Raw genomic sequence first — 57,671 nt, 5'->3', positions numbered from 1 at the left:
ATGACGGCGTAAGAAACTTCGGGGTATTCACGGCGTTGCTTATCTGGAGAAGCAAGATCGAAGAGCACACGGTATGCGGCGGCGGTGCGGCCATATCGAAAGAGTATGAGCGGGACATAGCTTTCCTCTTCAATATTGATCTGTTTCCAGTAGGCGGGATCGGACAGGTATGCGAGTGCGCCTTGAATGTGTGCTGGATCTTTGACTGCGTCGAAGTAGAGCGCCATTGCGTCACCAGAACCGAATCCGCTGAGATTCTTTCTGATGACGCCATTGAAATGCTTGCCCGTATCGGACCATGCGACGGTTTCTAGCCGCTGTTGAATCTGTTCGGCAGTTTTTTGCAGGCGCGCAGCGAGCACTTTGTCCTGGGACGAAACCGCAATTTCCTTGTAGGAGCGCATGGCGCGGTATTCGGCGGCAAGTAAATCGGCGCCGAAGATGAAATCCTTTGGACCTTCGGTATAGCTTGGTATGCCCCGGGAGTGGACGAATTTTCCTTCGGCTTGCCGTTGATTGGCGATGCGCGGGCGTTTAAGAATATCGTCGGGCGCGAGTTGCCATTGCGAGATGTAGTTCGTCATCGTTTCGCGAAAAAATGCTTGGATACGTGGATCGTCTCGATAGGAGTTGTCGCCTGTCCAGCGCCACATACGCACAATCGCATCGAGCACGTCGAAGTTTGCAGGCAGGTTATACCAAAAGTCTGAATCGGAGACGTAATCGGCTGTGGAAGGATTGCCCTCGCCGTCGATCTCCCAATAGCCAGCCCAGTTGCGAGACGGCGCAACTGCGTCGGCGAAGCGGCCAAGCATATTTCGATTTGCAGGAAATAGTCCGAGAGCAGCGGCCCCCGTAGTTTGATGGGATACGTCGCGCATGCAGAAGGCGTTGCGGCCAGGAAGCGCGGCCTCATACCATTCCCCGATCGGCGACGTTGCCGGTCGCGCATAGTCAAGCGCCTGCTGTTTGGCCCAGGTGAACGCCTGGTTCAACTGTTCGTCGGATGCATGGAACTCAAGATCGGAACTTACCGTGGCCTTTTGCGCAGATGCATATTCACAGCTCAGCACAGCAAGTGCACATAACACTCCGATCCATCGAGTGATCTTTCTCGTGTTCATAACGCTCCGAGTTATAGGATGATCTTCTTTCCAGTAGCAGGCTCTTTGTCTCTTACGCTCATTTCATGTTCAGACTAAAGCGATTACGGCTCCCGGCGAGGAGAGATCGCCTGGAGTGCGGTTGAACAGCCCGGTTGTGCGAAGGATGCTTCCGTCAAAATGGACGCTTGCACCATCGAAGTTTGCATGGCGAGTCACATCGATTGATGTATCACCGGCAAGGTCTTGTGCGAGCACTCGCTTACCTTTTTGCGGCTTGTCAAAGACCAGTGTTAGCTGTTCGTATTCTCCGAAGATTCCGAAGGGCCCGGATGCGTCGCCCACATGCAGCGTAACCTTTGCAGGATTCATGCGCCATGCTGATCCAGGTTGTGTGCGCTCCTGAGCGCCAATTGCGACTGCGCCGTTGGGAAAACGCGCAGCGAAGACAAATGGCTTACTGCCCGAAGCCTGAACCCCGGGTAGATCGATGTTGCGCGCGAGCACGGCGGGAGCGCTTTGCCATACGGTTTGTCCCACCAGTTCATGCTGCCAGGTCTCTCCTGCAGAAAACGTCCATCCATCTCGCAGAATCTCAGAGCTTGTGTGAAATGTTCCCATGCCGCAGGGGTAAGGTGCGGCGATACGCTGCCAGCGCAGAGCGCGTACTACCTCGTCGATGCGCTGTTTGGTTCTGCGCTGGCCATTGAAGAACAGGTCCACATCATTTTGTGGACGTAATCCATGCAGTGGGTGCCGCATAACTCCCATGGTGCATCCCAGAACCGCGGCAACATATACTTCGTCTTCCACGTTCAACAAGCTATGCAACTCATGGTGGCCAGCAGCGCTGCTGAGCAGCTCGGAGGCGCGGTCAAGTGTTGTCGGCAGCGAAAGAATCGACGTAACATCGTAGGTTCGATACACGTCGGTGTGGCGCAGGATGTCCATTCTCCGCGAGTTCCACGGTTGAGGTCCGAAGCGTCCATCTTTCTTCCAGTCTCCGTTGACGGGTGGTTCGCTGTGTACATGCTCGAGCGTCAAAGGAATCTGAGCGCGGTTCCGTGTGCGAACCAGATCAAATTCCGGGTCGCCTATATCGATCTTCCAGTAATGGATTCCGGCGTTGCCACATTCGCTTTCCAGGGAAAGGCCAGCTGGTCCGTCTGGTGTGTTGCGACACCACAATGCCGCTCCTCTCCATCCGTGACCCGCAACATCCTTGTTCAGCAAATGCAGGCGCTGCGCGGAACTTCCTTTGTACGAGGGAAATTTGACTGGATCGAGATCGAAGGTAGCCGTGCCGCCGATCTGCCAACCATCATCGAGCAGGAGATAGATGTTTCTGCGGACACGCGGATAGAATCTCGCTGCCCAGCCTCTTCTGCCGAATAGAGCTTCTTCGGTCATTGCGTTGTGTGCAAGGAGACTGCCTGAGCTGCCTTCGAGCATGGTTGTGTTCAATGCAGGTTCGCCCTGGCCAAACATGTAGTTCTGCACGGCCCAGGTGCACCAATAGTTCGGTATCCCTGGGGACTCCGCGGGCACCAGGCTGGCTCGTTTGTGCTGCGTGGAGCCTGGAGATGTTATTCCCTGCGCTGCGCCGGCGATAGAAGTTGCAACAAGAGCCGTCAGGAACTCCCTGCGATTTGGCAAAACTGTCTCCCTTTGCTTTGAATCTGAAGCGACGCTCAGTCAGTGGAGGCTGCCGAGATGAACGTCCGGCAGCCTCCGCGCAACAGTTAGAAGGTGAAGTGCATCCCCAATTGAATCTCCCGGGGAATGCCGTTTGTGCCTCCGATCTGGCCGAAATTAGAATCGCCCAGCGTGGTGTTGGGGTTCGAATAATGAGGAGTATTCGATAGGTTGAAGGCGTCTACCTGGAGCTTGAGCAACATGCCCTCACGCAGGGTAGAGGTCTTCGACAGCGACACATCGGAGTTGTAAAAGCCGGGGCCGCGCACTTTGCCGATGCCGGAATTTCCTAGCTGGAGCGCAGCAGGGTAGGCAAAGCAGCTTGTGTCAAACCATTTCGATACCGAACCAAAAGTCTTCACCGATTGGCAGGTGGCGTCTGCATGGTTGGTCACTCCGCTGCCGAGGTTGTCGATGTTCGTTGTGATGGTGAGAGGTTGCCCCGACTGCAGAGTCGTGAGGGTACTTAGCTGCCAGCCACCCAATATTGCATTTACCGGAGCAGAAGACGAAGACAACCACCGCCGTCCCTTACCGAACGGGAGTTGATACGTTAAGCTCGCGATCATGCTTTGCGGAACATCCGGAGCCTGATTGGTACCGACGCCTCGATTGAGTCGGTCATTGAGAGGCCACCAGATGCTCATGTTGTCGATTTCTTTGGACCAGGTGTAGGCAATTCTTCCTTCGAGCCCATACGAAGTGCTCTTCTTCAGCTGCACTTGAAGGCCGTGATAGATCGACGATCCGTCTGCGGCTGCATAACCGATATTTGTCGCATATTGGTCGCCAGTGGAGTTGAAGTATTGATAAGGCAGCCGTGAGTTGTACGACGTTGTTCCTGGCGGCGGCGTGTTGATATTCCAACGACGGAAGAGATGGGTCCCCTTGGTTCCAACATAAGTTACCTGCAGTGCAGTCGTCGTGGAGAGCTGTTGTTGCACGCCAAAGTTCCATGCATTCGCCAGATCGGGCTGCATGTTTCTCGCCATCAGCTCGGGAGAAACTGCAGGTGGTGGCGCCACTGGAGCGGACGTCGGAGTGGGAATGTAGCTGGGCAATCCCGTCGTGCTGAGCGAGGGCAATGGTACGTTCAGCAACTGGGCCTGCGTGCTGAAAACTTCGAAGAACGGGAAGTTGCGTTCCAGGAAGCCGCCCATCGCGCCGAAGTTGCCAGGGAAGTGGGTGATGCCGAAGGCCCCCGAGATGAGTGTTTTGCCGTTATTGGGTGAATAGGCAAACCCAACGCGCGGCGAATATCCGCCAAAGTATGTGTCCACATTGGGGCCGCGATTGCCTGACGATGCGAAGTCGAGGACACCCTGCGCCAAATCGAAGTTCGACTGACGATTATTCTTGTCGATGGCTGGCGTAATCAGGTCCCAGCGCAGTGCGAGGTTCAGGGTCAGGTTGTTCGTCACGCGGTACTGGTCCTGCGCGTAAACGCCCAATAGATTCGCGCGTGTTGCCGGGTCTGTGGCGACAAAGCCGCGATCTTCGTACGACGGCATTCCCAGCAGGAAGCTGGCGAATTCATTGCCGCCTGTAGGGTTGGAGCAACTGGGCTGCATGGTGCAGCTGCTCGTGTAGTTCGATGAGAAGGTGAAATCGCCGTTCTTATTGCTGTCGGAATTTGTAAGAGATGCCTGGAGGAGACGGTAATCCTCGCCAACGGTGAAGGCATGACGGCCCAAAGTTTTGGTGAAGTTATCCGTGATCTCAAAAGAATTGGAGATGCGGTGGGAGTTCGTCCAACCCTGCGAGCCCGTGTTGGCGATGTTGCCGATCTGGAAGTTGCCGATGCCGGTAGCGCCAAAGTTTGGGTCGTTCCCGTTTGGTATCCCCAGCGCGGTGTTCTCATTCGTCCCGAGATCATTGCCGAAGTCTTTGGTGTAGAAACGATTGAATCCAACGCGGAATTCGTTGAGCGCGGTCGGCGAAAACGTGTGATCGTAGCCGACGGCTGTGTTATGGTCGCGCGACATCGCGTTGACATCGCCGATCTGAATGAATGGAGTGCCGGGTGAAGGAGCTTCCAGATCGCGCCGCTGATAGGATTCGCGCACAAAGACGTGATCGCCGTTACCCAGTTGATAGTCGCCTTTGATATCGAACTGGTGGTTGTTGTCGGGCTCGGTCGTGTTTGCATTGAAGTTGTTGCTGGTGCTGGCCTGACTTGTTGCCGTTGGCCATATCGTGCTTCCGGAGACCATCTTGGCGGAGACCGAGTCGAAGCGCGAAGTGGGAATTTGCCACGCGTCTCCCTGGTTGGTGGAGATCGTAGGGAAGGGCTGCATCGTTTGTGGATCATAGATGGCGTTCGGGAACTGGCTCTTCAGGAAAGTGCCCTGTTTCATCAGGTCAGTCGGTACAGTGAGGATGTAGCTGATGCCGTGCTGTAACAGAAGTCCCTGATAGTCGACGAAGAAGAACGCTTTATTCCTGAGAATCGGCCCGCCGAATGATCCGCCGAACTGGTTGCTGCGATAGGGTGCCTTGGATGATGCTCGCCATTGATAGGCATTCAGGGAGTCACCACGATAGAACTCGTAGGCTGAGCCATGAAATGCGTTGGCGCCCGATTTGACGAAGGCGTTTACCTGCGCTCCGCCGTAGGTCCCTACTGTGGCATCGGCGTTGTTGGTGGATATTTTTACTTCCTGCAACGAGTCCAGAGGAGGTGTGACGTTGATGAAGGCGTTCAGCAACTCCATGTTATTTACGCCATCGAGCGTGTATGTGGTGCCTCCCCAGGGCATGCCGTTTACACTGGCGGTGATCGATGAAACAGCGCCTGCGCCGGCTGCCGCTTCGGGCGCGCTGCCGAAACCGGCTGCAACAGAGCCAGGAACCGTCTGGACCAGTTGAGAGAAGATGCGCCCGTTCAGTGGTAGATTGGCAATCTCCTTCTGATCCACCACCTGACCGAGTGAGGAACTCGTCGGGTCTATCAGCGGTTGCGCCGCGGAGACCTCGATGGTTTGGTCCTGCCCGCCTACCTTCAGTGTGGCATCTACACGGATGGCGCCATCGACCACGACAGCGTTTCCGTTGGATACAAATGGACTGAAGCCCTGAGCTGTAAAACGGATGCTGTACGTCCCCGGCTGAAGATTGTCGAAACGGTAGTCGCCATTGGAATCGGTTGACATCGTCGAGGAGGTCCCTGTCCCAATGTTGGTGGCCGTTACGGCCGCCTTGGCGATGACGGCACCGGTCGAGTCCTGTACATTGCCCAGAATCCTGCCCGATACTCCTTGTCCGAGGAGCGCCGGTCCCATTGCAAGCAGGACTAAAGCCATCAGCACGGGAGAAAGACGCTTGAGCAGACGCGTGCACCTTCTGCTCCTGGAATAGATTCCACAATTCATACTGCCTCCTTATCAATTACCTATCGCTTACATCTCGGCCTTCTCGCGCTAAAGGCGCTTCATATCCATTGCTTGATGAAGGCTGCTCGCAGAATTTCCGGATGGATATCTCTGTTTGGGGTTCTTCTGCATCGCAGGTTGATTCCAACGATGGCAACCAACGTAGAGAATGAGAAGATTCATTGAAAAGTGACCGTGGGGTTACGATTTTTTGAAACAGGCATGTTGCAGGCGCATTTTCCCTCATGTTTCGCGAACGTTACATGCACGTTACAGAGGTAAAATGACCACTTTTAGGGCGAATGGAATCTAGCTTGAGAGAATTTGGGATTATGCGTCTATGGTTGCTGATGAGATCCGCGCCTTCAACGAGTCGTCATGCACGGCGACGAGGCTTTAAATCGCCTTATGAAAGGTCAAGCATGGACTGATATGGATTATTGAGATTGCGCGGGAAGGGAGGTAGAGCCGTCAGTGCTGTGAGTATTGGCAACGTCAATCTTGTGAATGGCTTCGAGCGAGGCACCCAGAACTTCAGATCCCTTTTCGAGCCGTACACGCACCAAGGCTTGAAACTGCGGAATTATAAGGGCTTGATTCTTTTGCTTCGTCACGGACAGGCCCTTCGCCAGCTCTTCCACGCCGCTCTGTGAGGTTGCGAACATGGTGGCCCCTTCAGTCCCAGTCGTATCCAGGCCACCAAGCACGGCGATATGTCTTCCAGTGATCACACCCGACTGTACCGAGAAGATGGCGTAGTCCTGCTTCAGCACGTGGGTTACTGGATCGCGGCCGGTATGGTAGGAGGCTGCTTCCCCGGGGTGTGGTTGTGTATTCACGATTTCAGCTCGCCACTGCTCCAGGTGGGTGTCGGGATTGATAAAACGGAAGTCTCCAGGTGTCATCAGTTGGGCCACGGCCACGTTCTGGAATGACGACCCGAGCAAGATGACACTGTGCTGCCGAAGATCAACCGGCGTGATATCACGGCTAGGCTTGATGATAGGTCGAAGTCCCATTTGTCCGAATAATCCTGCCAGCATAGCCACGGCTTGGAGTTCGCCTGCGCCGGTATACCCGTTTTCGTAGTAAAGAGCGCCGGCCTTTTCAACCAAATCGGGGTTGGATGCAAACTGCCGGGCCAGATGAGGGTCCACAAGTGAGCCTCGGTCATCACTGGCACCCTGTCGATACCGGAACAAGTCGTTGGAGTTGTCCAGCAGGAACACCGCGTCCGGGTAGGCAATCACCGGATTTTGATCATCGCCAACGAAGCTCGCCCAAAAAGCCTTCACTGGATCGTCGCCCGTGGCGAATGCCTGAAGCGAATTGCCTGACATCAGCGGACTGGATTGAGCGCCTCTGTGTTTACCTGTCCATAGCCCTGCCGTGAAGATGAGACCCAATGCACAAACAGTCCCAATCCATAACGCAATCCGCCCTGGGTGACGCACCACGCCCTGTCCCAGCGTGCCTCTTGGACCACCGGCCCTGATGCTCTGTGATGTCTGGCCTTCACCGTCGAGTATGCCCTTGAGCTCGGTTGAGGTTTCAAACTGAGCCAGATAGTGCCCTTTGGGAATCTCAACCAGGATGGGATCGCGGCGACCCTCGCCTTCGTAATACTCCTTCAGTTTCAGCCGCAATCGGTGAGTCTGGACACGTACGATGGTGTCCGTCTTTGGATCGAAATCGGCAGGGCGCCCAAAGGCCTCCACTCCAATGACATACTCTTTGAGCGGTTCTACACCTTTTTCCAGCGAGCGCGCTGCAATGAATTGCAGCAGTTGTTGCAAGGTGCTTGCATTCCGGAATGCGCTGGACTGAAGAATACGTTCAACTTGACGATGGCACTCGGCGACCGCTGGCATTTCAGCATGATCGGCGGCCGTTTCGACGTCCATCGGATTCCCTCCTCGCAACAGCGTTGCTGCCGTCCGTTGCGGCAACGCCACGAGACCCGCTTACAATCGCTTCCCATCACCGGCGCTCGCACTTTTGTGACGCTTTGCCTGTATGAGAACCTAGTCTAGCGCACATGCCCTCCATGAAGAAGTTGCAGGTAGCGGGTACACGTCCGGCTAGTGAGATTTTCTCTGCGTGAAGATCGAAGGGTCTACGGCATTGGCAATAGCCTGCATGCCTGCATCGTTCGGATGCAGGTGGTCGCCGCTATCGTAGGCGGGTAGATATTGCGTGGGGTGGGCCGGGTCGTGGGTAGCAAGGTCCTGATCCATGACTGCATCGCATCCGCTTGTTTTGCTGCGTAGAAATGCGTTGACCTCTTCACGGGCGGTCTCTCCGGCTGGAGTCCAGTAGTTGGCGCCCTGATATGGCGTCAGTGTGGAGCATAAGAACTGGATGTGGTGACGATGGGCCATGTCGATAAGCTGCTGCATGCCTGCGATTAACTGATCCGCCTTGGGAATAGGCCGCGTTGATCCCAGATCGTTGATCGGATCATCAGAGAAGATGACCCAGCGGACACCAGGCTGTGCAAGAACATCGCGGTCAAAGCGGGCCTCTGCACTTTCTCCAGCTCCGTAAGTAAGCAGCCTGTTCCCGCTTATTCCTTCGTTCAACACTCCTATACGAAGTCCGGCGCCGAGCAGCCTTTGAGCCAGGATGTCGGGCCAGCGGAGGTTCGCATTGTCTGTGGATTTATACCCATTCGTAATAGAGGCACCTAGCGTCACAAGCGCACCGCGCCACGAGTCAGCTTGTATGTCGAGATTTGTAATGTAATACCAGCTTCCGGTCGTGGCAGCATTCTTGAGGGTAGTGTCTCCGCTGACGTCTCCCACGGCGATGTAGCTCGTTTGATGTGCGTCGGGATTGCAGGTTGCCGGTCCGGTGTGGTCTGGGAGATACATGCTGATGGCAACATCGGAGAGAGCAGGAAGTGTAATTGTGACAGGATCGCTCACGGCAGATGCGCCTGGCGGGATTGTCACCGAGGGCTGTCCGTTGAAGAGCGCCAGGCGATCTGTGTTGGCGAGAATAATAGATGTTCCACGGGTCCATCTTGCCAAATGCACATCTTCGATATGAAGCGGACGGCTGCCGAACAGGTTGGAGATGCGGATACGCGCTTGAGTGCCGCCAATGCTGGTGTGCACGATTTGCCGCAGAGTCTGTTGGTAGAAACTCCGGTGAGTATCGGCATGGACAGGTGGTGTGGCCCACGTTCCCACCCATTGCCGCTCCGAAATATGCTGTGCTGAGGCTCGCGGCATTGCGCCGGAAGGCGGCTGCTGCGCCGTGACAGCAATAAGCGTAGAACACAGCAACCCAGCCAGAACCGACCTTGCGAACGCAGCCTTCATTATCGACCTCGAATTGCCGTTGGCTTCAGGATGACGCGGCATTCAAGCCGATCTGGACATCTCCGTGAGAATGATTCTGGATCTGCGCAGGTCCTGCGAAGAGGTTGCCGGAGAGGACAGCACGCTTCACGTCTTCTCCAAGAAGAACATGCGGCTTGTTCTGAAGGAACTCGCACCCGCGCAGCAGAATGCTTCCTGATGACGCCTGGATTGCTGCACGCTCACCCTCTTTGCCCCACTGCACGAAGGTGCAGTCGCTCAACCCAACCGTCCCCGTTCCCGCGATTTTTGCAATTTGATTGCATGGCCCCCAAAAGGCGCTATTGCTGAGCCGGACAACGCCACTATTCGTTGGCCGGACTTCGATCATGGTTGGGTCGTCGCCATGGAATGAAGTGAACTCGCCATTTGTAATGAGAAGCCCGTAGGAAGCGCATTGCTCGACCAGAATGGCCCGGTTGCAGTCATCTGCTCCAATCCCCAGGAAGTTTCCGTTGCAGTTTCCCGTACTGGTGTCTACGAACTTATATCCAACGTGATAGCCGAAGCAGAACGTGTTGAGCACATATTCCCAGTCGGCGCGGCCGAAGATAAATGCCTCTCCGTTCTTGGTCTGCCATTGATAGACCGCGCTGTGCGAGTTCCACCAGGGATTGAAGTGCACGTTCTCGATGCGTCCGATGTCGTAAATTGCATCGACCCAGATGCCCCGGCGGATAGGTTGTCCAGTTACATTGCGAATGTTATGGCGCTCATTTCTGCTGGCATCAATGCCCTGGTAGGGATTGAGTAATTCAACATCAAGGACTGCCGGGTTCTTTCCCCGCATTGCGATCGTCCAGGGATAGGCTATGGGGGTATTGTCGGTAACTTGTTCCGGATAGTAGAGAGTCAATCCGCGTATGGTGCTGTTCGTGTTGAGGGTTAGAAATGGCTCGCCTTCTTCGTGGCCTTGATTCGCGGTTACAAGCAGAGCCGTTCCATCGTCGCCCGGCTTGGACTGTCCACGGTCTCTTACCCCTGTATGGGATGGTGCACAGGCAAAGGACCCCTGCAAGGTGACGCCATCGGGAACGATCAGTGATCCACGAAGCAGATATCGCCCTGGCGGCGCGTAAACAATTCCTCCGCCTGACTTGGACGCTGCATCAAGAGCGCGCTGGAACGCTGCTGTGTCGTCGGTCTTTGCGTCTCCAGCCGCTCCGAACTTTCGCACATCCTGGCAATTTGAATCCGGGACGGCAGAAGGCTCCGTTGCATAGGCCTGGCGCGAGGAGTCGAAGAGAGTCGAAAGTCCTGCGACCGCGCCAATGGATAGAAGTTCGCGGCGCGACCTTCTCTGGAAATCATGCATGTTCTTCTCCTCAGGTCTGTCAGCTTATTGCTGAGCGGTTTGCATCGGTGCAGACATGGACGGCGGAGCATCTTCGACGGCGCTGCCCCAATGAAGATTGGGCTTGTCTCCCATTTCAAGAGTCAGCGTTCCGCCGTTGGCAATGTCTGATTGCCGAAACCAGGGCTTATCGAGCGGCTGTCCATTGAGCGTGGCTGATTGGATGTATTTGTTTTGGGCAGAAACATGGTTCGCGGTGACTGTGAAGTTCTTGCCGTCAGCTAGTCGAATCACGGTCTTGGCAAAGATGGGGCTGCCAATTTCATAGACGGGGCTTCCCGGGCAAACGGGATAAAAGCCCATGGCGCTGAACACATACCACGATGATGTTTCGCCGCCGTCATCATCTCCGGGAATACCCAGTGGCCCGTCTCCGTACCACACGTTCATGATCTGCCGCACGCGACGTTGCGTCTTCCATGGCTGGCCGGAGAAGTCGTAAAGATAGGGGATATGGAAGCTCGGCTCATTTCCTTGTGCGTACATCCCAATCAGTCCTGTGGCGTCGGGAAACTGGCCGAGGAACTGGTATTTTGATGTCCCATACTGCTCGACGAACAACTGGTCGAGCTTGGCATTGAATTTGTCGCGGCCGCCGAACAGATGGATCAATCCGGCGACATCATGCTGAACGCCGAAGGTATAAAGCCAGGAGTTCACTTCAGTGAAATAGTCCCGTCCACCCTGGCCACCGCCTAGTTTGGGATCAAAGTGCGCGACCCATTTTCCATCGGCGCTTTTAGGAGCCATGAAGTCGATGGCAGGGTTGAATACGTTTTGATAATTGTGAGCGAGCTTTGTGAAGTATGCTGCATCGGCGTTTTTTCCGAGCGCCTTCGCCAGTTGGGCGACGCACCAGTCGTCGTAGCTGTTTTCGATGGTGACTGATACAGCCTGACGGCGTTCACCTGTCACCTGAGGCACGGTTTCCTTTTCTCCATAGGCGAGTGCGGGGAAAAAGCCCTTCTCAAAATACACGCGGTCCAGGCTGGTAAGTGGGCCACGTTGCCAGGGAAGCATGGTTGTTTCAGTGGCGTTCTTTCGCATCGCAGCATAGGCTTCCTGAACGTCAAAATCGCGGTATCCCTTTTCATAAGCATCGAGAATGAACTCATCCGCATGATGCCCGATCATCACCGCCTGCTCGCCAGCTATGGATGGGAACGAGGGCAGCCATCCGCTCTGCTCATACATGCGGAGGTAAGAACGGATCATGTCTTCCTGTTGCGCAGGATCAAGGAGCAGTTGCAGAGGATGGAGAGAACGGAAGGTGTCCCACGTGCCGTCATCCACGTAGAAATCATGCCCGTCCGCATTGTGTACTTTGTGGTCGTAGCCGCTGAAGTATCTGCCGTCCTCGGTGATATCGGTCATGCGTCCCAGCGAGCGATAGAGCGCTGTGTAGAAAATAGTGCGCTGCTTTTTCGTGCCACCGGACACCTGAATGCCGTCAAGAGTATGGTTCCAGACTGCCTTTGTGTTCTCCTTTACCTGTTCAAATGTCCAGCTCGGAATCTCCTGCTCCAGGTTCTTTCTGGCTTGCTCAACGCTGATATAGGAGAGTCCAATCCGGACTTCAACTTTTTCGCCTTGCGTTGTTGCATCGTCGCTGACGAATCCGATGTGGTCGCCTTCCTCTTGTGCGTTATGGGAAAGAGCGTTGTCGTGCCAGGTCTGCCAGGAGTGGAACGGGCGCGAAAATTCCGCGTAGAAATATTCACGGGTTTCGCCGCCCTGTTCGGCCTTTCCACTGATCGGTCCGTAGATACGCTCGCTGCCTTGCACGGCATGGTCGCCGATCACTGCCAGGTGTGCGTCGGATGGCAGGGTAATCGCCAGATGTGAATGAGCGTTGCTGGGAAAGGTAAAGCGATAGTATGCTGCGTGCTTTGTGGCCGTAAGCTCGGCTTTGATTCCCCACGTTTGCAGATCCGCCTCGTAGTAATAAGGAGTGCTCACCTCAAAATCGTGATCGAAGTCCGAGGCATAGACCTCCTGACTTGTGACGATGGCTCCGGTAGAAGCCATCAGCGTGGCGGGTCCGGCAGGGAAGCCGTAAATCTTGTCGGCAAGATACCGGTCATTAATTCCAGGCGTAGTGATGGGCGCGAGGCGCGCCATGCCGTGCGGATATTGCACATAGGGAACCGTTGCTGTAAGTAACTGCCCGATGCCTCCAATATTCGGGGAGACAAGATTGGCTGGGTCATTTTGCTGGTTTGCAGCTACCTGAGCGAATGCGTTGCTGTCGGCAGGCAACAGTAGAGACAATAGGATTCCTGCAAAGATAAACTTCAATCTTGTCTGCATATTTTTTTGCTTGACCCTTCAACCTGTAAGAAAAAAGTTCGGCTCTGCGTGGCGAAGCTACTTTGCTCCGGGTTTCAAAAAGAATTTTGCTGTCAGCGGGGCCAAAGACGAGCCTCCCACCCAGACTGTGTAGTTGCCTGGCTCAACAGCCCATCGCTCCTGCGCGTTCCAGACCGCAAGCTGTGTTTGTTTCACGTGAAAGAGGACTGTTTTTGTTTCGCCCGGCAACAGATGAATGCGAGAGAAGCCTTCCAGAGAACGGCGCGGTGTTTCTACGGTGCTCACATCCTCGCGCATGTATAGTTGTGCAACCTCATCACCGGCGCGGCTGCCGGTATTGGTCACATCGACGGATACTTCGATATTCCCGCCGCTTCCTGGCCGAGGAGATTGGACGCTCAGGTGGTCGTAACGGAATGTCGTATAGCTCAGACCGTATCCGAACGGGAAAAGCGGTTCGCCGTTGCTATCGACGTAGCGATAAACACGTGATGGATCGGAGTTGTAGTAATCGGGCAGTTGGCCCACCGTTTGCGGAAATGTAATGGTAAGACGTCCAGCAGGATCGTTGTCGCCGAAGAGTGTTTCGGCGATAGCCTGACCTCCGAACTCTCCTGGATACCACGCTTCAAGAATGGCAGGAACATTCTTCTTTGCCCAATCAATCGTCAGTGGACGGCCATTCTCAAGCACTAGCACCACGGGCTTGCCGATCGCTACAACCGCTTCAAGTAGCTGCTCCTGATTGCCGGGAAGATTGAGATCTGAACGGTCAAAGCCCTCGCCCGAGATTCCTTGCTTCTCGCCGAGAGCCATGATGACGACATCCGCATCTTTGGCTTTGGCCACAGCCTCGGGGATGCTTTGTCCTTCGTCAAAGGTCACATTGGCATGAGGGAGCAGATTGCGAATGCCTTCAACAATACTGATGTGCAAGCCGTTCGCTTCATTCTCATAATCGCCATAACGCGCAACGTCTCCATTGGGGCCGATGACCGCAATGTGCTGCGTTGTCTTTGCAAGTGGGAGCAGATGGTTCTCATTCTGGAGCAGCGTCATGGATTCGCGCGCAGATTGAAGCGAAACAGCAAGATGCGCCGAAGAACGGTGCTCTCTTGTGTTCAGGTCCGGTGCAACGAATGGATGATCGAAGAGACCCAGAGCGAATTTGACGCGCAGGACGGAACGCACTGCGCGGTCCAGGTCTGCTTCAGAGAGAGTGCGATTGTGCACACAGTCGATCAGCGATTTTTGAAACAAGGCATGATCGAGATCGTAGAACTGCATGTCTACGCCCGACTGGATGGCCATGCAGGCAGCGTCCGGGAGACTTGCGGCCACATGATGCACGGTATAGAGGCGTTCAATAGCTCCGAGATCGGAGAGAACAAATCCCTGAAAACCCCAGTCTTTGCGCAGGATGGTCTTCAACAGGAAAGGATCGGCAGTCATAGGGATGCCGTCGATCTCGTGATACGCGGCCATCACTCCCATGGCGTGTCCATCGCGGATAGCGGGCTCAAATGATCGCAGCATGACCATGCGGAGTTCGCGCTCTCCAATGTGCACGGGTGATGTGTTCGTCCCACCTTCGGGAGAGCCGTGCGCTACAAAGTGCTTCGGCTCGGCGATCACCGTGTGGTCAGTGTTCAGGCTCTCACCTTGTACGCCTTGGACATAAGCCATGCCCATTTGGCCCGTCAGATAAGGGTCTTCTCCAAAATCCTCTTCTACGCGGCCCCAGCGGGGATCGCGGGCAAGATCGAGCACTGGCGCGAGAATCATATCGACGCCTGTGGCGCGCGCCTCTGCCGCAATCGCCGCGCCTGTCTGTTTTGCAACCGAGGCATCCCAGGTTGCAGCCAGGCCAATAGGAGCGGGAAATACGGTTCCGGTATCGAATCCGTGCAGGCCTTCTTCGATGAATAACGCGGGAATGCCTAACCGATTATGGGCAATCACCCACTTCTGGATCGCGTTTGCCTGCTCCGGCGTGGGGTTTAGGTCGTGGATGGAGCCGACACCGAGGTTTGCCCATAACGCATCCGCTTTTTCGGGTAAAAATGCTGCGCTGGCGGTGGCATGGGTTTTATCTGTATGACTGCTCATGATGGAAGTTGCCCCGGAGTACATATCCAACTGGCGCACCTTTTCCTGAAGTGTCATCCGCTGGAGCAGGTCGGTTACGCGCTTCTCAATCGGAGCGTTTGCCTGCCGGTATAGCGAACTGCGGGACCGGGCGATCGATGGGACCTTTTGTGCGCGACCTGGCGGCGCGAGAACGAGAGACAAAGCGAGCAGGGAAAGGCTACTTGCGGTAATGACTCGCGAACACCAGGAAGGTGTCTCTCCGGACCGGGGGCTCATACGAGAAGTGTGACGGACGTGGAAAAGTGGCCCTGTTGACATTGAACTCATGCAGATGCTGGTTGCTTCCTCGTATCTTTCCTCGGACGGCTCGCAAACGCAATTCACGGTAATTGAATCGCCTATCGGAAAGCAACGTTAGCAGCGCCTCCTAACGTATGTCCAAGTAATTGGAAATAAAGACTTATGAATCTGGAGGGCCATCTAACAGTAGGTACATCCCTCAAACTCAGGCAGGGGATTGTCTGGTCTTCCAAAATGTTAGAATTGTCGCTCCGAAGACTTCCTATGCAATCGACATCAAATATTAACGATGGTGAACGTACGATAAAAACCATCGAGAGCGAAGAAGATCGGGTCCTCGTTCAGAAACACCTGAATGAAGTGATCGAGGGAGCAGCTTTTCGTGGAAGTCATCGCAGCGGACAATTTCTGAAATACATTGTCGAACAGGCCATCGCCGGACGCTTTGAATGTCTCAAGGAGCGGGTTATCGGAGTTGAGCTGTTTGGGCGTGCTCCCTCCTACGACACCGGGGAAGACGCAATCGTCCGGGTCACGGCGAGCGATGTCCGCAAACGCCTCCTCCAGCATTATGGTCGATACGGTACGACTTCCCGCTTTCGGATTAACTTGCCGCCTGGGTCTTATATCCCTGAAATCACTCGCGAGGAGCACAGGGAAGGGAACGGAGGCTCCGGCGCCCATGCTGCTAATGGGTCTGCCGCGGTGCTTCATGCGACGACACAAGCATCTGAATCAAGCGCAAAGGTATCAGAGCTCACACCTGATAAGGCGGGGCAACTCCAACCGGCACCGGTGGAGAATAAGTCCAATCGTCGTCTCCTGTTTGTGGGTATTCTGCTGGCGACGATCTTCAATTTGGGCATCTGGGGAGTCTTCTGGAAGCACGCGGACCATGCGAATCATGCGCTCTCTACGCCTCTTCCATGGTCTGTATTCTTCAGCTCACCGCGTCCTCTCCATCTGATTACCAGCGATCCCGACATCGCTGAAATTCAGCAATATGCCGGTGGGCAGATTTCAACATCAAATTATGCCAACCATAATCTAATTCCCATTCCAGATAACATGACGCCGGAGATCCAAAGCTTCTGGGAAGTTCTCATGAAAGAGGACAAGGCGTCGTTCGTTGACGCAAAGATCGCGGCAAAGATTGCGGCGCTGGCCCAGACATATACGAAACATATTGAGGTGCATGCGGCCAGGAACCTACAAATGTCCGACCTGCAAACCGACGATAACTATATATTCTTAGGAAGTCCCCGTTCCAATCCCTGGTCTGCTCTTTTTGGCGACCAGCTCGATTTTCAATTTTCTTTCGATCCAAATTCCGGACAAGAGATTCTTCGCAATATCCACCCGAAGCCGCATGAGGCACCCCTTTACGTTCCGACAGCGTTAGGCGGCGCAACTGGTCAGTCCTATGCGATCGTCGCTCTGGTACGAAACCCTGACCAGGCCGGGCAGGTTCTTTTGATCGCGGGAGCCAATGCTGAAGGCACAGAAGCAGCGGGAAAGCTTGTTACAGATATGCCGCGGCTTATAGCTGCCCTTCGTGATTGTGGGATATCGACAACGGATACACCACGTCATTTTGAGTTATTGCTGAAACTGAATACGATGGCCGGTTCTCCCGACAATATATATGTCGAGGCGTGCCATATTCTTTCCGATAGCGTGACCCGTCCCTAAGCAACTTTGTGGGCCATTTTCTTTGGCTCTGAACGGCGCAGACTTAGAAGCTGCCGACATCGCTGAGATGCGATGACTGTACCCCCGCGCGAGAAATTGAGACAAGCGCGTACCGGGTTGGGTGCGCGCAACTGAAAATTGAGGACCAGCCCAGTCGTGTCTCCGTTCGTTCTGACGCAATGTAACTACTGTTACAGTTTCATGCTTTTTCCAAACTTCGCGTTTTCAGCAACGTAGGAGCATCGTTAGAAATCCTTCCTAACGTTGCCGACGACTAGATGCGAGCATAGCGTGGTTGCGGCTGTAGAAATCAATTCATCAATTCATCACAAAAGCAGGATTGAGAGTTTTGGGAGAGAGTGAGATGACGCAACGAAGAAGTTGGCTCAAGTACTTAACTTTATGTCTAGTGTTGACATTGCTTGGTGGCGGGAGCGTAGTGTGCTTTGCACAGCTCGATCGCGGCACTATATCGGGAGTTGTTACCGATCCGTCAGGCTCCGTCATAGCAGGGGCCAGGGCAACTGCCACAAATACAGCAACCGGGACGCAGAGCTCAACATTTACCACTGGCTCGGGGGCTTACACGATCCCTGCGCTGCCTGCGGGCGACTATTCCATCACGGTGATTGCGCCGGGCTTTAAGAAGTTCATCCGCAAAGGAATCACAGTTTCGGTTGGACAGACCGCGAGCGTTGACATGCAACTGGCTCTAGGACAAGCGACGGCGACGGTGACGGTAACCTCGAATGCTCCTCTGCTCCAGACCGAGAGTGCGCAGAACAACGTTGAGGTCACCACAAGAGACCTGAATGAGCTTCCAATCAACATTACCGGCGTCGGAGCCGTGCGCGACCCGATGGGCTTTGCTGCCTTGCTGCCGGGAACCATCGCCGGCGGCTGGAACGATATTCATATAAGCGGCTCGCCGGCAACAACCTACCGCGTCTTTATGGACGGACTGGACGACACCTCGGCAGTCAAGGGCGCCATCTCGGATGAGCAGCAGCCCTCGGTTGAATCCCTTGCCTCAGAGTCCGTGATGATTAACGACTATTCAGCACAATATGGCGAGTCCGGCGGAGGAATCTTCAATTACACCTCAAAATCGGGCACCAACCAACTACATGGGACGGCTTTTACCTACCTTGAGAACGAGGCACTGAATGCCAGACAGCCCTTCAATGGGTCTCTCCCCATGCAGCGGCAGTTCGATTTTGGCGGATCTTTCGGTGGGCCGGTGGTGATTCCTCGCGTCTATAACGGCCACAACAAGACATTCTTCTTCTTCGCCTATGAGGAGTACTACAACAAACAGACCCTTAACCTGGGGACCATTACGGTTCCAACGGCTGCCTATCGCAATGGTGATCTAAGCTCTCTTCTGCTTGGCCCCATTGTGGACTCCAGCGGAATGCCGGTTCTCGATTGCCTGGGACGACCGATGATCAATGGCGCAGTTTACAACCCAGCGACAACCAGAATGGCAACCTGCACCGACGGATCTTCCAAACTGGTACGCGATCCGTTCCCGAACAATTTTATCGGCGCGCCAAGCACGTGGGATCCGGTGGCTCAAAAAGTTCTTACCTATCTTCCTACCCCATCGGGGGCCACAGCCAACCAACTCACCAATAACTACCCGAATTTGCAGCCGAATAATAAGTATCAGTACTTGACGAGCATCCAGCTTGACCACTATATCGGTGAGAAGTGGCACTTTTCTGGCTACTACATTGCGGAGTATTCCAATAAGGATAACGCGGCGGATGGCATTAACGGTGTAGCCACCCAGACCCGCTGGAACACAACTCCGGCGCCGCAGCTCTATCTCAATGCGGACTATACCGCCACGCCGAACCTTGTGCTCCACTCCGGCTTTGACTTCACGCGCCACGCCGCTATGCAGAACTCAGCCGTGCAAAACTTCGCGGCGACCACTCTTGGGCTGAACACAGCAGCAAATATGCCTGGCGGCGCTGCAAACACCTTCCCCCTATTCCACGGGCTCACCGTCAACCGTCAGAGTGTTCCTCAGATGGGAAACAACAACGCTCCGTTTATTGACAACAATTGGTACAACACTGAATCCGCGATCTGGGTTCACGGCAACCATACTTTTGAATTTGGCGGCGATTTCCGTCACCAGCTTTTTGGTACTCATAACGATCTGTCGGCCGGAAACTACGCCTTCAGTCCGAATGAGACGTCTCTGCCGTCCGCTCAAGGCCAGAACCTTTACGGAGCAAGCATCGGCGATGGCTTCGCCAGCTTCGCGCTTGGCCAATTGGATGGCGCATCCATCGGCAACGATAACATTCAGTGGTTCCACCGTATGGAGAGCGGGATCTACGCACTGGACAACTGGAAGGTGACAAAGAGACTTACAGTGAACTACGGACTCCGCTGGGATTTTGAACAGATGCAGCACGAACAACATGACAGGGAGACCCAGTTTAGTCCGACCGTTGCCAACCCGTCGGCTGGCGGCCTGTTAGGGGGAACTGAATACGAAGGATACGGGACAGGACGGTGCAATTGCAGCTTTGAGAAGTTCTATCCCTGGATGATTCAGCCTCGTCTCGGCCTCAGTTATCAATTAGGTACAAAGACCGTGCTTCACGCAGCTTCTGGTCTCTACTCTGCACCACAGCTATTCATGAATGAAGAGATCTATAGCAACCAGGGATTTGGTTTCAACCAGACGTTTCTAACCAGCCCATCCTATGGCATTGCAGCAGGTCAGTTATCGAACGGTATTCCTTACTCCGCGGCTGCTCTGACCGCTACGAATTTCGATCCTGGAGCTTATCCGAATATTGGTAGCACTAACTCGCCCCCATCATTCATTGTTCCCAACAATGGCCGTCCGGCGCGCTTCGTACAATCAACCCTTGGCATTGAACGCGAGATAGCGAACAATCTGACAGTCAATGCGTCCTTCATTAGCGATCGTGGTGTCTGGCTTAACTCTGACGGATTGACAAATACTATCAATGAGCTCACTCCATCAATCCTTTCGCAGAAATACAATTTAGATGTTACTAACCCGAGCGACTTCAACCTGCTGACACAGCCGATCTCTTCTCCGAGTGTAGCTGCCAGGGGCTTCACGAAGCCGTACTCCACCTTCCCGTCCGGGGCCAGCTTGGCCCAGGCATTGCGCCCGTACCCGCAATTCGGCAACATCGGCGACTATTACGAGCATAATGGCGACTGGTGGTACAACGCGCTTCAAATCAAGGTCACCAAGCGAATCAGCAATGGCCTGTCGGGCGGTCTCGGTTACTCATGGTCGAAGAATCTGGGAACGGTCTCCAGCACAGGGACCTATACCACGGCCATTCCGATACAGGACCCCTCGCTCTCACCCCAGAGCCAGAAATCCTACGTGGCTATCGACCAACCGCAAATGATCAATTTCTACTTCAATTACGAGTTGCCGGCATTCAGCTTTGCTCAAAGCGGCTGGAAGCGCGCACTGCTTGCCGGTTGGACAACGGACGGCATCTTCCGCTACGGGAGTGGTTTTCCGATACAGGTACCCAATGCGACGAGCACTCTGACTTCGGTGACGTTTGCTAACGGAGTCTGGGCGAATCGCGTGGCTGGCCAGAAGCTCTTCCTACATAATCTCAACGACCACAGCGGCAATCCTCGTACTACGTTCTTTCTCAACCCTGCCGCCTGGGCTAATCCCGCCTCCGGGCACTATGCTAATTCGAAACCATACTATGGAGACTACCGTGGTCCGAGACAGCCAACCGAACAATTGGGTATTGGCAAGGTCCTTCCGATCAAGGAGAGGTTGAAGTTCTCAGTCCGCGCCGATTTCTTCAATGTCTTCAACCGTTGGGTTTATCCGAATCTGCAGAATACGTCCAATCCCTTCCAGACACCTCAATATGGGCAAGACGGAAGCATTGCTAACGGCTTCGGTTATCTGGGAAACAGCATCTCCGGGGCAGGTGGAAACTATGCTCCGAGGAGTGGCGAAATTGTCGCAAGAATCGAGTTTTAGAGGGCAATTTAGCTAATATCTCAACGAACAGGCCAGATGAATTCATCTGGCCTGTCAACTTTCAGGAAATGAAGTTGGCAACTACACGACGCGATTTTGTAAGAGGTTTGGCTGCTCTGAGTGCAGGGACCTTGAACTCCCGATCCCTATCGGCATTACACGCATCCTTCCTAAACGCCAAGACCGGATCACGGAAGCCCCCGGGGCAACACGGCGCCGAAAGAAGCGCATCTGCTGCCGGGCAATCGGCTGAAACGCCAATCGTCTTCGAGAACATAATTCACGCGTCAAAGCTACGTTTTGTATTGAAGAACAGTGTCAGTCCCCAACGCTACTCTATAGAGACGATGACAGGCGGCGTTGCTCTGTTTGACTACAACAATGATGGGCTTCTGGACATCTTCTTTACGAACGGAGCAGAGATTCCGTCCTTAGGAAAGAGTGATCCCAGTTTCTACAACAGGCTCTTTCGCAATAATGGAGATGGGACCTTTACAGACGTCACGGAAAAGGCTGGCTTGGCTGGTGTTGGCTACTCCATGGGAGTAGCAGCGGGTGATTACGACAACGATGGATTTGTAGATCTGTATGTGACGGGATTTAACTGCAATCAACTCTTTCATAACAACGGAGACGGGACCTTCACAGATGTGACGGAGAAGGCGGGAGTTAGTGGTGTCGTTCCTGGAAAGGGCAAGCCATGGGCCGTTGCCGGAGGGTGGATTGACTATAACAACGACGGATTACTCGATCTATTTGTAGTTAATTATCTGGATTATTCTATCTCCGCAGCTCATAGTTGCAAAACAGGCAACATTGTCGACTATTGCTCGCCTAATGAATATCGTGGCACGCCTAACATCCTGTATCGGAACAATGGGGACGGCACATTCACTGATGTTTCGGAGGAGTCTTGTATTTCGAAGTATGTAGGCAAAGGTATGGGTGTCGCCTTTGCGGATTATGATGGCGATGGGTTTACCGACATCTTTGTTTCCAACGACACTTTCCCGAATTTTCTGCTGCACAACAATGGTGATGGAACATTTACCGACGCGGCACTTCTTGCCGGCGTAGCTTACAACGAAAACGGCAAAACCGTTGCGGGGATGGGAGCTGATTTTCGTGATGTCGACAATGATGGAAAGCCCGATATCTTTCTCACCGCGATGTATGGTGACAGCTTCCCTCTCTTTCGCAACCTGGGTGGTGGACAGTTTGAAGATGTCACGGAAGCGACTGGCTTGGCTGCTATGACGACCAGCTTTACCGCCTGGGGAACGGGAATATTTGATTTCGATAACGACGGGAACAAGGATATTTTTGCTGCAGGCTCCGCGATTCTCGACAACTCAATGGAGGTGAATCATAAGCCTTATCCGCTTCCCAATGGACTCTATCGCAATCTGGGTAACAGGGTATTTAAGGATGTAAGTGCACAGGCGGGAGCTGGTTTCTCCATGCCGGCTGCACACCGCGGCGCCGCATTCGGCGATTTAGACAATGATGGGAAGGTCGATATTGTGGTCACGGTCCTTAACGCAGAGCCGCAGTTGCTGATGAATCGGTCCACGAATCACAATCATTGGATCATCTTGAAGCTTGTTGGCGTGGCAGATAATCGAGACGGGTTGGGAACAAAGGTGAAGATAACGACCGCGAATGGCGTTCAATACAATGAGGTCACGACGGCTGTTGGCTACAATTCGTCCAGCGATAAACGCGTTTACTTTGGATTGGGGAGCGCGACCGTTGTGGACCGAATTGAGCTTGCATGGCCAACGGGCGTGAAACAAGTGCTCAAAGATGTGAAGGCCGATCAGATCCTGACTGTCGTACAAGATGGTGGTCCTCGCAAAGCCAGATCGTCCACCAGGAGTAGGCCTTTATGATCTGGTTTCTCGCACTCCAACTCGCAGTTGGTCCGGCGCAACATTATCAGAACGCAAAACAGGATTTTGCCCGGCAGAAATTTTCTGAAGCAGTCAGCGAAGTTGATTCTGCCTTGCATGAGGACCCATATATGGTTCCGGCCCTGGTTCTCAAGGCCCGGCTGGCTACCTTTGCACACCGCCTGGATGTTGCCAAGAGCTGCCTTATCACCGCCATTACGGCCGATCCAACTTCTGAGGAGGCGCAGTTCTACCTCGGCGTACTTTTTTACAAACAGAACGATTTTAACTCGGCGCTTTCGCCACTTTTGAAGGCTCAAACTCTCTCTCCCGAGAGCCCATTGCCGGCGTTCTATCTTGCAATGACCTACCAATCTCTCGGAGATGAGACCAAGGCGTTGGAGCTCTACCAACGAGCAGAGGATCTTTCTCCTGGGAAATCGGCGCTGAGCGCGGAGATTCTCGTTGCATACGGGAAGTTTCTGTTCTCACTCGGCCGGGTGCAGGACGGCATTAGAAAAGATCGACGGGCAATCGAGATTAATCCAGAGTCCCGCGATGCGCACTATGAGTTTGCAAAGGGGCTAGATCAGGAGGGAGATTTCAAGGGTGCCACGGTCGAAGGAGAAAGGGCCCTGACTTTGCCTGCACTCGATACCAGCGATGCCCAGATTCATTATCTTCTTGCAACGCTCTATCGGAAGCTGAATCAACCGGCTTTGGCAAAAGCACACTTAGAAAAGTTTCTGGCTGCTCAACAGGCAACAAGCAGATGAGTTGATAGCATGCTGTAGGATTTCTGCGGCCGATCGATCCATACGTCTACCTGTATTTGCGCCGGATGCTGCTTAAGGAGATTCAATGCGTTCAAACTGGGTCGGGTCTTTCAGCTTACTATTTGCTGGGTTGTTTCTACTTTCCCCTGCGATTGGGCAGACATCGTCCGACAGACCTCAACCCGTTCCTGTAACCGCGGTGCAGATTCCCGGGGGAATGCGTCTATCCAGCCAGCAGGAAGCGGTTGACCTGGTGTTCTGCACGCCGGAGATCGTGCACATCACGACGAAGCCTGCGGGACCGGTATCGCCTCCCGGCGTGGAGCCCTGGCTTGTCAGTGCCTGCAAGCCTTCGACGTCAAAATTTGAGGTTGCAGAGGGAAAGGCCAGAATAGAGAGTTCAGCATTAATTGTTTCCGCTACTTTGTCGGACGGCGCACTCACCTTCTCCAGTCTTGGGGGTTCGGTGTTGCTTCAGGAGAGCCACCGCTTTGCTCGACGATATACACCCGTCGAAGTCGGTGGGCAGTCACTGTACAAAGTAAGTGATCGGTTTGATCCGGGAATGGCCGAAGGGTTTTACGGTCTTGGACAACATCAGAGCGGTGTCTTCAATTATCGCGGCTCCGTGATTGAGCTCGCTCAAACGAATAGCGACATTGCTATTCCGCTGCTTCTCTCTTCCAATGGCTACGGTGTTCTCTGGAACACCGCCTCACGCTCTCTCTTCGATAACCGTTTTCAGCGGGAATTGAAGCTCACGGCGGATGCTACTTCGGGTATCGACTACTACTTTCTCTACGGTCCAGACATGGATGCGGTGATTCATCACTACCGCATGTTGACGGGCGACGCTCCGCTACTGCCCAGGTGGGCCTATGGCTTCATCCAGTCGAAAGACCGCTACACATCAGCGGCGCAGTTGCAACAGATCGCCGCCGAGTATCGCGCACAGCATGTGCCGCTGGACATGATTGTGCAAGATTGGTTTTGGTGGAAGAAGCAGGGTGACCCGGAATACACCGACGAGTACCTGAAACCCAATCCTGATGTGCCGGGTGCTTTACGCGAACTGCATGACAGCCATGTCCACGCCATTATTTCGACGTGGGCGATGTTAGATACAAGCTCCGATGCATATCGGGAGATGCGCCAGCAGCACTTCCTGATTCCAGGCACGCCCGTTTATGATGCCACGAATCCGAAAGCGCGTGACTTCTATTGGAATCACCTCATCCACCCACTTTTTGAGCAAGGCTGGGATGGCTTTTGGTTAGACAGTTCGGAGCCGGAGATATGGGGAGGTGAAAGCGACCGCGCGCTGGAGGACAAGACGCTCTCCATCGGACCGGGGGCGCGGTATCTTAATGTCTTTCCGCTGATGCACACGGGCAATGTGTATCAACATTGGCGCGGGACGATGAGTCCAAAGCGGGTCTTTATCCTCACCCGCTCTGCCTTTGCAGGGCAACAGCGAAATTCTACGGTTGAATGGTCAGGCGACATAGCAACCACCTTCTCTGTGCTGAAGCGGCAGATCCCGGCTGGCTTGAATTTTGCTATCTCGGGAATGCCTTACTGGACCACGGATGTCGGTGGGTACTTTGGTTATGAGCCAGACGATCCTGCGTATCAGGAGACCTACACGCGCTGGTTCGAATACGGGACCTTCTGTCCGATACTGCGCACCCACGGACATCGCAAGTCCAACGAACTCTTCTCCTATGGTTCGCAAACGCCAACCCTGATCTCTTACGACAAGCTCCGTGAGCGCCTCGTACCTTATATTTATTCGCTCGCCTGGAGAGTGACGCACGATGACTACACGATTCAGCGGCCACTCGTTATGGACTGGAGACAGGACGAACGTGTCCGGGATATCGCGGACGAGTTTATGTTCGGTCCGGCGCTTCTCGTGGCACCTGTCACGGATCAGGGTTCCCGCCAGCGCCTGGTCTACCTTCCGACGGCCGAGGGATGGTACGACTTCTGGACCGGCGATCGCTTGAATGGCGGACAGCAAATCCTGGCGCAGGCGCCGCTCGATCGCATCCCGTTGTACGTGCGCGCTGGCTCTATTCTTCCCCTCGGCCCCGCGCGAGAGTATGTAGAGCAGGCGCCCGACGCACCGATCGTGCTGCGGATATTTCCTGGAGCGGATGGAAACTTCAATCTCTACAACGATGCCGGCGATGGCTACAACTATGAGAAGGGCGAGTATGCGATCACGCCCATCCATTGGCACGATGCAACAAGAACGCTGGAAATCGGCGCGCGCCAGGGGAGCTATGTCGGCATGCCTCGGAAGCTTTCGTTCCACATAGTCGTTGTGCGGCCTGGATACGGCACAGGACCCGACCCATCGGCGCAGTATCTCTCACTCGATTACGATGGGACGCCTACGCATATCACCGTGCCCTGAGCCCGAACCGGGTCATAGCTCACGCCGAGTATCCGTGCCCGACTGGCGGCTGACCGCACGAACCTGGTGAATTAGCCGTTATAAGTATTGAGAGGAGTTGGAGGCGCGGGTCGGGATCGAACCGACGCATAAAGGTTTTGCAGACCTCTCCCTTACCACTTGGGTACCGCGCCTTGCGGGTGGGCTTACAACATCTTAGCCCGTCTGAATTGTAGATGATGGGTAGAGCGGGCGGGGATTTCTGGAGCGGGAGACCGGGGTCGAACCGGCGACATCTTCCTTGGCAAGGAAGCACTCTACCACTGAGCTACTCCCGCTCTCACTTCAGTAAGTATAACGGTCTGCTGGCGCGAGGTCAACGCGGAGTGCTCCGCGGACTCTGCATCTCTCAGGCAGCCGCCAACGTCGAAAGCTGCATCTCATCTGCTGAGAAGGGGCTGCTTGCGTGAGGCGCGGATGGCGATGGGGCAGATATGGATGATGCCGAAGACGCCGCCCATTTGGGGGCAAAAGGAACACTGGCAGGCCTTGCTCGATTCGGCCACGGAGGGGATCTGCGGGCTCGACCCTGACGGGCGCTCTATGTTGGTCAACCGCGCCGCCGCCGACATGCTCGGGTTTTCACCCGAGGAGATGCTTGGCGCCGTTCTGCACGACCTGGTGCATCGTCATGGTCCGGGGCAAGTCGAGGAGATTGCCGGTTGTCAGGTCCATAGTATCTTTCTCGGCAAACAGCCTGCAGGGCATTGGGCCGGCGCGCTGGTTCGCAAAGATGGCATGGAACTGGCGGTAGAGATCTCCTCGGAGCCGGTCGTTGTGGATGGCGTGCAGCAAGGTGTTGCGGTGACGTTGCGTGAGGCGGGATCTATGTTTGCTGAGGAGCGGGCGCTTTGGAAGCTGGAAAAGCTTGCTTCGATTGGGCAGCTTGCTTCGTCGATTGCGCATGAGATCAACAATCCGCTGGAGTCGATCACCAATCTGCTTTACCTGATTCAACACGCCAACGAGATGGATGAGGTGCGGCAGTATGCAGGGCTGGCGCAGGATGAGCTTCAGCGAGTGACCGAGATTACGCTGCAGACGCTGCGCTTTCATCGCCAGCACACGCGGCCGGTGGAGGTGGACATGACAGAGCTGCTCAGCTCGGTCATGGCTCTCTACACAGGACGGCTGCTGGTGCGCGATGTTGCAATCGATTTGAAGTTGAAGGCTGCGCCAAAGATTGTGTGCCTGGAGGGTGAGGTGCGCCAGGTGATTAATAATCTGGTGCGCAATGCTCTGGATGCGATGCCGGGCGGAGGGATGCTGTATGTCCGGTTGCATGGGCAACGCGACGCTGACACGGGCGCGCGTGGCGTGCGGCTGACTGTGGCCGATACGGGCGAGGGTATCAGCAATGTAATCATGCCGCGCCTTTTCCAGCCTTTTCAGACGACGAAAGAGATGACCGGCACGGGGCTGGGGCTGTGGGTGAGCAAGGGAATTGTGGAGAAGCATGGCGGGAGCATTCGGTTCAGAACGCGACGCGGCACCAGTCGGCACGGCACGGCGTTTACAGTGTGGCTGCCGGTGGAGCCCTCGGTCAGTCTGAGTCCTGAGGCAGATTGACGACGACGGGTGGGCTGGCGATGAGGTCGTGACGCTTGCGCACGACATGTGGGGTGATCAGCAGGAGCAGCTCGGATGTGTCTTTCTCGGCGGTCTTGTCGGAGGTGAGAGTCTGGAAGCCGGGCAGCTCGCCAAGGCCGGGCAGGCCGTCGATGGCGGCGGATTCGGAGCGGGTGACAGAGCTGGCGAGCACAGCGGTTTCGCCGTCGGGTACGGTGACGTCGGAGATGAAGGAGTGGTTGTTCAGGATGGGAATGTTGTTGGACGACGTGCCTGCGAGCGACTCGATTTTGAGGTCAATCTGCATGGTGATGTTGCCGGACTTCTGCACGGAGGGTACGGCCTTGAGAGTGAGGCCGAGGTCTTCGTATTGGATCTCAGGGATGGTGGCCTGCGTGCCGAGCTGTGACAGGAGCTGCGAGGCGGGGACGCCGTTGACGTTGACGCCTGCGAGTGCAGAGGACGAGATGCCGCTGATGCCGTTGGTGTAGGTTGCGGTCGTAATGGGGTAGCGCGTGCCGATACGGAAGGTAGCTGTCTGGCGGTTGCTGACGCGGACCTGCATATCGTCGAGGCCACGCGTATCGGAAGAGTTGAGTGCGAGGTGGAATGCAGCGCCCTGGTTTTCGGTGACCCCTGATGCGGTGAGGCCGCCGCCGAAGAGGCCGATGGTGTTGGAGACCAGCGTGCTTTGTACGAGGCCGGAGGCGATGAGCGCGAGCGCGATGGTGACGTTGCTGGCGTTGGCGGGAACGAGACCTTGAGCGATGGCCTGGTTGACGAGGGTCTGGTTCTGGCTGACTATTTGCTGCGCTTCGCTTGCGACACTGTAGACGCCGATCTGTTGCGGGGTCTGGCCGCCGATCTGGCGCTGGCGGGTGGTGTCGACGGTGTAGAGGCGGAGCTCGATCATGACCTCGTCGGTGTTGTCGAGCAGGTCGTGGAGGGTGAGGTTGACGGCTTTGAGGGTGTCGGCGGGCGCGCGGAGGACAAGGTCGCCGGACTCCTTTGCGACGGTGAGCTGTTTGACGCCGAAGACCTGGCGGATGACGTTGCCAAGCGAGTCGATCTCTTCGCTGGTTGCGGCGGGGACGTAGATGGTTTCCTGGAGCTGGCGCTCGAAGCGCTGGCGGTTGTCGGGGGTATCTTTGGCGATGAGGACGCTGGTGGCATCGAGTGGCACGCTGAACAGGTGCGCCATCGAGAGAAGAATCGACGAGGCCTGCGTGTAGTGGACGTCGTCGATGTCGAAGCGGAGGCTTTGCTGCGATACGGACTCGTCGAAGACGGGGCGAATGCCGTAGGTTTGGAAGACCTGACGGATGAGTTGCTGCTCGTTGGTGTGGATGTGGAAGCTTTGCGAGCTTGCATTGGGCGCTAGCACGATAGGGCCGGCGAGTTCTGGCGCCTGGCGAAGCCAAGGCTCTGCTTCGGGACGGAAGACGTGGGCGAGCGCAGAGTCAGCGCTGCGCTCGGGGACGATATCGTTTTCAGGGTCGAGCTGGCGGGCCTCGGCGAGCAGGGAATCAGCTTTCTTTTGCTGACCGGCCAGGCGTGCCTTGCCAGCTTGTTGGAGCAGGTCGGTGACCCGTTCGGTGTGGGCCATGTTGGCCGCGAGCGCGTAGTTGTGGTCCGAGGGATTAAGCTTGGCGGCTTTCTGGAACTGCGTCTCGGCTCCAGCGAAGTCTTTGCGCTCGAAGAGGCGTGCGCCGGTGAGATACGCGTTGTCGGCTTCGGTGCGCTGGCTTGTAGTGAGGATCTCGCTGATAGGCTTGGAGGGTTTGTCTGACCCTTTGGCTGCAGGTGCCTGGGCGAGCGAAACAGCAGTGAAGCCCGCCAGCGCGAGGGCTGCCGTCGAACGCCGGAAGGCGGAGGTGCGCGGCTGGGCGGGGAGCTTCATCTACTAAAAGATTAGACGATGCCGATGGCAAATGGCGCGCGCCCGTACTCCAGTGAGCACTGGTACCTGGAACTTAGCGGGCGTTGGCGACGTTCTGGATGCGCAGGCGGTCGGGGCGCTCACTGGCTACCGGGCGGCGCATTCCGTTGCGGATCATCGCCGTGTTCATGTCCAGCTCGGCGAGGGTGCGGCTGAGCGTGTTGCGGTGCATGCCGAGCTCTTCGGCGGCTTTGCACTGGTTGCCTTTGTGGTGCGCGAGGACTTCAAGGATGTAGCGCTTCTTAAACTGGCGAACGGCTTCAGCATAGGGGATGCCGGCGCCGTGCATCTGAGTGACAAGTCCGTCCATTTCGCGCTTCAAAGGTTTTTCCTCGCTCACGGTCTCATCTGTCGATGGCCGTTTTTTTATTGTGACCCTATTTTAGCGGTTTGATCCAATCCGGTGCTTTGTGCTTGAGCATCTCGGCGCCGTCTACAACTTGCTGGCGCAGGTCGTAGGGTACAACGAAGGATACAGCATGAGCCCCGGTTAGGAAATAGGAACTTAAGCGGGAATTTTCGGTCCATTTGGAATGAGGGTAGAAGGCCGCGACCGCCAGGAGGACCACAACTCCTATCAGACATCCGCGGACAAAGCCGAAGGCAGCACCGAGCAGGCGGTCGAAGAAGCCCAGGCCGATAGCGTGGGCCGTCGAATGGATGGATTTGCCGAGAAGCGTGGCCGCGATGGCGACGATGACCAGGATGAGGACGAAGGCCACGGTTTGCGCCAGCTCGGGCGAGGTGATGAACCGGCCAAGCGCGGCTGCTACGCGGCTGTAGTTCCATGCGGCGAGCAGGATGCCGCCGATGAGGCCTCCGAGCGCGAAAAGCTCGCGCACGATGCCGCGCATGAAGGCCAGCAGGGTGGAGTAAGCGACGATGGCGACCAGTACCCAGTCGAACGGAGTCATGCGTTTTCAGTAAGGCTTTGGCGGCCCGTAATAAGGTAGAAGGCCTCCATATACTTCTCGCGTGTCCGGGCAATGACCTCGTCGGGCAGCGAGGGTGCGGGGGCCTGCTTGTTCCAGCGAATGGATTCAAGATAGTCGCGGACGTACTGTTTGTCGAACGAAGGCTGAGCACCGCCGGGCTGGTAGCCCTGGGCGGGCCAGTAGCGCGAAGAGTCGGGTGTGAGCACCTCGTCGGCAAGGATGGTCTTGCCGTTGTAGGAACCGAATTCGAATTTAGTGTCGGCGAGGATAAGACCCTTGCTGGCGGCGTGCGCGCTGGCTTTTTTGTAGATGGCGAAGGTCAGATCGCGGAGCTCTTCGGCCTGCTTGTGGCCAATGACGGCACCTGCCTGGTCGAAGGAAATGTTCTCGTCATGACCGACGTTGTTCTTTGCGGCAGGCGTGAAGATGGGCTCTGGTAGTCGGTCGGACTCTCGCAATCCAACGGGAAGCTTGATACCGCAGACGGCGCCGGTCTTCTGGTAGTCCTTCCAGCCAGAGCCGGAGAGATAGCCGCGCACCACGCACTCGATGGGGAACATCTCGGCACGTTTTACCACCATGCTGCGGCCTTCGAGCTGTGCCGCGTAAGGCTGGAGTGTAGTGGGGAATTCGCGCACGTTGGCGGTGACGACGTGGTTGGGGACAATGTCGGCAAGAAAGTCGAACCAGAAGCGCGAGAGTTGGGTGAGAATGCGACCTTTGTCGAGGATGCCGCTGCCGAGGACGTGGTCGAAGGCAGAGATGCGATCGGTGGCGACAAAGAGGAGCTGATCGTCAGCGAGCGAGTAGATGTCGCGTACCTTGCCGCGTGCGGTGAGGGGGAGATTGCCGAGATCGGTCTGCAAGAGTGCTTGGTTCATTGGGGTGACGATGTCGCTTTCTTGATGGGAGAGTGAAACATGGAGCGATAGAGCGGGAGCGTGATGGTGCGTGCCGAGTCCGCGGGAAGGTAAGAGGCTGCGGGACAGACCATCTGGACGTGCGAACCATCCGGCTGGAGCACAGCATAAGCTGCGTCCGCGTCGCACTGGCCGTTGTAGTAGCGTGCCGAGCGCAGAGAGAGACGGAGGAACGGCATCCATGCGGGCTGGTAGTAAAGGGTCAGATCAGTGCCGGTGGTTCGGAATGTGCCTGTGCCCCATGGAGTTCGTTCGCTGAGAATGTGGTCGCCCAGATCGATGGTCGTGGCCGGTAATGGACCAAGGGCAGAGGCCAGCGGGAAGATAATGCTGGCAGAGAGTAATGGAAGCAGCATGACCACTGCGATGATGCCGGTGAGCCATCGTGGCTTGAGGAGGGAAAAGAGCAGCAGCAAAATTTCCCAGCTTGCCAGAAGAGCCCAGCAGAATGCGAAATTGAGTCGACCTGAAGAGATGCGCCACTTGGTCGCATAGGCACCGAAGAAGATAATGATGACTCCCGCGGCAAAAACGACCAGAGCTGTCTTGAATGCGCGGGGGATGCGCTGCCAATAAACGCGTACGACGAGCATCGCTGCCGTGAGCGCAGAAATAAGACCGAAGGTGAGTGGCAGATGCATTCCTGTCCTAGATTAGACCAGCCCAAAAAAATAGGCGGAGCACCTAAGTGGGTCGCTCCGCCTGCGCATAAGCTCATCAGAGAAATCAGGCGACGGCACGGCGATTGTCTGCCGTGTCGCGGCGGGCAAGGTTGACGCTGACGACCTTCGAGACGCCGGGCTCCTGCATGGTGACGCCGTAGATTACGTCGGCCTGGCCCATGGTGCGCTTGCTGTGGGTGATGACGACGAACTGGGTGCTGGCACTCATGTCGTGGATGAGCTTGGCGAAGCGGCCTACGTTGGTCTCGTCGAGCGGCGCGTCCACCTCGTCCAGAATGCAGAACGGAGCAGGCTGGAACTGGAAGATGCCGACCAGCAGTGCGAGCGCAGTGAGGGCCTTTTCGCCGCCCGAAAGCAGCAGGATGTTCTGCAGCTTCTTGCCCGGAGGCGACGCCATGATGTCGATGCCGCTTTCGGCGGAGTTCTCCTCGTCAGTCAGCTTCATCGAGGCCTGGCCGCCGCCGAAGAGTTTGGTGAAGGTCATCGAGAAGTTTTCGTTGATGACCTTGAAAGCCTCGTCGAACTTGGTGTGGGAGATCTCGTCGATCTCCTTGATGGTGGCCTGCGTGTTCTCGATAGAGTCGAGCAGGTCTTTGCGCTGGGTTTCGAGGAAAGCGTGGCGCTGGGCAGTCTCGTTGTACTCTTCGAGCGCCATCATGTTGACAGGGCCCATGGATTCGAGCTTCTGCTTGAGGGCGCGTGCTTCTTCTTCCTGCGTGTGGAGCTCGTCGCCTTCGATGCGCTGGACCTCGGTGTCTGCACGCAGCGTTGCAGCTTCGGCGCCGAGGTCGTTCAGGCAAGTGGCTTCGATGTGCTCGATGTCGGAGGCGAGTTTGGCAGCGCGCGCGCTCAGGCCTGAGCGCTCTTCGCGTAGCGCCTCGGTTTCGTGGCGCAGCACGCGGAGCTTCGCATCGAGTTCGGCTGTGGCTGTGCGCAACTCGGTGGCTTCGGCGGTCAGGCGCGTGCCTTCGGCGACGGCGTTGGCGCGTACCTCGGACAGATCTGAGTGCTGCACAGCGAGCTGAGCGGATTCTTCCTCGCGGCGAAGCTTTTCAGCACTGGCCGAGGAGAGCTGCTGCTCGATCTGCTGGATGCGCTGCTGCTGGCCATTCGAGAGGCGCTGTGTCTGGTCGAAGTTGGCCTGGGCGTTGCGGCGGCGCTCTTCAAGACCCGCCAGATCAGCCGCCGCCGCTGCTGCGGCCTGCTGCAACTGCTCGCGTTCGGCGCGAAGCTGCTCGATGCGGGACTGCAACTCGCCGAGATTGGTTTCGAGCGTGGTGCGCTCGGTCTCGAAGTTCGTGGCCTCCTGCTGGCGGCGGGCGATGAGGTCGGATTTCTGGTTGCGGGCGTCGCGGTTGCGCTCTGTGGTGAGGGCCCAGTCCTGCAGGCGGCGCTCGATGCGCGCGGCCTCGGACTCCATCTGCCGAAGCGCCGCGCCGGAGTTGGCCGACTCGCGCTCAGCCTCGCGCCGCTCCTGCGTTTTGGATTCGATGGCAGCGTTCAGCTCCGTGATCTGGTGCTGGAGTGCGGTGGTGTTGACGTCGGTCTGGGCGAGGTCCTGTTCGGCCTGCTCGACGTTCTTCTGCACCTCGGTCAGTTCGCGCTTGAGCGCAAGCGGGCCTTGCGCACGCGGCCTTCCGCCGGTGACGGTGACATTGTGGAAGGTCTCGCCGGAGGGTGAGAGGAAGAACGCGTGCGGGTGCGAAAGGGCCAGCGACCGCGCCGTATAGGAGTCCGGCGCAACGAAGCCTTCGCGCAGCTTAGGCAGAATGACTTCGAGCGACTTGCCAAAGCCATCCAGCACACGCACGCAGCTTTTGAGCGGCACCACGCCTTCGATGCCCTCGATGCTCGTCTGCGCCTCGCTCTTCATCCCTTCCGCAAACGCAAAATTCGCCTGCGCATCGTTGGGATGCACCAGGAACGTTGCGCGTCCGGCCACATCAGTCTGGAGCAGATGCACGCCCTTGTCGGCGGCGTCCCAGCTTTTGACGACGATATAGTTGAGTTCATCGCGGAGGAACTCGTCGACGACGCTCTCGTACTTGCCGTCGACTTCGAGGAAGTCGGCCAGTGTGCCGACAGCGGCCATGCCGTCGAGGTTCTGTTTGTAGGCGGCGGTCTTAAAGATGTTGCGTACGGTGTCGGTCGAGTAGCTGTGCTCGCGGATGAGAGCTTCGAGCGAATTGCGGCGACCGTTCAGGCTGGCCACGTCACCGCGAAGCTTGTCTCCGTTCCGCTTTGATTCGGACTCTTCCGTGCGCTTCGTCTGAATCTGCTGACGCATCTCGGTGATCTCTGCTTCGAGCCGCTTGAGTCGCTCGGTGACTGACTCGAAGGTGAGCTTTACCTGGCCGCGCTGTACGCCGAGGGCTTCGAGCTCCTGCTTCGCCGTGTCGCTCTCGGAGAGCAGACGCTCGGCCTCGCGCTCGAGCCCGGCCAGCGCGGCTGCGGCCTGTGCCTCTTCGTTGCGGGTCTGCGAGATGCGCTGCACAAGCTGCATGGTCGAGCGGCGGTTCTGCTCGGCCTGCTGCTCTGCGACTGCGACAGCGCGGGATGCCTCCTGTGCGCGTGCTTGCTGGCTCTGCGCCGCGTCGCGCGAGCCGGCAGATTCAGCCGTAGCGTTCTCCAAAAAGCTGCGGTGCTGCTCCAACTCACCAGCCAGCGAAGCGAGCTGCTCACGCGCCTGGGCCAGATCGTCCGTACCAGTCGCCATACGAGCAGTCAGCTCGGAGACGCGGTCGGCATTAGCCGCGGTGCGCGCCGTGATGCGCTCCAGTTCAACAGCGGACTGGTTCGCCTGTGAGCCCGCTTCGCGGATCTTCTGGTCGAGCTCGTAGCCCTTGCGGATGCCCTCGCTGTGCTCGGCATCCATGGCGTCGACCGAAGTGGCTTGCGCGTCGATCTGCGTGGCCAGCGCATTGATCTTCTCGACGGTAGCTGCTTGTTCGGCGTCCATCTGAGCCATGCGGCTGGCGAGGACGACGCGGAGGCGTCCGCGCAGCTCATCGCGGAGTGCGCCGTAACGCTCGGCTTTGGCGGCCTGGCGCTTGAGCGAGCCCATCTGGCGCGTGACCTCTTCGAAGATGTCGTTGACGCGGGCGAGGTTCTGTTTGGCCGACTCAAGGCGGAGCTCGGCGAGGCGCTTTTTGGTTTTGAAACGCGTAATCCCTGCGGCCTCTTCGATGATGGAGCGGCGGTCGTGCGGCTTGGCCGAGAGCAGTTGCCCGATGCGCTCCTGTCCGATGATGGCGTAGCTCTCGCCGCCGAGGCCGGTGCCCATGAAGATGTCCTGAATGTCGCGCAGGCGGCAGATCTTGCCGTTGAGTAGATATTCGGAATCGCCGCTGCGGAAGAGGCGACGTGTGATGGTGAGTTCACCAGCGCGCACGGGAGCGCGGTTGAATTTGCGACGGCGAATCTTTAACACGACATTGTTCGGATTTGCCGCGTTGGCTGTTGCGCCTTCGTTGGCTGTTGCGTCTTCGGCGGATGCTGCAGTTTCAGCCGCGGGAACGGGCTGGCCTTCGGTCTCGATCACGGTGCCTGGCTGCGCTTCGGCGACGGCTTCTTCGGTCTCCTCGGCGTGCTGCCGGCGCAGGGCGGCTTCGTCCCAGTCTGTCGGCACGGCGTCGTCGATGACGATCTCCGGCTCGTCGGGGAGCGCGCTGGCGCTGTCGTAGACGTCAGGATCGACGAGCGTGAGTGAGACTTCGGCCATGCCGGTGGCCTTGCGGTCTCGCGTGCCAGCGAAGATGACATCCTCCATCTTGACGCCGCGCAATGACTTGGCCGACTGTTCGCCGAGCACCCAGGTGATGGCGTCGGAGATGTTTGATTTGCCGCAACCGTTGGGCCCTACAATGGCTGCAATGCCTTCGCCGGAGAGTTGCACTTCGGTCCGGTCGCAGAAGGACTTGAAGCCGAGAATCTGGACTTTTTTGATCTTGAGCAAGTTCAACCTCCCGGGCGAGATCCGGGCACTTCCGCCGCGACTCGCCGGTGTCTGTTAGGACTGCATTCACTGTAGCCGTGGTTGAGGCGGGAATCAACGGAAACAATACTACGGGTTGTGGATAAAACGTCCCTAACACTATGGCTAGCGGGAGTGATGCTTCGGACGGCTGGATCTTGTGCAAAATCTTTGCTGAAATGCCTCCCCGAGAAGCAATTCCTCCTGGATCTGACCATCTAACGATTCTGCGAATCCTGTACGGTGGGGTTGGCGGCAGGTTGTGGGTGGTATGGTCTCCTTGCCGATTGAGTAGCGCAAGAAATAACGTTTGAGTTCGTCGGAATCTGCTTTCCCAAAGGCAAACTGTCCTCTTGCCAAGCGAGCAACAGCGTTTCTATAATCCGCATCATCATCTCAAGATGCTCAAAACGCTTTACATAACATCGCCGAAGGGTTGGGGCACGGCGGGATGGACTTGTTGTGCTGTCATTCGGGCCAGTTTTCTGTAATATCCAAGTTGACCTCGGGGAGCACCGTGGCATCGTTCTTAAATGAAGATTTATTGAGGAGTGTGGAATGAAGAAGGTAGTCGTTGCGTCTCTCCTGGCGGTCGCTGGTGTTGCATTGGCTGCACAGCCCGGGATTGCTCAAACCCAGGTCAATCTTGGCCAGAACACGCAGTCGTCCAGTGGCGGCATTCAGATGTCTGCTGCCGAATACAAGGCATATAACGATGCGATCACGCAGACGAATCCGCAGGCCAAGGCAGCTGCCCTTGAGTCGTATCTGGAGGCTTATCCTCAGTCCCAGGTCAAGGCTGACACTCTGCAGCTGCTGATGCTTACTTACAGCTCGTTCGATCCGACCAAGACGCTGTCAACTGCCGATCGGCTTTTGCAAGTGGATCCGAACAATCTTCGTGCGTTGACGCTGGAGGTTTATTTCCGGATGTCGAGCGCCGAGCAGGCGACCGACGCCGCGACCAAGCAGTCTGGACTCGATTCGGCTGCGGACTATGCAAAGAAAGGTTTGGCTGTCACAACTAAGCCGAAGGACATGGCCGACGCAGATTTTGAGAAGCTGAAGCAGTCTGCTTACCCGGTCTTCTATCGCGCAATTGGCACGGCTGCTCTGAACAAGAAAGACGCGGCGACCGCTGTCACGAACTTCAAGGCTGAATTGGGCAGCGTGCCTGTGGCAGACACGGAGAAGCCTGGCCCAGTTCTGCAGGACACCTACACGCTGGCGCAGGCGTACTACGAGTCCACCCCACCTGATTATGAGAACTGCACCTGGTACGCTACGCGCGCTTCGAACTTTGCGCCGGAGCCATACAAGTCACAGATGTTGCCTCTGGCGAAGTACTGCTACAAGAAGTACCACGGTGCGGACGATGGCTATGATGCAGTTACGGCTGCGGTGGCAACGAACCTGAATCCTCCCGCTGGCTTCTCGATCAAGCCTGCGCCGAAGCCGGAAGACATTGTGAAACAGGTCATCGCAACCACGCCTGATCTGAGCACACTGGCAGTTTCGGACAAGGAGTTCATCCTGCAGAATGGCAGCCCGGACGATGCTGCGAAGGTGTGGGGCATCCTGGCGGGCAAGTCGGTCGAGCTGCCCAACGTGACGGTCGTCTCGGCGACCACCACCGTCATCACGGCTTCGGTCTCTGATGATGCGGTGCAGTCGAAGACGGCGGACTTTACCTTCAACATGGGCACGCCGCTTAAGGACGCTGATGTCCCGGCGGTTGGTGCGCAGATTACGATCTCCGGCACCTATAATTCCTACACCGTTGGTGGCGTAGTCAAGGGAACGGCTCCTGCAGCTGGCGCTGCTCCTGCTGATGCAGCAGCGACTCCTGCGGCTTCCACAGCGGCTGCTCCGGCTGCTGCTGCCCCGGCTCCGGCTGCTGCTCCTGCGGCTGGCGCCACTGCAGCGCCTGGACCGGTGATGATTATCATGAGCGATGGCGCTTTGGTGCTGCCGAAGAAGGCTGCTCCGGTGCATCACCCCGTCCACCGTCGCAAGTAAAGCTTCATTTCACTTGAAACAGAGAGGCAGCCTTCGCGGGCTGCCTCTCTTCTGTCTTTGAGTAGTTTCTGGGTGACGTGGGTGTCAGCGGTGCTTTGCTTATGCCGTTTCTGTCAATAGCCAGAGTAGCGCATTGCTAAGAAGTCTCTGCTGCGTGACAGGATGGAACTCTGGGACACGGTGGTAGAGAATGCGCCCTGTGCCGAGCTTTGCAGTGAAGGTGCCTGCGCCGATGTGGCGGTCATGGTCGCGGCTATAGGCCGCGATAATCTCGATGTTGCTGCCATCGACCAGCAGTCCGTTCGATTCGCGTCCCTTGGCTTGGTAGTGAATGCCCATCACCTGATTGTCAGGCAGGCCCGCATAGACCGGGTGCTCGCGCACGAAGTACCAGTTGCCCATCCACGGCGCGCGGAAGTCGCCGACGGTGCCGCTGTAGGTGAAAGCTCCAGCAGCTGCGAGCTGGCGGGCTACGCCTTCGGATAAGGCGTCCGACTGCGGCATGCTGAGAAGCGGCGTGCCAGCCTTGACCGCGTCGAGGATTGCGGTGTCCAGGCTGCCTTCGCCAGTGTGGAGATTCTTCGGTGCGCCGCCCGGATGCGCTTCGAGACCTGTGTCATCGCCGGAGAGCTGGAACGCGGAGCTGTTTGCTGTGAGGCCCTGCGAGACAATCGCGTCGTACTTCGCGCCGACGGTGAAGTCTTTGATCTCAATCCCCAGCCGTGGCGCGATCTCCGCCAGCTGCTTGCGCAAAGAGCTGGTGACGCCGGAGATGGCGATTATTTTACGATGCGAGTGCTTGTGTTCCGGAAGGCCCGTCACCCAGATTGCCTTGGTCTGTGTGACCGACAGGTCCGACGAGAGCGCAAACCGGAACCGATACATACCCTCCTCCTCCAGCGCAGGCGTCTCGAAGCCTTCGCGCAGCAGGTAGCTGAACCGGTCCGGCGTCTGCGCAGGCGCCGGCAAACTGACCAGCTTAAGCAGCTTTCCCGAAGGCGTCAGCGCGCTGAAGCTGAGCGTGCCGGTCACAGCCTTGCTCGTGTCGTTAAGCAGAAAGAGGTCGAAGACTGCCTTCTCACCGCGTTTCACACACACCGAACGCTGCTTCGCCACAGGATGCACCGGGCTGAGTGTCTGCCGAATCGGCGCAGGGTCGGACTTGTAGTTGCGCAGGTTGTCGACGATGCCCGAGTGGTTCTCAATCGCGGTCGATTCCCACCCCGAGATGGCGGCGAAGTCCAGCTCGTCGGAGATGCGCGCGTTCTCCATATAGTTCTGCCACGTGTCGTAGCACTTGGAGCCGAGCGAGAGCCACAGCGACTCAGTCGCCGGAAACGCCTTGCGGAAACCCCATCGGTTCAGGAATGCGTCGTAGCCCGCAATGATCTCCTGGTGGTCTACGAGGTCGTAGCTGGTGGCGCCCCAGCTCTTGTATGTCTCGGTGATCTGATGGACCATGAGCGAGTGGTTGTCGGGAGTGGCGCAGCCTTCCATCTCGCCGAACTCGGTGATGACCTCTTTGAACGGGGCCTTATAGGTGAACTCCGTCGGCGATTTGTAGAACTCGTCGTACCATTGGTCGCCCGCGCCCTGATGCTGATTCCACCAGTCTCCCCACGGCTCTTCGTCGCTGCGGTGGAGCTTGTCGTTCCAAGGTTCGTACCATGCTTGCGCAGCTCTGCGCGGAGGCGCGACGAAGCCATCGTTGAGCACAATCGAGCGGCTCGGGTCCTCGGCACGCATGGCCGCCAGAATCGCAAGCGTATCGGGATTCTTCAGGTCCGCGCCAATCTCATTCTGCAGCGTGTACTGAATGAGCGACGGATGCGACCGAAAAGCCTTTACCATGCCGACACACTTCGCAATCATGAACTGCTGGGCGAACTTGTCGGCCGCATCGACCGGCTTCTCCATCACGATGCTGGCAGCGTTGGCCGCGACACCGCTGGGCAGCTTGCCGATAGCCATCTTGCCCGCGCCCGGCTCCATGTAGCGCAGCAGACCCAACCGGTCGTGCGCGCGAAAGACCTCTTCCTTACCGACGTTGCGATGGAAGTTCAGGCAGGTCAGATTGAGCTTCTTCGCCTGCGTCACCTCTTTCTCAGCCAACTCAGGAGTGGGGAAGAGCCCATTCAGTCCCCAGTAGCCCCACGAGATCGCGCTGTACAGCTTCATCCGCTGCCCATTCAGCCGAAACATCGCGTCGGTGCCGAGGCCAGTCGGACCGAAAGAGCGGAAGCCAAAGGCGATGGTGCGAGTGTCGGTGTGGCCATCCTTGCCGATCCATGTCACACGAAGATGATAAAGGCGAGGCGTTTCAATGTCCCAGAGCTGAGCATCGTCGCAGGTTAGGCCAAGTTCGAGTATCCGCGTTGAAAGAACGGGCCCATCTTTCCTCACGTTTGGATGTGATCCAAAAGACGCACTCGGAGATCCGATTCCATCGTAGTCGAAGCTAGCGCCGGGCCCATAACCGGACCATTTGAGCGATGTGCCAGTATGAGAATCCAGTATCTCCGCCTTGATGGTGCCGTCTATAAACTGATGATCTGCCGGTCTGAACTGTTCAAGCTCCAAGCGTGCAGTTATTTTTTGCGGCTCAGGACGGTTCAATACCCACAAATCCTTGATCCGCACACTGTCATGCGCGCTGATGGTCATGCCGCGATCCAGCCCGCCAAACCCATGCGAGCGGTAGAGCTTCACCGCGCCCCACTGCGCATTCAGGCCATCCACCCAATCGAAGCGACCAAACGGATTCGTGATGCGGATGGCAAGAATGTTCATCCCGCCGGGGTTCGCGGCGTGCGTCAGGTCACACTCGAACGGCAGCTCTTCCATGATGGAGTAGCCGACCAGCTTCTGGTTCAGATAAACCTCGGCCCGCAGGCGCGCGCCGCGCACATGCAGGAAGATCCGCTTGCCCTGCATCGAGGCCGGAATATCAATTGCGCGATGCCACCACGAGACGCCGAAGTACGCGCCATTCTGCGGAACAGGATCGTCGGCGGCATAGCGGTACTCCTCCGGGGTATACGAGCGATGCCCAAACGCGCCCCAGAAATGCTGTTCGACCGTCGCGGGCAGGATGACTTCCTTGCTCGCGTCAACGCTCAGCGAAGCCCATCCGCCGGTCGGCGCGTTGACCGGCAGCGGCTTGCCCTTGCCGCGCACTACGCCGTCAACGTCTTGAGCAATGTCGTCGGGCAGGAAGATCTCATCGTTCTTCCACTCGGCCCGGTGGTCCAGCCAGAGGTGCCAGCCATCATCAGAAATCAGCGTGCCGTTCTCCGGCCATAGCTCTTCCGACGTCTTCTGTTGTGCCTTGATGGGCTTGATCTGGGTAGCAAGCGCGGCTGCTGTTGTGCCTTCAAGGAAGGCCCGGCGGGAGATTTTGCTCTGGCTCATGTTGCGAGTGATTCTATTCGATTGGTGCGACCACTTGCTACCTGAATCTGTTCAGCACTACTCCCCGAGCATGATGCGCTGAATCGCATGAGCGCGGCCAGTCGCTCCGTCGCATTGAATCAGAGCAGCGCACATCTTCGGATTGCCCTTGGCAGCCTCGAATTTTCCGGGCATTCCGGTCAGGAAGCGCTGGAGCACCTGCTCGACCTCGACACCAATCACCGAGTCATACGGGCCGGACATGCCCACGTCGGTCTGGAACGCAGTTCCGCCGGGCAGAATGCGCTCGTCCGCCGTCGGGATGTGCGTATGAGTCCCGAGCACCGCCGTCACGCGTCCGTCGAGATACCAGCCCAGCGCGGCTTTTTCGCTGGTGGTCTCGGCGTGGAAGTCGACGAGGATGACCTTCGCGCCCGACTCTGCCGCAATCTGCGTCAGCAGCTCATCGGTCTTGCGGAAGGGGTCGTCGGACGAAGACATGAAGACTCGGCCCTGCAGATTGATGACGGCGTACTTCTGGCCGCTGGGCAGCTCACCCTGAAACAGGCCGTAGCCTGGCGTGCCGGAGGCGAAGTTGGCTGGGCGAATAACGCGGCGTCCGCGTACGTCGGAGTTGGCGGGGACGGTCATGTATTCGAAGATCTCGCGCTTGTCCCAGACGTGGTTGCCGGTGGTGATGACGTGCGCGCCCATGTCGAAGAGCTCTTCGGCGATGGCGGGAGTGATGCCGAAGCCTCCGGCGGAGTTTTCGCCGTTAATGACGAGCAGGTCGACGGCGTTAGTTTCGAGTACGTGAGGCAGATGTTCGCGGACGATGTGGCGGCCGGCAGAGCCGAAGACGTCGCCGACAAAAAGGATGTTCACATGACGAGTTTACATTGCAGCGATGTGAAGAAAGCCGCGGCCGGACGCGATTGGCGCGGAGAAGACACAAAGAGCACCGAGCCACTGTGATAGTTTTTTCTGCATGGCACAGAATGCGCGGTTTCGGTTGAGTCTGCGGGTGTTGTCGGTGCTGGCCGCCGAGCCCGAAAAGATGCACACCTCGGCGGCGATTGCCGATGAGCTGAAAGAGAGCGCCGTCATGGTGCGGCGCACGTTTCTGCTGCTGCACAAAGCCGGTCTCATCGTGCAGCGCAAAGGTCCGAACGGCGGCGCAAAGCTCAAACGCGCGCCCAAGCAGATCGGCCTGGGCGACATCTTCCAGGCGACGGCGGGCGACTGGTTCTCTGTCGGCGACAAGGCGCTCGACGCCTGGCTCGGCAAGGTGCGCGGAGACGCCATCGCTGCAATGAACGAGCACTCGCTGGGCGGCGTGGTCAAGCGGCTCGGAAAAGCAGGGAGTAAGAAGTAAGGACGAGTAAGCAAAGTCATTCCGCCTCTACAATTGTCATCCTTCCGCGGAGCGGGAGGACCTGCTTTTGCATTTCCATTCCACAACCTTTCCTGCATTTCCATTCCGCAGCGCAGCGGAGGAATCTGCTGTCCTTCAACAGCCAAATCCCGTCTTCAGATTTCCCGCAAAACTCGCATGTCAAGCCCCATTCACCCATAAACAACGCAAATGGAACAACATAACCGTGGCGGTTTAGTTTTTCCCTTTTGCTAAACTTAAATCAGCACTCAGATCGGCATGAGCATCCCAAGGGCAACGCTATCCGGGGATGACCCTTTTGAAAATAAGCCCAATGAATGGAATACTTTAGTACTTAAGTACGGGGAGGGGGTACCTACTCCGCCGACTCCCCATGCGGCTGCGTCTGCTTCTCCGCCAACTGCTCGGCAGTCTTCTGCTGCGGACGCATCAGCGGGAAAAGGATGACGTCACGGATGGATTTGGCTCCGGTCAGAACCATAGTCAGGCGGTCGATGCCGATGCCTTCGCCCGCTGTCGGCGGCAGTCCGTAGCCCAGCGCGCGAACGTAATCTTCGTCGATTTCGGCCATAGCCTCAGCGTCGCCTCGCTCCTTTTGCTCTACCTGCTCTACGAACCGCTCACGCTGATCGACGGGATCGTTCAGCTCGCTGAAGGCGTTGCCCAGCTCGAAGCCGCCGATGTAGAACTCGAACCGCTCCACCCAGTCCGGCTCGTCTGCCTTCTTCTTCGAGAGCGGCGAAACGGCGAGCGGGAAGTCGTAGATGATCGTGGGCTGGATGAGGTGTGGTTCCGCTACGCGTTCAAATTCCTCAGCAATCTCTTTCCCATCGCCTGAGGCTGGTATGGTTCCGCCGAACTTGATAATCGCTTCACGCATCGACAACTTCGTCCACTTGCACAAGTCAATCTCATGCCCGTTGAAGTGCGTAATTGTGGTGCCGTTCACCTGATGGGCGACGAAGACAATCAGCTCTTCGGTCAGGCGCATGAGGTCGTGGTAGTTCGCGTATGCCTGGTAGAACTCGAGCATCGTGAACTCGGGGTTGTGCCGTGTGCTGACGCCCTCGTTGCGGAAGTTGCGGTTGATCTCGTACACGCGGTCGAGGCCGCCGACGACCAGACGCTTCAGGTAAAGCTCCGGCGCGATGCGCAGGAAGAGGTCGAGGTCCAGCTCGTTGTGGTGCGTGATGAACGGACGCGCCGCCGCGCCGCCCGCGATGGGCTGCATCATCGGCGTCTCGACTTCGAGGTAGCCGCGCGCGTCGAAGAAGGCGCGAATGGCGCGGAGAATCGCCGCACGCTTGACGAAGACCTCGCGCACGTTGCCCGGGCCTTCGTCTTCGCTTGCTTGTTCCTCGGCTGCATCGGCAGGCTTTGCCGCGTTGCCCGTGTTCATGAAGAGATCAACGTAGCGCTGGCGATAGCGCAGCTCGGTATCTTCGAGGCCGTGATATTTGTCTGGCAGCGCGAGCATGGCCTTGGCGAGGAAGGTAAGTGAGGTGGCGTGAACGGTCAGTTCGCCGGTGCGCGTACGCATCAGGTGGCCGCGCACGCCAATGTGGTCGCCGAGGTCGAGTAACTTGTAGAGTGCGAAGGCGTTTTCGCCGACGTCGTCTTTGCGGACATAGATCTGAAAACGCTGTCCGCCTTGTTGAAGCTGCGCGAAACCGGCCTTGCCCTGGATACGGATGGCCATGATGCGCCCGGCGATGGAGACTTCGATAGGGGAGTGGTTCAGCGAGAGCTCTTCGGCGGTGGTCGCGTCGTAGGCGGCGCGCAACTCGGGGATGGTGTGCGAGGCGGCATAGCTGTTGGGGTAGGTGGACTGCGCCTCGTTCAGGCCGATCTCGCGGCCGAGGGCGGCAATCTGCTGAAGCTTCTCGCGGCGCTGCTGGTAGACCTTTTCCTCGAAGTCTGACTGATACACGGAGTTTCCTTTTTGCCTTGATGTTGATGAAGTTCCAGTATAGCGGGCGGCTGAATTGCCGCATGCAGATGCAAAAGGCCTGACGTTGAGCAACGACGATGACGCCGCTATTTATGATGCAAATCGACGCGCCTTTGTCTGGTGTAGCCGTGGTGTAATAAGCGTGAGGTAATAGACGGGCATGGCTGACGAACCGAAAAAGAGCGGCGCGCTGGGTGAACTGGTGAAGGCTGAGTCGATGATTCAGCTTGCCATTGCTCTGCCCGCTGGATGCCTTATCGGCTGGCTGGTCGGCGCGTGGCTCGACGAACGCTTTCACACCGGCTGGATTGCGATTGCGGGTATCATCCTGGGTGCGGCTGCGGGCTTTGTGAAGATATTCACGACGGCTCAGAAGTATCTGAAAGGCGACAAGGGATGAGTGATGTGGGGAATCAAGTGAAGGCACTGGCAGACTTTACCGATGCCGATTTTCGCCGCACAATGCTGAGTGCCCTGCGTCTGCTGGCCATTCTTACCGTGGTTGGAGGTCTGCTGGTGTGGTGGAAGATGGGCTGGCAGTCAGCGGCGCTGCTGGTGGTAGGCGCAGCGATCTCGGGTTCGGGGTTGTGGGAATGGCTGCGCCTGATGACCGCCGTGATGGCTCGCATGGATGGCGGCGCGATGGCGCGCCCCATGGGAATGGTGCTGGTGGGGTTCTTCCTGCGTCTGGGGCTGACCATAGTGCTGCTTTATGTTAGCCTTAAGATTCTGGATGGTTCTGTGTTTGCGCTGGCTGGCGGCCTTGCCTTGGGTGTGTTTTCGCTCACGGTGGAGGGTCTGCGGTTGATGAAGGCGTGGACGGTTTAGCCGATCTGCATCCGGAACAGCCACCTGTTTATTGCTCTTTATGCCAACGACATTATTTGCCCAGTTTCTGAACTTTCACTTCGGCGCTGCCGTGACCAGGCTGCTGCTGTCGCTCCATATTCAGCCGACCTATCCGACGGCTCCGATCACTGACACGTTTGCAATGGAGCTTCTAGTCTTCTTCGCGCTGCTCGTGTACTTCATCATCGTGCGAGTGACGCTGAGCGTCGAGAAGCCTGCCGCGTTTCAGCACTTGGCGGAGATTACGCATGAGTTCGTCTCTGAGCAGGGCGAGTCGATCATTGGGCATGGCTTCGAGCGATTCACGGGCTTCCTCGCGGTGCTTGGACTGTTCATCCTGATTGCGAACCTGATGGGATTGATCCCCGGGCTTAAGTCGCCGACGGCCGATGTGGTGGTGCCGCTAGGCTTCGCGCTGGTGACATTTGTCTACTACCACTACCACGGCGTACGCGCGAATGGTTTTGCCTACATTAAGCAGTTCCTCGGGCCGGTGTGGTGGCTGTACCCGCTGATGTTCCTGATCGAGATCATCTCGCATTTTGCGCGTATCCTTTCGCTCACTGTCCGTCTTTACGCGAACATTTTCGCTGGCGACCTGGTGACGCTCGCGTTCTTCTCGCTGGTCCCGCTCGGCATTCCCCTGCTCTTCATGGGGCTGCACATGTTTGTAGCAGTGGTTCAGGCATATGTGTTCTTCCTGCTTGCGGCGGTTTATCTGTCGATGGCAGTTGCGCACGATCATTAGAAACTGGTTCAGGTTTCACTGCGTTGGGGCCTCCTCTTCGCAGTGCGCAGTAACGCCGCATAGCGTGAGGGTGCCAGCACGGTGAGCATCAACCACCCACTGGCGGCGCATTTGATGGAGGTTGGAGTAACACCAATGAAGAAGCTGCAATATCTGTTCATGTCGTTGGCCGCGCTGCTGCTTGCATCGCCGGCCTTTGCGCAGTCCACCGCGGTGGCTCACCCGGAGAACCAGTGGATCCCGCTGGCCGCCGGTCTGGGCATGGCGCTGGCCGCCGGTCTGTGTGGTCTTGGCCAGGGTCGGGCAACCGCTTCGGCTACCGAAGCTCTTGCACGTAACCCGGGCGCGCGTCCTGGAATCTTCATCTTCCTGATTCTCGGCCTCGCGTTTATCGAGTCGCTGGCGCTGTTCACGTTCGTCATCATCTTCCTGAAGGCGAAGCCTATCTAAGCTGTTCCTTCGGATTGTTTGCAGTGTGAAAAGCCTCCGCCGGTGCGGAGGCTTTCTCATGTTTGGCTTGACGCTGCTTCACTGGATTTCGGCGCGCCTGAGCAGGGCGATGTAGCATAGCGGACTGAGCGCTATGGCGACATAGATGAGGTAAATCCATGGGAATTGTCCGATATAGAAATCGTGAGGGCTGAGAGATATCGGATTCTTGATTACCACGAATCCCACATAGTCCACTATGATCGCGGCGACTACCCAGAAAGCGCCAAGGGTTCGCGCTTCTCTGGTCAGGCTTATTTTTCCGGCCTGTTTTGCGCGCTTGCGAAAATAAGCCCAGGCAAAGAGGCTCCAGACCACAAGATTCATGAAGGGATAAAACCTCTCCGAGACGAGGTAGGCCTGGTTCTGGAGGGCCTCGGCGGCGGAGGGATAATGCCCTATGATTCCGATGAAGATGGACAAGGCAATACCCAGGATTGTGACTGAAATGTAGGCCAGGATGAAGGTTGTGAGTGCTCGTCTGTAATGGAGACGAGGCTGCGCGACTGGTTGCGTTCGTGTCGTCATGCGGTCTTCTACTTTCCTGTGAAGATTGAGAACTTGATCGGCAACCACTTAGCCGGTGGTGTCCGGAGCTTCAGCGCGCATGAGAAGATACGGAGGGAACTGGCTGCTGGTTCCTTTCAAAATAAACGATTTGCATGCAAGAAAAAGCCTCCGCATTGCGGAGGCTTTGCGGCTGATGTTGAGATGATCAGCGTTATTTGGTCACATCGTACTTGAGCTCGATGTGGCAGTTTGCAGGAGCGCTGGCGCACTCCTGACGGGCCTGCTCGATCAGCGCAGAGTGGCTGGCGTATTCAGCGAACATGACCGCGCCGCTCGGCACGATGCCTAGCGCCAGTGTTGCCGCCGCGGCCAGACCAAGGCCAACCGCTGCCGGAGCGCTGACGGGGCGGGGATTGTCGAGCATCGGAGCGTCGGTGGTGCGGCGCGAGTAGACCGAGGTCAGCAGGCGCAGGTAGTAGAAGCAGGCGACACCGCTGTTGAGCAGGCCGATGACCGCCAGCCAGACGTGTCCGCCGTGGATGGCTGCGGTGAAGACGTAGAACTTGCCGAAGAAGCCGCCGGTGAAGGGGATCCCGATCATGGAGAGCAGGAAAAAGGCCAGCAGCGCGGAGAGCACAGGACGCTTGAGCGCAAGCCCAGTGTAGTCTTCAAGCGTGCGAGCACGTTCCTGATAGCCAGCTACCTGGGTGATGACTGCGAATGCGCCGACGTTCATGGCTGCGTAAGCCGCGGTGTAGAAGCAGGCCGAGGCGATGCCGTCGAAGGGGAACGCAGTGAAGGCGACCAGCAGGTAACCGGCGTGCGCGATCGATGAGTAAGCGAGCATCCGCTTAACATCGGTCTGCTTGAGTGCGCCCAGGTTGCCGATGGTCATCGAGAGCACCGCAAGTATCCACATCAGCACGGCCCAGCGATGCTGCATCGCTGGGAAGCCGGTGAAGGTGATGCGCAGCAGCACGGCGAATGCCGCGGCTTTGGGTGCCGTGGACATCAGCCCAACGATGGGAGCAGGCGCACCCTGGTAGACGTCCGGTGTCCAGACATGGAATGGGGCGGCCGAGACCTTGAAGCCGAGGCCGATGAGGATCATGGCGAGCGCAAGGAATGCCATTGTGGGGGTGGCGGTCGTCGCAAGGCCGTGGGCAATGGCAAAGATATTCGTCGAGCCGGTGGCGCCGAAGGCGAGCGCGATGCCATAGAGGAAGAATGCCGTGGCAAACGAGCCAAGCAGGAAGTACTTGATGGAAGATTCACTGCCAGTGCTGCTGCCCTTGCGGAAGCCCGCGAGGATGTAAGTCGAGATCGACGAGATCTCAAGCCCAACGAAGACCATCAGTAACTCAACCGAGCAGGTCATGAACATCATGCCAACCGCGCCGAAGAGTACCAGCGCGAAGTACTCGCCTGCGTGCGAGGCATTGCCCTCAAAGTAGTCGAGCGAGCCCAGCAGCGTCACCAGCACGACCGAAGCGATGACGTAGTGGAAGAGCACAGAGAAAGCGTCCACCTGAATCGTGCTCGAGTAGGCGTGAATCGTGCCGAAGGACAACTGGTACCAGCTTGCGACACCCGAAGCGATCGTACCGATGATGCCGATCCAGCCGAGCGGCTTGCGGCTGGCGCCGGGCGCAAGCATTGGCTCGGCCAGCATGATGATGACGGCGGTGATGGTCAGGACAAGTTCAGGCAGCAGAGCAACAAGGTTGGGCGACATTTAGCGGGCCTCCGTTCTGTCGAGTGTGGAGGCGATCACGGTTTGGGGTGAAGCGGAGGTTGCGGCCACGGAGGGTGACGTGGTGGCCGGAGCTGTTTGAACGGGTTGCTGCGCCAGAACAACGCCTGCGCCATCGATGGCGCGCATCCAGAAGGGCGAGACGACGCCCATCGCCAGCATCAGGATGGCCAGCGGCCAGAGCGTGAGGTGCTCGCGCAGATTGAGGTCCGCGGCGGGCTTCATCGTGGACTTGTGCCCGAGATCGCCATAGAAGATACGTTGGATCATCCAGAGCATGTAGGAGGCGGTCAGGATGACGCCGGTGGTTGCCAGTACGGTCCAGCCGGTGTGGTGGAGAATCTCTGACTGCATGGAGCCGGAGAGCACGAGAAACTCGCCGACGAAGCCGTTCAGCATCGGCAGGCCGACTACCGAGAGCGCTGTGATGACGTAGAACGTCACCATCCAGGGCAGCTTCTGGGCCAGGCCGCCCAGCTCGCGCATGTTGTACGTGGAGTACCGCTCGTAGAGTGCGCCGAGCAGAATGAACAGAGCAGCGCCGCCGATGCCCTCGTTCAGGGTTGCATAGATGCCGCCGTCGATTCCCGCGATGGTGAACGAGAAGATGCCGAGGACCACCAGGCTGACGTGGCCAAGCGTGGCAAATGCGGCCAGACGTTTCATGTCATCCTGCACCAACGCAATCAGCGCACCGTAGACCACGCCAATCGCGCCAAGCGCAATCAGGAGCGGAGCAATGTGTCGCGACTGCTCAGGGAAGATACCGAAACTAAAGCGCAGGATTGAATAGAGGCCGAGCTTGCCGGCGAGCACCATGACGGCTGCGGTGGGTGCTTCGAAGACTGCATCCGAGAGCCAGCCGTGCAGCGGGAACACCGGAACCTTCACTGCAAATGCGCCGAGGAAAGCGAGCGAGGCCAACCACAGTGCCGCAGAGTTGGTGGAGATGCCGTGTGTTGCCGCGAGTTGTATCAGCGTTGGTACGTCGAAAGTGCCGGTCTGCGCGTAGACCCAGAGCATTCCCACCAGCAGGATGGCGGACGGAATGAAGGTGTACAGGAAGTATTTGAGCGCGGCCTTGCGGCGGTTCTCAGTGCGGCCAAAGACGGCGATCAGCACGACCATGGGGACTAGCGAAAGTTCCCAGAAGCCATAGTAGAGGAACAGGTCGAGTGAGACGAAGACGCCGAACATCGCAACCTGTAGCAGCAGGAACTGGATGTAGAAGAGCTTTTTACGGGTGTCGATCGCGCGCCACGAGATCAGCACGCCCAGAGGAGCGAGGAAGCCGGTCAGCACGACGAGCCACATTGAGAGGCCATCAACGCCGAGATGATAACGGATGGCGGGCGAGGCGATCCAACTGATGTTCTGCTCGAACTGGAAGCTTCCCGAGGCCGCCGAGTAGTTATAGTGCACTGGCAGGTGTAGCGTGGCGATGAAGGTGACGAGCGTGACGGCAAGCGCAGCCCACTGCATCACCTTGCCGCGGTCGGGCAGAAACGCGAGCAGAATGGCGCCCGCGAGCGGGATGAAGGTGATGATGGTCAGGATGGAGTGGTCTATGTTCATTGCGTCTTCAGTTCAATCGTTTCCGTGAAGCAACTGCGGTGCTGCGTGAATACTTCAGAGTTCGTTAGTGCAGGAGCCCGCGTCCGAAGATCATGACGATGAGAACTGCGGCGGCGCCAAGCGCGAGCCAGCCTGCGTAGGAGCGAATGTTGCCGGATTGCGCGCGGTTGGCGACTGAGCCTGTGCCGCGTGCGAGGGCCGCGGCTGCCCAGCCGGAGCCGTTGATGATGCCGCCGTCAATGAGGCCGCCGAGAATCAGGCGCGTGAACATCAGCAGCGGCGTGACGATGATGGTGCCGTAGATCTCGTCAACATAGAACTTGTTCGAGACGAGACGGTAGAGGGCAGGGAAGCGCTCTGCGTACGATGCTGCTGTGCCTGGTTTTTTGTAGTAGAGGAAAAACGCTGCGAAGAAACCGATGGCGACAACCAGGACAGAGAGTGTGGCTAGGCCAAACTCGAGCCCATGGCTTCCTGCGGTGGCTGCTACTGCGCCGCTTGAGAAGACTGGATCAAGAAAGTGCTCGATCTCGTTGTGTCCGCCGAAGACTGCGGGGACGCCGACGTATCCTCCGATAATAGAGAGGATCGCCAGGATGACGAGCGGAAAGAGCATGATTGCGGGCGACTCGTGGACGCCGTGCGCGTCATGGTGGCTGTGGTCTTCGGTGAAGCGCTCCTCGCCGAAGAAGGTCTTGAACCACAGGCGGAACATGTAAAAGGCGGTCATGCCGGCTGTGATGAGGCCGATGAGCCATAGAACTTTGTCGCCAGCGATGAATGTCTGGTAGAGGATTTCGTCCTTCGAGAAGAATCCTGAGAAGAATGGAACGCCGCAGATGGCGAAGACGGCAGCGGTCATGGTCCAGAATGTGATGGGGATGCGCTTCCGCAAGCCCCCCATGTTGCGCATGTCCTGTTCACCACCGAGCGCGTGGATGACGGAACCGGCAGCGAGGAAGAGCAGCGCCTTGAAGAAAGCGTGCGTCATCAGATGGAAGATGCCGGCGGCGTATGCGCCGACTCCGCAGGCCAAAAACATGTAGCCAAGCTGCGAGACGGTCGAATAGGCCAGTACACGCTTGATGTCGTTCTGCACCATACCCATCGAAGCGGCGAAGATTGCCGTTGCCGCGCCGATGATGGCGACTACGCCCAGCGCATACGGGCTGCGGTCAAACAGTGTATGGCAGCGGGCCACCATGTAGATGCCTGCCGTGACCATCGTGGCCGCGTGAATCAGCGCGGAGACTGGCGTGGGGCCTTCCATCGCGTCGGGCAGCCAGACGTACAGAGGAATCTGCGCCGACTTGCCCGCGGCGCCGACTACGAGCAGCAAAGCAATGGCCGTCAGGATGCCGCCGTGCCAGTCTGGATTGACCGAGATGGCGTCGAAGACGTGCGTAAAGTCGAGCGAGCCGAAGTTGCGGATCAACAGAAACATCGCCAGCAGGAAGCCGAAGTCGCCGATGCGGTTGACGATGAATGCCTTCTTGCCGGCGTTTGCCGCCGAATCCTTCTTGAAGTAGAAGCCGATCAGCAGGTACGACGCGAGGCCGACGCCTTCCCAGCCGACGAACAGCAGCAGGAAGCTCGATGACAGCACCAGCACCGACATGAAGAACATGAAGAGGTTCAGGTAGGCGAAGAACCGCCAGTAGCCCTCTTCGTGCGCCATGTAGCCGACGGAATAAAGGTGGATGAGGAAGCCAACGCCGGTGACGACACCGAGCATAATCAGCGTGAGGTGATCGACAGTGAAGGCGAAGTTGACCTGAAAGTCCGTGATGGCGATCCACGGGCTGCTTACGACGCTGATCGAGGCAGGCGCTCCTGCGGGAAGCATCACCGACCAGAGCCACGCAACGATGGCGGCGGGGATTGCGGTTGCAATCAGCGCGACGGCGGAGACCAGGGAGCGCGGAAATTTACGCCCAATGGTGCCGTTGATGAGAAAGCCCGCGAAAGGCAGCAGCGGAATCAGCCAGAGGTTCGAGGTGTTGATCATGGATGTCTCAGGGCTCATAGTTTCATCAGGTCGACCTGGTCGACATTCAGGGTCTGGCGCGTGCGGAAGATGGCGATGATGATAGCGAGGCCGACCGCAGCTTCCGCGGCGGCGACAACCATCACGAAGAAGACGAAGATCTGGCCGCTGATCTGGTGCCACTGGTGCGCGAACGCGACGAAGGTCAGATTGACGGCGTTGAGCATCAGCTCGATCGACATGAAGATGCTAATCAGGTTGCGCTTGATGAGAAACGCGCCCACTCCGATCGAAAACAGGATAGCGGCGAGGATGAGATAAGCCGCAATGGGAACTTCAGTGTGCATCGTCTAGCGCTCCTTTCTTGCGAGCACGACGGCCCCGAGGATGGCGATCAGGATGAGAACGCTGGTGACTTCAAACGGCAGTAACAGCTTGGTAAAGAGGACTTCGCTCAGCTCAGCGATATTGTTGGTCGCGTGGCTCAGATAGCCGCCGATGTTCGAGCCGCCGAATGCGTGGCGCTCCGTGAGGAAGACAAAGCTGAGTACACAGAAGATGGCCGTGGCTCCCGGAACGCCGGCCAGATACGCAGCGCGGCTTCCATGGGTGCGTTCCTCTTCACCGGCATTCAGAAGCATGATGACGAAGACGAAGAAGACCATGATGGCGCCGGAGTAGACGATGACCTGTGCGGCGGCCAGAAACTCCGCGCCCAGCGACCAGTAGAGGACGGCTAGCGAGAGCATCACGACCACCAGCGACAGGGCGCTGTTGATGGGGTGACGCTGCCACAGCAGGTTCAATGCTCCTGCAACAGCCAGCGCGCCAAAGATGATGAAGAGTGCCAGTTGCATGTTTTGTCTGCCAGGTCTTTCCTGAATCCTTTGAAACACTTCGAGCAGGACAGCGATGAAAACCGCCTGCCGATTGTAGAACAACCCGCGCTTGTAACAGCCCACGCGGTCCTAACCGTGAAACGCAAGTACAAGGCTGGTGACGACGATGTTCAGCATTGCCAGCGGCAACAGAAACTTCCAGCCGAAGCCCATCAGTTGGTCGTAGCGGAAGCGAGGCAGCGTGCCGCGCACCCAGATGTAGAGCAGAAGAAACGCGAAGACTTTCGCAACGAACCAGAGGATCGGGAAGATCGCCTCCAGGATCGGACCGCCGAAGGTGGCGGGGAGCAGGTGGCCGAGCGGGCTCGACGCGCCACCGAAGAACAGCAGTGTGGCCACACAGCTTACCGTAATCATGTTGGCGTACTCGGCCATGAAGAACATGGCGAACTTCATCGAGCTGTACTCTGTGTGGTAGCCAGCGACCAACTCGGATTCCGCTTCGGGCAGGTCGAATGGGGCGCGGTTCGTTTCGGCGTACGCGGCCATGAGGTAGATGAAGAAAGCGACGAACTGCCAGCCCCCGAAGAAGTTCCAGCTTAGCAGGCCGTGTGCGCTCTGGCTGTTGACGATGTCGCGCAGCGAAAGCGATTGCGCGCGCAGAATGACGCCGACCAGCGAGAGGCCAAGCGCCAGCTCGTAGCTGATCATCTGGGAAGTAGCGCGCAGGCTGCCCAATAGCGAGAACTTGTTGTTCGAGGACCAGCCCGAAAGCGCGATGCCGTAGACGCCGATTGATGTGATGCCGAGTATGACCAGCAGTCCGATGTTTAGGTCTGCAACGTTGAATAGTTCGACGCCCTTGATCTTTTGCATGCCGCCGAACGGCACGACGGAGATCGACACCAACGAGCAGGTCAGTGCGATGATGGGCGCAAGGATGAAGAGCGGACGCTCGGAGGCGAGCGGCATGAGGTCTTCCTTGAGGAAGAGCTTGATGCCGTCGGCCAGCGGTTGCAGCAGGCCGAACGGTCCGACGCGCGAGGGGCCCCAGCGGTTCTGCATGTGGCCGAGAACCTTGCGCTCCAGCAGCACCGTGTAGGCCACCGCCGTCAGCGTGATGACGAGCACGACGACGATCTTGATGATGCTGATCAGCAGGAATGTCTGGAACGGCGATAGGTGGCTCATGCGTCTCTGGCTTCTGGCTCCTGCGTTTGGCTCAAAATCTGGTTGCTGCTGCGCGGTCAGTCCGCCGCAGTTTCAATCTGCGTCAATTTCGAATACTGGTTCTGGTGCTGGGAGAGTTCTGTAAGCGCGGTCGAGTAGCGCCCCAGCGTGCCCGAGGTGAACAGCGTGTCGCCCGAGGGAAGCACAAGGTCGCGGCGCTTGCTGATCTGGACGAGTCCGCCGGTTGCCGGTTCAAGGTGTTGGTCATTGCCTGAGAGCAGTTGCAGGCGCAACAGGTTATAGCCGGGCACGAGTCGTTGAATCTCATCGAGGATGCTGAACGGATCGAACGGGCTGAGCTTCGGTTCGAGGTTATTAGCGGTCAGCCATACGGCGTGACGGTCGGCCTCGCCAGCCTGTGCGCCGCGGCTCTGGCCCATGTCGGCGCGGAGACCCTTGCCGAAAGGTACGAGCTTGCGGACATCGGCGCCCATCTTATCGGCCACGCGGACGATTATCTCGAAGTCCGTGCGGACGCCGGCGCGGTCGCCTGCCTTCGAGACCAGTTGCAGGTCGCCGTAGCTGTTGGTGACGGAGCCGGACTTCTCATAGAGGTTTGCGGCCGGAAGAATGACGTCGGCAAGCTGCGCCGTCTCCGTCATGAACATCTCCTGCACCACGACGAAGGTGTTCTTGAGCAGGTCAGGCTCGACGCTGTAGCGTGCGACGGGATTTGCGCCAACGATGTAGAGTGCTGAAAGTTCACCGCGGCCTGCCGCCTCGAAGATCTCCAGCATATCGAGGCCGGCGGTGGTTGGTGCGCCATGCTCGGCAAACGCGCCAGGGTTGGCAACCGGAGTGTAGCCAGGGAGCAGGTCGGGCAGCAGGCCCATGTCGGCTGCGCCGCGCGAGTTTACGTAATCGCCCAGCAGGGCGAACTTCGCTCCGGGAATCGTGAGGCCAAAGTCGATGAGCTTCTTGAGGCTCTCGCCGCGCAGCTCCGAGCCAATCAGAATCAGCAGATTCTGCTCACCTTTTACGGCCTCGTGGAATGCGCTCAGTGTGTTGGTGTCCGCAGCGGAGCTCGAAGCAGCCGCATCGTCTCCAGCTAGATAGCTGGCCAGCGCGTTGTAGCCGAAGGGTACGAGGTGCAGGAACGTCTTTGCCTGACGGCGGAGCTTGATCTCCTCTGCGTTGGCCACGTAGAGGCGCGTGCGGTTGTTCCGTACCGCAGTGCGGATGTTCCATGCCGTTCCCGGAGCCTGCTCAGTCGGATCGCCGCCTATCAGCAGAATCGCAGGCGCAGTCAGAGTGTCGCGCAGGGAAGCGGCACGTCCGGCGTGTCCAGCAAGCGCGTTGGCAAATGCTGTGTAATCCGCTGTACGGTGGTGATCAATGTTGTTGGTCCCCAGCACCGTGCGAGCGAACTTCTGAAGCAGGTACGCTTCTTCGTTCGTGATGCGGTTCGAGCCGATGACTCCAATGCTCTTGCCGCCACGCGCGTCGCGCAACTCGCGCAGCTTCGTGCCGGCATAGGTGAACGCCTCTTCCCACGAGACCGGCTTCAACTCGCCGTTGGCCTGGCGAACGAGGGGATGGGTGATGCGCTGCTTGTTGTTGGCGAAGTCGAAGGCGAAGCGGCCCTTGTTGCAGAGGAAGTCGCCGTTGATGCCGCTCTTGTCGCGATTGTCGCCGCGAACGATCTCTGAGCCGTCCGAGACCGAGCGCACGCCGAGGGTAGTCTTGCAGCCATCGCTGCAGTGCGTGCAGATGGTGGAGACGTGATTCATCTCCCATGGACGCGTTTTGTAGCGATACGCGCCGCTGGTCAGCGCGCCTACCGGGCAAGCGTCGATGCACATGCCGCACTGCTCACAGTTCAGGTGCATCAGGTGGTCAGGGGAGGCATCGGCGGGAACATTGGCCGCAATCACCGAAGACGACCCACGGTTCTGAATGCCCAGCGCGAAGACATCCATACCTTCGCCGCACATGCGCACGCAGCGATAGCAGAGGATGCAGCGCGGCCGGTCGAAGTAAACGGCGGGCGACCACTTCTGCTCTTCGCGATGGTTCTTCGGCTCGGCGTAGAAGCTGTCCGCTGCACCATACTTGAAGGTCATGTCCTGCAGTTCACACTCGCCGCCAGCGTCACAAACCGGGCAGTCCAACGGATGGTTGCCAAGTAGCAGTTGCAGTGTCGCCTTACGTGCCTGCACGATCTCTGGCGTCTCGCTCTGCACAACCATGCCTTCGGCGACGGTCGTGGTGCAAGCCGTCTGGAGTTTAGGCATCTTCTCGATACGCACGAGGCACATGCGGCACGCTGCCTGTAGCGAGAGGCCGGGGTAGTAACAGAAGGCAGGGATCTCGATGCCCGCGTTCTTGCAGGCGTCAATCAGCAGCGAGCCCGCCGGTGCGGTGATCTTTTTGCCGTCTACGGTAAGGGATACGTCTGGCATGGCTTAGTGTGCTCCGACCAACTGCTCCACCGTGATGATGGGGGTACCGGCCTTTTGGCCCTCGATGTAATCTTCAAACTCTT

38 protein-coding genes and 2 tRNA genes (2 of these 40 running past the window's edge) are annotated in these 57,671 nt (G+C 57.5%); 12 read left to right on the top strand and 28 right to left on the bottom strand.

Going from position 1 to position 57,671, the window contains the following annotated elements; all coding sequences use genetic code 11:
• From IEX36_RS06535 to IEX36_RS06500, 8 genes are all read right to left on the bottom strand, one after another.
• On the bottom strand, positions 1-1,124 hold the 5' portion of the coding sequence (locus tag IEX36_RS06535; RefSeq protein ID WP_188758450.1) for a hypothetical protein. It extends 442 nt beyond the left edge of the window; the window shows 1,124 of its 1,566 coding nt (coding positions 1-1,124); its start codon is at positions 1,122-1,124; the stop codon falls past the left edge of the window.
• A 69-nt stretch (positions 1,125-1,193) separates the two neighbouring features.
• Positions 1,194-2,759 (bottom strand): hypothetical protein, encoded by a 1,566-nt coding sequence (locus tag IEX36_RS06530; protein WP_188758449.1) that lies wholly within the window; start codon positions 2,757-2,759, stop codon positions 1,194-1,196.
• Positions 2,760-2,845: 86 nt separating this feature from the next.
• Positions 2,846-6,169 carry a TonB-dependent receptor gene (locus tag IEX36_RS06525; RefSeq protein WP_188758448.1) on the bottom strand — a complete coding sequence of 1,108 codons (3,324 nt, stop codon included), beginning with the start codon at positions 6,167-6,169 and terminating at the stop codon, positions 2,846-2,848.
• Between the two features lie 437 nt (positions 6,170-6,606).
• On the bottom strand, positions 6,607-8,073 hold the full coding sequence (locus IEX36_RS06520) for a hypothetical protein (protein WP_188758447.1): 1,467 nt from the start codon (positions 8,071-8,073) through the stop codon (positions 6,607-6,609).
• Between the two features lie 177 nt (positions 8,074-8,250).
• Positions 8,251-9,495: an SGNH/GDSL hydrolase family protein gene (locus IEX36_RS06515; RefSeq protein WP_229668767.1), complete on the bottom strand. Its 1,245-nt coding sequence runs from the start codon at positions 9,493-9,495 to the stop codon at positions 8,251-8,253.
• Between the two features lie 25 nt (positions 9,496-9,520).
• The gene (locus tag IEX36_RS06510; RefSeq protein WP_188758446.1) at positions 9,521-10,849 is read right to left on the bottom strand and encodes a glycosyl hydrolase family 28-related protein; all 1,329 of its coding nucleotides are present in this window, start codon (positions 10,847-10,849) and stop codon (positions 9,521-9,523) included.
• A gap of 24 nt (positions 10,850-10,873) precedes the next feature.
• Positions 10,874-13,198, bottom strand: coding sequence for a GH92 family glycosyl hydrolase (locus IEX36_RS06505; RefSeq protein WP_188758445.1), 2,325 nt, complete (start codon positions 13,196-13,198; stop codon positions 10,874-10,876).
• 57 nt (positions 13,199-13,255) lie between these two features.
• A complete protein-coding gene (locus IEX36_RS06500; protein WP_188758444.1) occupies positions 13,256-15,565 on the bottom strand; it encodes a glycoside hydrolase family 3 N-terminal domain-containing protein in 2,310 nt (769 codons plus the stop codon).
• A gap of 288 nt (positions 15,566-15,853) precedes the next feature.
• Here IEX36_RS06500 and IEX36_RS06495 point away from each other — a divergent pair, with 288 nt between their 5' ends.
• The 5 genes from IEX36_RS06495 to IEX36_RS06475 all read left to right on the top strand — a co-directional run bounded on the left by IEX36_RS06495 (position 15,854) and on the right by IEX36_RS06475 (position 26,392).
• Positions 15,854-17,281 carry a hypothetical protein gene (locus tag IEX36_RS06495; protein ID WP_188758443.1) on the top strand — a complete coding sequence of 476 codons (1,428 nt, stop codon included), beginning with the start codon at positions 15,854-15,856 and terminating at the stop codon, positions 17,279-17,281.
• 364 nt (positions 17,282-17,645) lie between these two features.
• Positions 17,646-21,302, top strand: a complete 3,657-nt coding sequence (locus IEX36_RS06490) for a TonB-dependent receptor (protein WP_229668765.1) — start codon at positions 17,646-17,648, stop codon at positions 21,300-21,302.
• A 74-nt stretch (positions 21,303-21,376) separates the two neighbouring features.
• A complete protein-coding gene (locus tag IEX36_RS06485; protein WP_229668764.1) occupies positions 21,377-23,194 on the top strand; it encodes a CRTAC1 family protein in 1,818 nt (605 codons plus the stop codon).
• The gene (locus IEX36_RS06480; protein ID WP_188758440.1) at positions 23,191-23,970 is read left to right on the top strand and encodes a tetratricopeptide repeat protein; all 780 of its coding nucleotides are present in this window, start codon (positions 23,191-23,193) and stop codon (positions 23,968-23,970) included. The genes IEX36_RS06485 and IEX36_RS06480 overlap by 4 nt, the downstream gene beginning before the upstream one ends.
• A 217-nt stretch (positions 23,971-24,187) precedes the next feature.
• Positions 24,188-26,392: a glycoside hydrolase family 31 protein gene (locus IEX36_RS06475; RefSeq protein WP_188758439.1), complete on the top strand. Its 2,205-nt coding sequence runs from the start codon at positions 24,188-24,190 to the stop codon at positions 26,390-26,392.
• A 98-nt stretch (positions 26,393-26,490) separates the two neighbouring features.
• On the opposite strand, the gene IEX36_RS06470 is transcribed toward IEX36_RS06475, so the two are convergent.
• Both IEX36_RS06470 and IEX36_RS06465 read right to left on the bottom strand, forming a co-directional pair.
• Positions 26,491-26,565, bottom strand: a tRNA-Cys gene (locus IEX36_RS06470).
• Positions 26,566-26,634: 69 nt separating this feature from the next.
• A tRNA-Gly gene (locus IEX36_RS06465) sits at positions 26,635-26,709 on the bottom strand.
• A 124-nt stretch (positions 26,710-26,833) separates the two neighbouring features.
• Between IEX36_RS06465 and IEX36_RS06460 the strand changes: the two genes are divergently transcribed.
• On the top strand, positions 26,834-28,000 hold the full coding sequence (locus IEX36_RS06460) for a two-component system sensor histidine kinase NtrB (RefSeq protein WP_229668763.1): 1,167 nt from the start codon (positions 26,834-26,836) through the stop codon (positions 27,998-28,000).
• On the opposite strand, the gene IEX36_RS06455 is transcribed toward IEX36_RS06460, so the two are convergent.
• The 6 genes from IEX36_RS06455 to smc all read right to left on the bottom strand — a co-directional run bounded on the left by IEX36_RS06455 (position 27,975) and on the right by smc (position 36,432).
• Positions 27,975-29,900, bottom strand: coding sequence for a type II secretion system protein GspD (locus IEX36_RS06455; protein WP_188758438.1), 1,926 nt, complete (start codon positions 29,898-29,900; stop codon positions 27,975-27,977). The genes IEX36_RS06460 and IEX36_RS06455 overlap by 26 nt on opposite strands.
• Positions 29,901-29,973: 73 nt before the next feature.
• Positions 29,974-30,261, bottom strand: a complete 288-nt coding sequence (locus IEX36_RS06450; RefSeq protein WP_188758437.1) for a helix-turn-helix domain-containing protein — start codon at positions 30,259-30,261, stop codon at positions 29,974-29,976.
• A gap of 55 nt (positions 30,262-30,316) precedes the next feature.
• Positions 30,317-30,853 (bottom strand): CvpA family protein, encoded by a 537-nt coding sequence (locus tag IEX36_RS06445; protein ID WP_188758436.1) that lies wholly within the window; start codon positions 30,851-30,853, stop codon positions 30,317-30,319.
• Positions 30,850-31,755, bottom strand: coding sequence for a phosphoribosylaminoimidazolesuccinocarboxamide synthase (locus IEX36_RS06440; protein WP_188758435.1), 906 nt, complete (start codon positions 31,753-31,755; stop codon positions 30,850-30,852). Before IEX36_RS06440 ends, IEX36_RS06445 begins: the two co-directional genes overlap by 4 nt.
• Positions 31,752-32,435 (bottom strand): hypothetical protein, encoded by a 684-nt coding sequence (locus tag IEX36_RS06435; protein WP_188758434.1) that lies wholly within the window; start codon positions 32,433-32,435, stop codon positions 31,752-31,754. The genes IEX36_RS06440 and IEX36_RS06435 overlap by 4 nt, the downstream gene beginning before the upstream one ends.
• A gap of 85 nt (positions 32,436-32,520) precedes the next feature.
• A complete protein-coding gene (gene smc / locus IEX36_RS06430) occupies positions 32,521-36,432 on the bottom strand; it encodes a chromosome segregation protein SMC (protein WP_188758433.1) in 3,912 nt (1,303 codons plus the stop codon).
• 576 nt (positions 36,433-37,008) lie between these two features.
• Between smc and IEX36_RS06425 the strand changes: the two genes are divergently transcribed.
• The gene (locus IEX36_RS06425) at positions 37,009-38,469 is read left to right on the top strand and encodes a hypothetical protein (protein ID WP_188758432.1); all 1,461 of its coding nucleotides are present in this window, start codon (positions 37,009-37,011) and stop codon (positions 38,467-38,469) included.
• Between the two features lie 99 nt (positions 38,470-38,568).
• Here IEX36_RS06425 and IEX36_RS06420 read toward each other — a convergent pair whose 3' ends face one another.
• Together IEX36_RS06420 and IEX36_RS06415 are read right to left on the bottom strand one after the other, a co-directional pair.
• Complete coding sequence (locus IEX36_RS06420) at positions 38,569-41,880, bottom strand: glycoside hydrolase family 2 protein (protein WP_188758431.1); 3,312 nt, start codon at positions 41,878-41,880, stop codon at positions 38,569-38,571.
• A 57-nt stretch (positions 41,881-41,937) separates the two neighbouring features.
• Entirely contained in the window at positions 41,938-42,744 is an 807-nt protein-coding gene (locus tag IEX36_RS06415) for a TIGR00282 family metallophosphoesterase (RefSeq protein ID WP_188758430.1), read from the bottom strand.
• A 103-nt stretch (positions 42,745-42,847) separates the two neighbouring features.
• On the opposite strand from IEX36_RS06415, the gene IEX36_RS06410 reads away from it, so the two are divergent.
• Positions 42,848-43,234, top strand: coding sequence for an RrF2 family transcriptional regulator (locus IEX36_RS06410; RefSeq protein WP_188758429.1), 387 nt, complete (start codon positions 42,848-42,850; stop codon positions 43,232-43,234).
• Between the two features lie 376 nt (positions 43,235-43,610).
• Here the strand turns inward: IEX36_RS06410 and IEX36_RS06405 are convergent, their stop codons facing one another.
• Positions 43,611-45,185 carry a lysine--tRNA ligase gene (locus tag IEX36_RS06405; RefSeq protein ID WP_188758428.1) on the bottom strand — a complete coding sequence of 525 codons (1,575 nt, stop codon included), beginning with the start codon at positions 45,183-45,185 and terminating at the stop codon, positions 43,611-43,613.
• 181 nt (positions 45,186-45,366) lie between these two features.
• Here IEX36_RS06405 and IEX36_RS06400 point away from each other — a divergent pair, with 181 nt between their 5' ends.
• From IEX36_RS06400 to IEX36_RS06385, 4 genes are all read left to right on the top strand, one after another.
• Positions 45,367-45,606, top strand: a complete 240-nt coding sequence (locus IEX36_RS06400; protein ID WP_188758427.1) for an AtpZ/AtpI family protein — start codon at positions 45,367-45,369, stop codon at positions 45,604-45,606.
• On the top strand, positions 45,603-46,034 hold the full coding sequence (locus IEX36_RS06395) for a hypothetical protein (RefSeq protein ID WP_229668762.1): 432 nt from the start codon (positions 45,603-45,605) through the stop codon (positions 46,032-46,034). The genes IEX36_RS06400 and IEX36_RS06395 overlap by 4 nt, the downstream gene beginning before the upstream one ends.
• Before the next feature lie 40 nt (positions 46,035-46,074).
• Positions 46,075-46,803 carry a F0F1 ATP synthase subunit A gene (gene atpB, locus IEX36_RS06390; RefSeq protein ID WP_188758426.1) on the top strand — a complete coding sequence of 243 codons (729 nt, stop codon included), beginning with the start codon at positions 46,075-46,077 and terminating at the stop codon, positions 46,801-46,803.
• A 135-nt stretch (positions 46,804-46,938) separates the two neighbouring features.
• Positions 46,939-47,253, top strand: coding sequence for an ATP synthase F0 subunit C (locus tag IEX36_RS06385; protein WP_188758425.1), 315 nt, complete (start codon positions 46,939-46,941; stop codon positions 47,251-47,253).
• Positions 47,254-47,331: 78 nt separating this feature from the next.
• Here the strand turns inward: IEX36_RS06385 and IEX36_RS06380 are convergent, their stop codons facing one another.
• From IEX36_RS06380 to nuoF, 9 genes are all read right to left on the bottom strand, one after another.
• Positions 47,332-47,820 carry a hypothetical protein gene (locus tag IEX36_RS06380; protein WP_188758424.1) on the bottom strand — a complete coding sequence of 163 codons (489 nt, stop codon included), beginning with the start codon at positions 47,818-47,820 and terminating at the stop codon, positions 47,332-47,334.
• Between the two features lie 193 nt (positions 47,821-48,013).
• Positions 48,014-49,537: an NADH-quinone oxidoreductase subunit N gene (locus IEX36_RS06375; RefSeq protein ID WP_188758423.1), complete on the bottom strand. Its 1,524-nt coding sequence runs from the start codon at positions 49,535-49,537 to the stop codon at positions 48,014-48,016.
• Entirely contained in the window at positions 49,538-51,130 is a 1,593-nt protein-coding gene (locus IEX36_RS06370) for a complex I subunit 4 family protein (RefSeq protein WP_188758422.1), read from the bottom strand.
• Between the two features lie 64 nt (positions 51,131-51,194).
• The gene (gene nuoL / locus IEX36_RS06365) at positions 51,195-53,156 is read right to left on the bottom strand and encodes an NADH-quinone oxidoreductase subunit L (protein WP_229668761.1); all 1,962 of its coding nucleotides are present in this window, start codon (positions 53,154-53,156) and stop codon (positions 51,195-51,197) included.
• Positions 53,153-53,464 (bottom strand): NADH-quinone oxidoreductase subunit NuoK, encoded by a 312-nt coding sequence (nuoK, locus tag IEX36_RS06360; protein WP_188758421.1) that lies wholly within the window; start codon positions 53,462-53,464, stop codon positions 53,153-53,155. The genes nuoL and nuoK overlap by 4 nt, the downstream gene beginning before the upstream one ends.
• Positions 53,465-53,467: 3 nt before the next feature.
• On the bottom strand, positions 53,468-53,974 hold the full coding sequence (locus tag IEX36_RS06355; RefSeq protein ID WP_188758420.1) for an NADH-quinone oxidoreductase subunit J family protein: 507 nt from the start codon (positions 53,972-53,974) through the stop codon (positions 53,468-53,470).
• 111 nt (positions 53,975-54,085) lie between these two features.
• Complete coding sequence (nuoH, locus tag IEX36_RS06350) at positions 54,086-55,147, bottom strand: NADH-quinone oxidoreductase subunit NuoH (RefSeq protein ID WP_188758419.1); 1,062 nt, start codon at positions 55,145-55,147, stop codon at positions 54,086-54,088.
• Positions 55,148-55,203: 56 nt separating this feature from the next.
• The gene (locus tag IEX36_RS06345; RefSeq protein ID WP_188758418.1) at positions 55,204-57,588 is read right to left on the bottom strand and encodes an NADH-quinone oxidoreductase subunit G; all 2,385 of its coding nucleotides are present in this window, start codon (positions 57,586-57,588) and stop codon (positions 55,204-55,206) included.
• A gap of 3 nt (positions 57,589-57,591) precedes the next feature.
• On the bottom strand, positions 57,592-57,671 hold the 3' portion of the coding sequence (nuoF, locus tag IEX36_RS06340) for an NADH-quinone oxidoreductase subunit NuoF (RefSeq protein WP_188758417.1). It continues 1,240 nt past the right edge of the window; 80 of the gene's 1,320 nt are visible here — the last part of the coding sequence; the start codon falls outside the window, past its right edge; it ends in the stop codon at positions 57,592-57,594.

The organism is Edaphobacter acidisoli (genome assembly GCF_014642855.1).
Classification (GTDB): Bacteria; Acidobacteriota; Terriglobia; order Terriglobales; family Acidobacteriaceae; genus Edaphobacter; species Edaphobacter acidisoli.
The sequence above is the reverse complement of the archived record's forward strand: the minus strand, read 5'-3'. Positions and strand labels throughout refer to the sequence as shown.

What these genes read in the sequence shown, in the direction of transcription:
- IEX36_RS06445 (WP_188758436.1), bottom strand. Translation starts at nt 30,853, where the DNA reads ATGACTCCGTTCGACTGGGTACTGGTCGCCATCGTCGCTTACTCCACC.
- IEX36_RS06515 (WP_229668767.1), bottom strand. Translation starts at nt 9,495, where the DNA reads ATGAAGGCTGCGTTCGCAAGGTCGGTTCTGGCTGGGTTGCTGTGTTCT.
- IEX36_RS06400 (WP_188758427.1), top strand. Translation starts at nt 45,367, where the DNA reads ATGGCTGACGAACCGAAAAAGAGCGGCGCGCTGGGTGAACTGGTGAAG.
- IEX36_RS06435 (WP_188758434.1), bottom strand. Translation starts at nt 32,435, where the DNA reads ATGCATCTGCCACTCACCTTCGGTCTTATTTCTGCGCTCACGGCAGCG.
- IEX36_RS06345 (WP_188758418.1), bottom strand. Translation starts at nt 57,588, where the DNA reads ATGCCAGACGTATCCCTTACCGTAGACGGCAAAAAGATCACCGCACCG.
- nuoL (WP_229668761.1), bottom strand. Translation starts at nt 53,156, where the DNA reads ATGAGCCCTGAGACATCCATGATCAACACCTCGAACCTCTGGCTGATT.
- IEX36_RS06410 (WP_188758429.1), top strand. Translation starts at nt 42,848, where the DNA reads ATGGCACAGAATGCGCGGTTTCGGTTGAGTCTGCGGGTGTTGTCGGTG.
- IEX36_RS06395 (WP_229668762.1), top strand. Translation starts at nt 45,603, where the DNA reads ATGAGTGATGTGGGGAATCAAGTGAAGGCACTGGCAGACTTTACCGAT.
- IEX36_RS06505 (WP_188758445.1), bottom strand. Translation starts at nt 13,198, where the DNA reads ATGCAGACAAGATTGAAGTTTATCTTTGCAGGAATCCTATTGTCTCTA.
- IEX36_RS06425 (WP_188758432.1), top strand. Translation starts at nt 37,009, where the DNA reads ATGAAGAAGGTAGTCGTTGCGTCTCTCCTGGCGGTCGCTGGTGTTGCA.
- atpB (WP_188758426.1), top strand. Translation starts at nt 46,075, where the DNA reads ATGCCAACGACATTATTTGCCCAGTTTCTGAACTTTCACTTCGGCGCT.
- IEX36_RS06380 (WP_188758424.1), bottom strand. Translation starts at nt 47,820, where the DNA reads ATGACGACACGAACGCAACCAGTCGCGCAGCCTCGTCTCCATTACAGA.
- IEX36_RS06420 (WP_188758431.1), bottom strand. Translation starts at nt 41,880, where the DNA reads ATGAGCCAGAGCAAAATCTCCCGCCGGGCCTTCCTTGAAGGCACAACA.
- IEX36_RS06370 (WP_188758422.1), bottom strand. Translation starts at nt 51,130, where the DNA reads ATGAACATAGACCACTCCATCCTGACCATCATCACCTTCATCCCGCTC.
- IEX36_RS06520 (WP_188758447.1), bottom strand. Translation starts at nt 8,073, where the DNA reads ATGGACGTCGAAACGGCCGCCGATCATGCTGAAATGCCAGCGGTCGCC.
- nuoH (WP_188758419.1), bottom strand. Translation starts at nt 55,147, where the DNA reads ATGAGCCACCTATCGCCGTTCCAGACATTCCTGCTGATCAGCATCATC.
- IEX36_RS06375 (WP_188758423.1), bottom strand. Translation starts at nt 49,537, where the DNA reads ATGTCGCCCAACCTTGTTGCTCTGCTGCCTGAACTTGTCCTGACCATC.
- IEX36_RS06475 (WP_188758439.1), top strand. Translation starts at nt 24,188, where the DNA reads ATGCGTCTATCCAGCCAGCAGGAAGCGGTTGACCTGGTGTTCTGCACG.
- IEX36_RS06525 (WP_188758448.1), bottom strand. Translation starts at nt 6,169, where the DNA reads ATGAATTGTGGAATCTATTCCAGGAGCAGAAGGTGCACGCGTCTGCTC.
- IEX36_RS06500 (WP_188758444.1), bottom strand. Translation starts at nt 15,565, where the DNA reads ATGAGCCCCCGGTCCGGAGAGACACCTTCCTGGTGTTCGCGAGTCATT.
- IEX36_RS06510 (WP_188758446.1), bottom strand. Translation starts at nt 10,849, where the DNA reads ATGCATGATTTCCAGAGAAGGTCGCGCCGCGAACTTCTATCCATTGGC.
- IEX36_RS06385 (WP_188758425.1), top strand. Translation starts at nt 46,939, where the DNA reads ATGAAGAAGCTGCAATATCTGTTCATGTCGTTGGCCGCGCTGCTGCTT.
- IEX36_RS06495 (WP_188758443.1), top strand. Translation starts at nt 15,854, where the DNA reads ATGCAATCGACATCAAATATTAACGATGGTGAACGTACGATAAAAACC.
- IEX36_RS06480 (WP_188758440.1), top strand. Translation starts at nt 23,191, where the DNA reads ATGATCTGGTTTCTCGCACTCCAACTCGCAGTTGGTCCGGCGCAACAT.
- IEX36_RS06455 (WP_188758438.1), bottom strand. Translation starts at nt 29,900, where the DNA reads ATGAAGCTCCCCGCCCAGCCGCGCACCTCCGCCTTCCGGCGTTCGACG.
- IEX36_RS06355 (WP_188758420.1), bottom strand. Translation starts at nt 53,974, where the DNA reads ATGCAACTGGCACTCTTCATCATCTTTGGCGCGCTGGCTGTTGCAGGA.
- IEX36_RS06440 (WP_188758435.1), bottom strand. Translation starts at nt 31,755, where the DNA reads ATGAACCAAGCACTCTTGCAGACCGATCTCGGCAATCTCCCCCTCACC.
- IEX36_RS06490 (WP_229668765.1), top strand. Translation starts at nt 17,646, where the DNA reads ATGACGCAACGAAGAAGTTGGCTCAAGTACTTAACTTTATGTCTAGTG.
- nuoK (WP_188758421.1), bottom strand. Translation starts at nt 53,464, where the DNA reads ATGCACACTGAAGTTCCCATTGCGGCTTATCTCATCCTCGCCGCTATC.